Origin of the sequence: Burkholderia sp. AU44665, from assembly GCF_030504405.1 — a bacterium.
Classification (GTDB): domain Bacteria; phylum Pseudomonadota; class Gammaproteobacteria; order Burkholderiales; family Burkholderiaceae; genus Burkholderia; species Burkholderia semiarida.
In genome coordinates, this window is record NZ_JAUJRI010000002.1 from 512,377 (window position 1) to 570,047 (window position 57,671).

At 67.7% G+C, this 57,671-nt stretch carries 48 protein-coding genes (2 of these 48 only partly in view); 28 read left to right on the forward strand and 20 right to left on the reverse strand.

Annotation, left to right across the window (positions count from 1 at the left end):
* Positions 1-732 carry the 5' portion of a heat-inducible transcriptional repressor HrcA gene (gene hrcA / locus QZM15_RS07540; RefSeq protein WP_059451324.1) on the reverse strand. 291 nt of this gene lie to the left of the window's left edge, so only the first 732 of its 1,023 coding nucleotides appear in the window; it begins with the start codon at positions 730-732; its stop codon lies beyond the left edge, outside the window.
* A 131-nt stretch (positions 733-863) separates the two neighbouring features.
* Between hrcA and QZM15_RS07545 the strand changes: the two genes are divergently transcribed.
* Complete coding sequence (locus QZM15_RS07545; protein ID WP_006492558.1) at positions 864-1,766, forward strand: NAD kinase; 903 nt, start codon at positions 864-866, stop codon at positions 1,764-1,766.
* A 19-nt stretch (positions 1,767-1,785) separates the two neighbouring features.
* Positions 1,786-3,435 carry a DNA repair protein RecN gene (gene recN, locus QZM15_RS07550; RefSeq protein ID WP_059574289.1) on the forward strand — a complete coding sequence of 550 codons (1,650 nt, stop codon included), beginning with the start codon at positions 1,786-1,788 and terminating at the stop codon, positions 3,433-3,435.
* Positions 3,436-3,564: 129 nt separating this feature from the next.
* Here recN and glnE read toward each other — a convergent pair whose 3' ends face one another.
* Positions 3,565-6,369, reverse strand: coding sequence for a bifunctional [glutamate--ammonia ligase]-adenylyl-L-tyrosine phosphorylase/[glutamate--ammonia-ligase] adenylyltransferase (gene glnE / locus QZM15_RS07555; RefSeq protein WP_059574290.1), 2,805 nt, complete (start codon positions 6,367-6,369; stop codon positions 3,565-3,567).
* A gap of 233 nt (positions 6,370-6,602) precedes the next feature.
* Here glnE and QZM15_RS07560 point away from each other — a divergent pair, with 233 nt between their 5' ends.
* From QZM15_RS07560 to QZM15_RS07585, 6 genes are all read left to right on the forward strand, one after another.
* Positions 6,603-10,802 carry a YhdP family protein gene (locus tag QZM15_RS07560; protein ID WP_302106128.1) on the forward strand — a complete coding sequence of 1,400 codons (4,200 nt, stop codon included), beginning with the start codon at positions 6,603-6,605 and terminating at the stop codon, positions 10,800-10,802.
* Between the two features lie 60 nt (positions 10,803-10,862).
* On the forward strand, positions 10,863-11,690 hold the full coding sequence (locus QZM15_RS07565; RefSeq protein ID WP_059642148.1) for a carbon-nitrogen hydrolase family protein: 828 nt from the start codon (positions 10,863-10,865) through the stop codon (positions 11,688-11,690).
* A gap of 86 nt (positions 11,691-11,776) precedes the next feature.
* On the forward strand, positions 11,777-13,243 hold the full coding sequence (tldD, locus tag QZM15_RS07570; RefSeq protein WP_059574293.1) for a metalloprotease TldD: 1,467 nt from the start codon (positions 11,777-11,779) through the stop codon (positions 13,241-13,243).
* 395 nt (positions 13,244-13,638) lie between these two features.
* A complete protein-coding gene (aroG, locus tag QZM15_RS07575; protein ID WP_059642150.1) occupies positions 13,639-14,712 on the forward strand; it encodes a 3-deoxy-7-phosphoheptulonate synthase AroG in 1,074 nt (357 codons plus the stop codon).
* 124 nt (positions 14,713-14,836) lie between these two features.
* The gene (locus QZM15_RS07580; RefSeq protein ID WP_099316085.1) at positions 14,837-15,106 is read left to right on the forward strand and encodes a type II toxin-antitoxin system Phd/YefM family antitoxin; all 270 of its coding nucleotides are present in this window, start codon (positions 14,837-14,839) and stop codon (positions 15,104-15,106) included.
* The gene (locus QZM15_RS07585) at positions 15,103-15,492 is read left to right on the forward strand and encodes a type II toxin-antitoxin system VapC family toxin (RefSeq protein WP_059642153.1); all 390 of its coding nucleotides are present in this window, start codon (positions 15,103-15,105) and stop codon (positions 15,490-15,492) included. The genes QZM15_RS07580 and QZM15_RS07585 overlap by 4 nt, the downstream gene beginning before the upstream one ends.
* Before the next feature lie 91 nt (positions 15,493-15,583).
* On the opposite strand, the gene hmpA is transcribed toward QZM15_RS07585, so the two are convergent.
* Complete coding sequence (gene hmpA / locus QZM15_RS07590; protein ID WP_059574297.1) at positions 15,584-16,792, reverse strand: NO-inducible flavohemoprotein; 1,209 nt, start codon at positions 16,790-16,792, stop codon at positions 15,584-15,586.
* Between the two features lie 95 nt (positions 16,793-16,887).
* Complete coding sequence (locus QZM15_RS07595; RefSeq protein WP_059642159.1) at positions 16,888-17,439, reverse strand: cob(I)yrinic acid a,c-diamide adenosyltransferase; 552 nt, start codon at positions 17,437-17,439, stop codon at positions 16,888-16,890.
* Positions 17,440-17,575: 136 nt separating this feature from the next.
* Here QZM15_RS07595 and QZM15_RS07600 point away from each other — a divergent pair, with 136 nt between their 5' ends.
* From QZM15_RS07600 to proC, 6 genes are all read left to right on the forward strand, one after another.
* Positions 17,576-18,985 (forward strand): FAD-binding oxidoreductase, encoded by a 1,410-nt coding sequence (locus tag QZM15_RS07600; protein ID WP_059574299.1) that lies wholly within the window; start codon positions 17,576-17,578, stop codon positions 18,983-18,985.
* A 38-nt stretch (positions 18,986-19,023) separates the two neighbouring features.
* Positions 19,024-20,517: an FAD-linked oxidase C-terminal domain-containing protein gene (locus QZM15_RS07605; RefSeq protein WP_059574300.1), complete on the forward strand. Its 1,494-nt coding sequence runs from the start codon at positions 19,024-19,026 to the stop codon at positions 20,515-20,517.
* A gap of 183 nt (positions 20,518-20,700) precedes the next feature.
* Entirely contained in the window at positions 20,701-21,789 is a 1,089-nt protein-coding gene (glcE, locus tag QZM15_RS07610; RefSeq protein ID WP_059574301.1) for a glycolate oxidase subunit GlcE, read from the forward strand.
* Positions 21,790-21,796: 7 nt separating this feature from the next.
* Positions 21,797-23,023, forward strand: coding sequence for a glycolate oxidase subunit GlcF (gene glcF / locus QZM15_RS07615; RefSeq protein ID WP_059642162.1), 1,227 nt, complete (start codon positions 21,797-21,799; stop codon positions 23,021-23,023).
* A 115-nt stretch (positions 23,024-23,138) separates the two neighbouring features.
* Positions 23,139-23,837, forward strand: a complete 699-nt coding sequence (locus tag QZM15_RS07620; protein ID WP_226289990.1) for a YggS family pyridoxal phosphate-dependent enzyme — start codon at positions 23,139-23,141, stop codon at positions 23,835-23,837.
* A gap of 53 nt (positions 23,838-23,890) precedes the next feature.
* The gene (gene proC / locus QZM15_RS07625) at positions 23,891-24,703 is read left to right on the forward strand and encodes a pyrroline-5-carboxylate reductase (RefSeq protein WP_302106129.1); all 813 of its coding nucleotides are present in this window, start codon (positions 23,891-23,893) and stop codon (positions 24,701-24,703) included.
* A 104-nt stretch (positions 24,704-24,807) separates the two neighbouring features.
* On the opposite strand, the gene ubiA is transcribed toward proC, so the two are convergent.
* From ubiA to recG, 7 genes are all read right to left on the reverse strand, one after another.
* A complete protein-coding gene (ubiA, locus tag QZM15_RS07630) occupies positions 24,808-25,671 on the reverse strand; it encodes a 4-hydroxybenzoate octaprenyltransferase (RefSeq protein ID WP_302106130.1) in 864 nt (287 codons plus the stop codon).
* Positions 25,672-25,878: 207 nt separating this feature from the next.
* Complete coding sequence (dpsA, locus tag QZM15_RS07635) at positions 25,879-26,367, reverse strand: non-specific DNA-binding protein DpsA (protein WP_059574306.1); 489 nt, start codon at positions 26,365-26,367, stop codon at positions 25,879-25,881.
* A 120-nt stretch (positions 26,368-26,487) separates the two neighbouring features.
* Positions 26,488-26,658 carry a hypothetical protein gene (locus tag QZM15_RS07640; protein WP_185716491.1) on the reverse strand — a complete coding sequence of 57 codons (171 nt, stop codon included), beginning with the start codon at positions 26,656-26,658 and terminating at the stop codon, positions 26,488-26,490.
* A gap of 110 nt (positions 26,659-26,768) precedes the next feature.
* Positions 26,769-28,955 (reverse strand): catalase/peroxidase HPI, encoded by a 2,187-nt coding sequence (gene katG / locus QZM15_RS07645; RefSeq protein WP_302106131.1) that lies wholly within the window; start codon positions 28,953-28,955, stop codon positions 26,769-26,771.
* Between the two features lie 102 nt (positions 28,956-29,057).
* Positions 29,058-29,186: a hypothetical protein gene (locus QZM15_RS07650; protein ID WP_257219934.1), complete on the reverse strand. Its 129-nt coding sequence runs from the start codon at positions 29,184-29,186 to the stop codon at positions 29,058-29,060.
* A 394-nt stretch (positions 29,187-29,580) separates the two neighbouring features.
* Entirely contained in the window at positions 29,581-30,540 is a 960-nt protein-coding gene (locus tag QZM15_RS07655; protein ID WP_006754461.1) for a LysR substrate-binding domain-containing protein, read from the reverse strand.
* Between the two features lie 126 nt (positions 30,541-30,666).
* Positions 30,667-32,979 (reverse strand): ATP-dependent DNA helicase RecG, encoded by a 2,313-nt coding sequence (gene recG / locus QZM15_RS07660; protein WP_302106132.1) that lies wholly within the window; start codon positions 32,977-32,979, stop codon positions 30,667-30,669.
* Between the two features lie 167 nt (positions 32,980-33,146).
* Here recG and queA point away from each other — a divergent pair, with 167 nt between their 5' ends.
* Complete coding sequence (gene queA / locus QZM15_RS07665) at positions 33,147-34,214, forward strand: tRNA preQ1(34) S-adenosylmethionine ribosyltransferase-isomerase QueA (RefSeq protein ID WP_226224551.1); 1,068 nt, start codon at positions 33,147-33,149, stop codon at positions 34,212-34,214.
* A 197-nt stretch (positions 34,215-34,411) separates the two neighbouring features.
* On the forward strand, positions 34,412-35,611 hold the full coding sequence (gene tgt / locus QZM15_RS07670) for a tRNA guanosine(34) transglycosylase Tgt (RefSeq protein WP_104012428.1): 1,200 nt from the start codon (positions 34,412-34,414) through the stop codon (positions 35,609-35,611).
* Between the two features lie 292 nt (positions 35,612-35,903).
* Here tgt and QZM15_RS07675 read toward each other — a convergent pair whose 3' ends face one another.
* Together QZM15_RS07675 and QZM15_RS07680 are read right to left on the reverse strand one after the other, a co-directional pair.
* Positions 35,904-36,242 carry a hypothetical protein gene (locus QZM15_RS07675; RefSeq protein WP_124658309.1) on the reverse strand — a complete coding sequence of 113 codons (339 nt, stop codon included), beginning with the start codon at positions 36,240-36,242 and terminating at the stop codon, positions 35,904-35,906.
* Positions 36,232-36,792, reverse strand: coding sequence for a hypothetical protein (locus tag QZM15_RS07680; RefSeq protein ID WP_302106133.1), 561 nt, complete (start codon positions 36,790-36,792; stop codon positions 36,232-36,234). Before QZM15_RS07680 ends, QZM15_RS07675 begins: the two co-directional genes overlap by 11 nt.
* A gap of 593 nt (positions 36,793-37,385) precedes the next feature.
* On the opposite strand from QZM15_RS07680, the gene yajC reads away from it, so the two are divergent.
* The 3 genes from yajC to secF all read left to right on the forward strand — a co-directional run bounded on the left by yajC (position 37,386) and on the right by secF (position 40,803).
* Positions 37,386-37,709 carry a preprotein translocase subunit YajC gene (gene yajC, locus QZM15_RS07685; RefSeq protein WP_006476868.1) on the forward strand — a complete coding sequence of 108 codons (324 nt, stop codon included), beginning with the start codon at positions 37,386-37,388 and terminating at the stop codon, positions 37,707-37,709.
* 106 nt (positions 37,710-37,815) lie between these two features.
* Positions 37,816-39,834 (forward strand): protein translocase subunit SecD, encoded by a 2,019-nt coding sequence (secD, locus tag QZM15_RS07690; RefSeq protein WP_059581177.1) that lies wholly within the window; start codon positions 37,816-37,818, stop codon positions 39,832-39,834.
* A gap of 18 nt (positions 39,835-39,852) precedes the next feature.
* The gene (gene secF, locus QZM15_RS07695) at positions 39,853-40,803 is read left to right on the forward strand and encodes a protein translocase subunit SecF (protein ID WP_059581175.1); all 951 of its coding nucleotides are present in this window, start codon (positions 39,853-39,855) and stop codon (positions 40,801-40,803) included.
* Between the two features lie 1,199 nt (positions 40,804-42,002).
* On the opposite strand, the gene QZM15_RS07700 is transcribed toward secF, so the two are convergent.
* The 5 genes from QZM15_RS07700 to QZM15_RS07720 form a co-directional block, all read right to left on the reverse strand.
* Positions 42,003-42,149, reverse strand: a complete 147-nt coding sequence (locus QZM15_RS07700) for a hypothetical protein (RefSeq protein WP_302106134.1) — start codon at positions 42,147-42,149, stop codon at positions 42,003-42,005.
* A 338-nt stretch (positions 42,150-42,487) separates the two neighbouring features.
* Positions 42,488-43,765 (reverse strand): MFS transporter, encoded by a 1,278-nt coding sequence (locus tag QZM15_RS07705; RefSeq protein ID WP_060312674.1) that lies wholly within the window; start codon positions 43,763-43,765, stop codon positions 42,488-42,490.
* A gap of 200 nt (positions 43,766-43,965) precedes the next feature.
* Positions 43,966-44,547, reverse strand: coding sequence for a YceI family protein (locus QZM15_RS07710; RefSeq protein ID WP_034187441.1), 582 nt, complete (start codon positions 44,545-44,547; stop codon positions 43,966-43,968).
* A 65-nt stretch (positions 44,548-44,612) separates the two neighbouring features.
* Complete coding sequence (locus QZM15_RS07715) at positions 44,613-45,173, reverse strand: YceI family protein (RefSeq protein WP_006482463.1); 561 nt, start codon at positions 45,171-45,173, stop codon at positions 44,613-44,615.
* An 8-nt stretch (positions 45,174-45,181) separates the two neighbouring features.
* On the reverse strand, positions 45,182-45,742 hold the full coding sequence (locus tag QZM15_RS07720) for a cytochrome b (protein WP_059581160.1): 561 nt from the start codon (positions 45,740-45,742) through the stop codon (positions 45,182-45,184).
* Positions 45,743-46,000: 258 nt separating this feature from the next.
* Here QZM15_RS07720 and QZM15_RS07725 point away from each other — a divergent pair, with 258 nt between their 5' ends.
* The 9 genes from QZM15_RS07725 to QZM15_RS07765 all read left to right on the forward strand — a co-directional run bounded on the left by QZM15_RS07725 (position 46,001) and on the right by QZM15_RS07765 (position 56,010).
* Entirely contained in the window at positions 46,001-46,666 is a 666-nt protein-coding gene (locus tag QZM15_RS07725; RefSeq protein ID WP_059581157.1) for a paraquat-inducible protein A, read from the forward strand.
* Complete coding sequence (locus QZM15_RS07730) at positions 46,663-47,298, forward strand: paraquat-inducible protein A (protein WP_006476876.1); 636 nt, start codon at positions 46,663-46,665, stop codon at positions 47,296-47,298. The genes QZM15_RS07725 and QZM15_RS07730 overlap by 4 nt, the downstream gene beginning before the upstream one ends.
* The gene (locus QZM15_RS07735; protein ID WP_302106135.1) at positions 47,291-48,910 is read left to right on the forward strand and encodes an intermembrane transport protein PqiB; all 1,620 of its coding nucleotides are present in this window, start codon (positions 47,291-47,293) and stop codon (positions 48,908-48,910) included. The genes QZM15_RS07730 and QZM15_RS07735 overlap by 8 nt, the downstream gene beginning before the upstream one ends.
* Positions 48,907-49,635, forward strand: a complete 729-nt coding sequence (locus QZM15_RS07740; RefSeq protein WP_302106136.1) for a membrane integrity-associated transporter subunit PqiC — start codon at positions 48,907-48,909, stop codon at positions 49,633-49,635. Before QZM15_RS07735 ends, QZM15_RS07740 begins: the two co-directional genes overlap by 4 nt.
* 489 nt (positions 49,636-50,124) lie before the next feature.
* Entirely contained in the window at positions 50,125-52,254 is a 2,130-nt protein-coding gene (locus QZM15_RS07745) for a site-specific recombinase (RefSeq protein ID WP_060312667.1), read from the forward strand.
* A 155-nt stretch (positions 52,255-52,409) separates the two neighbouring features.
* On the forward strand, positions 52,410-53,711 hold the full coding sequence (locus QZM15_RS07750; protein ID WP_059581144.1) for a class I SAM-dependent RNA methyltransferase: 1,302 nt from the start codon (positions 52,410-52,412) through the stop codon (positions 53,709-53,711).
* A gap of 319 nt (positions 53,712-54,030) precedes the next feature.
* Positions 54,031-54,435 carry a VOC family protein gene (locus tag QZM15_RS07755; RefSeq protein ID WP_059581142.1) on the forward strand — a complete coding sequence of 135 codons (405 nt, stop codon included), beginning with the start codon at positions 54,031-54,033 and terminating at the stop codon, positions 54,433-54,435.
* 73 nt (positions 54,436-54,508) lie between these two features.
* Positions 54,509-55,195: a YafY family protein gene (locus QZM15_RS07760; protein WP_059581139.1), complete on the forward strand. Its 687-nt coding sequence runs from the start codon at positions 54,509-54,511 to the stop codon at positions 55,193-55,195.
* A 407-nt stretch (positions 55,196-55,602) separates the two neighbouring features.
* Positions 55,603-56,010, forward strand: a complete 408-nt coding sequence (locus QZM15_RS07765) for a T6SS amidase immunity protein Tai4 family protein (protein WP_302106137.1) — start codon at positions 55,603-55,605, stop codon at positions 56,008-56,010.
* A 108-nt stretch (positions 56,011-56,118) separates the two neighbouring features.
* Here QZM15_RS07765 and QZM15_RS07770 read toward each other — a convergent pair whose 3' ends face one another.
* Positions 56,119-57,573 (reverse strand): NAD(P)(+) transhydrogenase (Re/Si-specific) subunit beta, encoded by a 1,455-nt coding sequence (locus QZM15_RS07770; RefSeq protein ID WP_302106138.1) that lies wholly within the window; start codon positions 57,571-57,573, stop codon positions 56,119-56,121.
* A protein-coding gene (locus tag QZM15_RS07775; RefSeq protein WP_006476884.1) for an NAD(P) transhydrogenase subunit alpha crosses the window boundary here: on the reverse strand, positions 57,570-57,671 show its 3' end. The gene runs 225 nt beyond the window's last position; 102 of the gene's 327 nt are visible here — the last part of the coding sequence; its start codon lies off the right edge, out of view; it ends in the stop codon at positions 57,570-57,572. Before QZM15_RS07775 ends, QZM15_RS07770 begins: the two co-directional genes overlap by 4 nt.

Below are 57,671 nucleotides of genomic sequence, written 5' to 3' on the forward strand. Positions count from 1 at the left end.
CGACAGGTCCGCCACCTCGAGCAGGTTGCGCTCGCCGGAAATCAGCACGGTGTCCTCGGTGTCGGGCACCTCGGTGCTGGCCGTCACGGCCGCGTGCATCAGCGTCGTCATGTCGCCGCGCAACTGGTCGATCTCGTCGCGCAGGCGGCGGCGAACCTCGTCGAACGACAGGCCGGCGAAATGCGCGTTGATGTAGTTGGACGCCTCGGTCAGCTGCGACGGCGAATAGTCGCGCGGCGTCGCGAGCATGCGGTTCTGCACGTCGCCCTCGGGCGTGACGATGATCAGCAGGATGCGCTTGTCGGACAGGCGCATGAATTCGATCTGCTTGAACACGTGGCTGCGACGCGGCGTCAGCACGACGCCCGCGAACTGCGACAGGTTCGACAGCACGCTCGCGGCGGCCGCCACCACCCGCTGCTGCGGCTCGCCGGCCTGCAGCGTGTTCTGCACCTGACGCGCGACGGCCTCCGCGTCGATCGGCGCCTCGACCGTCAGCATCGTGTCGACGAACAGCCGGTAGCCGCGCGGCGTCGGCACGCGGCCGGCCGACGTGTGCGGGCTCGACACGAGGCCGAGCTCCTCCAGGTCGGACATCACGTTGCGGATCGTCGCCGGGCTCAGCTCGAGCCCGGAGTAACGGGACAACGTGCGCGATCCGACTGGCTGACCGTCGGCGATATACCGTTCGATCAGGGTTTTCAGGAGGGTTCGTGCGCGAGGATCTAGCATGGTGGAAAATTTTAGCGCAACCGCGCAAGCACGGCGAGTGGCGTCGGCCACCATTGCGCGGGCCGGCCCGATCCGGCCCCGTCGGCGCACGGGCGGTTCTTTTCGTCAACGAGCTATGGTGTAATGCCGGCATGAAAACCGGTAATCAGTTCAACACTGTCGCGCTCGTCGGCCGGAGCAACACGCCCGGCATCGCCGAGCCGCTCGCCACGCTGGCGGACAGCATTGCCACGCTCGGCTTCGAGGTCGTGTTCGAAGGCGATACCGCGCGGGAAATCGGCATCGCCGGCTACCCGGCGCTCACTCCGGCCGAAATCGGGGCACGAGCGGACGTGGCAATCGTGCTCGGCGGCGACGGCACGATGCTCGGCATCGGCCGCCAGCTTGCGCCGTACCGGACACCGCTGATCGGGATCAACCACGGGCGGCTCGGCTTCATCACCGACATCGCGGCCTCCGACATGCAGGCGCTCGTGCCCGTGATGCTGGCCGGCAAGTTCGAGCGCGAGGAGCGCTCGCTGCTCGAGGCGCGGATCGTACGCGACGGCGAACCGATCTACCACGCGCTCGCGTTCAACGACGTCGTCGTGAACCGCAGCGGCTTCTCCGGGATGGTCGAGTTGCGTGCGTCGGTCGACGGCCGCTACATGTACAACCAGCGCTCCGACGGCCTGATCGTCGCGACGCCCACCGGCTCGACCGCGTATGCGCTGTCGTCGGCCGGCCCGATCCTCCATCCGCAGCTGGCCGGCATCGTGCTCGTGCCGATCGCGCCGCACGCGCTGTCGAACCGGCCGATCGTGCTGCCCGACGATTCGAAGATCGCGATCCAGATCGTCGGCGGCCGCGACGTCAACGTGAACTTCGACATGCAGTCGTTTACGTCGCTCGAGCTGAACGACACGATCGAGGTGCGCCGCTCGAAGCACACGGTGCCGTTCCTGCACCCGATCGGCTACAGCTACTACACGACGCTGCGCAAGAAGCTGCACTGGAACGAACACGCATCGAACGAAGACGACAAGGCGTCCTGACGCCGCTCCGCCCGACACCATGCTCCGCCACCTCTCGATCCGCGACTTCGTCATCGTCGCCGCGCTCGATCTCGAATTCGACAGCGGCTTTTCCGTCTTTTCAGGCGAAACCGGGGCCGGCAAGTCGATCCTGATCGACGCCCTCGCCCTCGCGCTCGGCGAACGCGCCGACGCGAGCGTCGTGCGCACCGGCTGCGGCCGCGCCGACATCACGGCCGAGTTCACGCCGCACGACCGTGTCGCGCGCTGGCTCGACGACCACGCGTTCGACGCCGAGGACACCGTGATGCTGCGCCGCGTGATCGACGCGAACGGCCGGTCGCGTGCGTTCATCAACGGCACCAGCGCGACGCTCGCCCAACTGCGCGAACTCGGCGAGATGCTCGTCGACATCCACGGCCAGCACGCGCACCAGTTGCTGATGCGGCCCGACGCGCAGCGCGAGCTGTTCGACACGCACGCGGGGCTCGTCGCCGATGCCGCGAACGTCGCGCGCGCGTGGCGCGTGTGGCGCGACGCGACGCAGGCGATCGACGCCGCGAAGGCGCACGAGCGCGAATTGCAGCTCGAGCGCGAAAAGCTCGCGTGGCAGCTCGCCGAACTCGACAAGCTCGCTCCGCAAGCCGGCGAATGGGACGAAGTCAGCAACGAACACAAGCGCCTGTCGCATTCGGCGAATCTGATCGAAGGCGTGCGCGGCGCGCTCAACGCGCTGTCCGAGTCCGACGACGCGATGCTCGCGCAGCTCGGCGCGATCGTGTCGAAGCTGCGCAGCCTGGCCGACTACGACACCGCGCTCGGCGATGCGCTGGCATCGCTGGAGCCGGCCGAAATCCAGTTGCAGGAAGCCGTGTATTCGCTGTCGCACTATGCCCAGCGCGTCGATCTCGACCCGGAGCGGCTCGCGCAGGTCGAAACGCGGCTCGACGCGCTGCACTCGACCGCCCGCAAGTTCCGGCTGCCGCCCGACACGCTGCACGAGGAGCATGCGGCGCGCCGCGCGCAACTCGCCGCGCTCGACGCCGCCGCCGATCTCGGCGCGCTCGAGGCCGCGCAGGCCAAGGCGCGGGAAGCCTATCTCGCCGATGCGAAACGCCTGTCGAAGGCGCGCGCGCAGGCCGCGAAGGCGCTCGGCACGGCCGTCACGGCCGGCATGCAGGAACTGTCGATGGCAGGCGGCAGCTTCGAGGTCGCGCTCGTGCCGCTCGCCGACGGCGGCCCGCACGGGCTGGAACAGGTCGAATTCCGCGTGGCCGGGCACCCGGGCGTGCCGCTGCGCCCGCTCGCGAAGGTCGCGTCGGGCGGCGAGCTCGCGCGGATCAGCCTCGCGCTCGCGGTCATCGCCAGCGCCGCGAGCCCGACGCCGACGCTGATCTTCGACGAAGTCGATACGGGAATCGGCGGCGGCGTCGCCGAAGTGGTCGGCCGCCTGCTGCACCAGCTCGGGCGCGACCGCCAGGTGCTGTGCGTGACCCACCTGCCGCAGGTCGCCGCGCGCGGCGACCATCATTTCCAGGTGGCGAAGGGCGCCGACGAGCGCGGCGGCACGGTATCGACCGTTGTCGCGCTCGACCGCGCCAGCCGGATCGAGGAAGTCGCGCGGATGCTCGGCGGGCTCGAAATCACCGCGACCACACGCAAGCACGCGAAGGAAATGCTGGCGGCCTGACGCCGGCTCCACGTTGGTCCGGATGCGGAAAGACCGGCGCATGCGCCGGTCTTTTTTGTTACGGCAGGCCAGCCGCTCGATCGCGGCCGGCCCGCGCCGCCGATCGTACGCCGGATTCGAACGGGCGACTCAAACGCCCGTTTCGACCGCCCCGAACACGCGCGCCCACAGCGCCGTCACGGCCGCCCGCTCGTCGGCCACGAGGGCCGGATCGACGCGCGCCTTCTCCATCCCGTCGAGCCGCAGCTTGTGCTGCAGCTTGCGGTACTTGCGATACGCCGCGCCGACGCGCTCGGCCTCGTCCGCGCCCATCAGCCCGAAGCGCGCGACCTCGCGCAGCAGCGCGATATTGCCGGTATTGCGGATCAGCTCGGCGTCGCTCGACGCGTGCAGCAGCACCCAGTACTGGACGATGAACTCGATGTCGACCATCCCGCCGCGATCGTGCTTCAGGTCGAACAGCCCGGTCTGGTTCGGGTGGCCGGCAAACACCTTGCCGCGCATGTCGACGATCTCCTTCGCGAGGATCGCCCCGTCGCGCGGCGTCGTCAGCACCTGCTGGCGGATCGCCTCGAAAGCCGCGCCGATCCGCGCGTCGCCCGCGCTGTAGCGGGCGCGCGTCAGCGCCTGGTGCTCCCACACCCACGCGGTGTTCGCGGCGTCGCCCTCGCGCAGTTGATAGCGGCGGAATGCGTCGAGATCGGTGACGAGCAACCCGGCCTCGCCGTTCGGCCGCAGCCGCAGGTCGATGTCGAACAGTGCGCCCGCGCCGGTCGCCGTCGTGAGCCACGTGATCAGGCGCCGCGTGAAGGTCGTGTAGACGTCCGCCGAACGCTCGTCCGGATCGTCGTACAGGAAGATCAGGTCGAGATCGGACGCATAGCCGAGCTCCTTGCCGCCCAGCTTGCCGTACGCGATCACCGCGAACATCGGCACGTCGCGATGGCGCTTCGCGAGCTGCGACCAGACGACTTCGATCGTCACGTCGAGCACCGCGTCGGCCAGCTCGGACAGCCGGTCGCTCACGTGCTCGACCGACAGTTGCCCGGCCAGGTCGATCAACAGGATCCGGAACACCTCCGCGTGCTGCGCATGGCGCAGCAGGTCCATCTGCTGCTCGGGGCCGTCGGCCGCGGCGAGCCGCGCGCGCAGCGCCTCCTTGAACGCGGGCCAGTCGAACGGGCTCGCGATCGCCTCGTCGTCGAGCAGCTCGTCGAGCAGCTGCGGGTGGCGGATCAGGTAGCCGCCGCCCCAGCGCGTCGCGCCGAGCACCGACAGCACGCGGTCGAGCGCGGCCGGGTATTCGGTCAGCAGCGCGAGATAGACGCCGCGCCGGCTGACCGTCTCGAGCAGGTCGAACAGGCGCACGATCGTCTCGTCGCGGCGCGCGGCGTCGATCGTCGGCGCGGCGTCGAGCGCGCGCTGCGCGACGCTGTCGAAGCGCTGCCGGCTCTTTTCCGGCAGCCCGGTATAGCGCGACGATTGCCAGATCGCGCGCAGCCGCGCGAGCACGGCGGCCGGATCGGCGAAGCCCAGGCCGTCGAGGCGCGCGACCAGCGCGTCGTCCTCGCCGTCGTCGGCCAGCGCGCCGCTCCAGATCCACGCGGCGGCCGTGTCGTCGCCGGCCGTGCATGGGCCGCCGCCCTTCACCTTGTCCGCGAAGATCTGGTCGAACTGCGCCTCGACGAAGTTCCGGTGCTCGTCCAGCACCGTCATCAGCGCCGCGTAGTCGGCAAACCCGAGCGACGCGGCCAGCGCCGCGCGCTCGTCGGGCTCGACCGGCATCGCGTGCGTCTGCGCGTCGTTGCGGTATTGCAGCCGGTGCTCGAGCGTGCGCAGGAAACGGTAGGCGTCGGTCAGGCGCGCGCATACGTCGTCGCCGATCAGTCCGCGCGCCTGCGCATGCCGCAGCACCGCGAGCGTCGGCCGCACGCGGAACTCCGCATCCTGGCCGCCGCGGATCAACTGGAATACCTGCGCGCTGAACTCGATCTCGCGGATCCCGCCGCGCCCGAGCTTGATGTCGTCGGCCTTGTCGGGCCGCATCGACGCCCGCCGCGCGGCTTCTTGCCGGATCTGCTGATGCAGCGAACGGATCGCGCCGATCACGCCGAAATCGAGATAGCGACGGTACACGAACGGCTTGACGATCGACTCGAGCTGCGCCGCGAGCCGCCGCGCCGCGTCGCTGTCGCCTTCCGACACGAGCCGCCCCTTGATCCACGCATAGCGCTCCCACTCGCGCCCCTGCACGTAGAAATATTCCTCGAGCATGCCGATGCTGCAGACGAGCGGCCCCGAATCGCCGTTCGGGCGCAGCCGCATGTCGACGCGAAACACGTAGCCGTCGGCCGTGACCTCGGACAGCACGCCGATCAGGCGCCGGCCGAGCCGCGTGAAGTATTCCTGCGTGGACAGCGGCGAACGCGTGCCGCCCGTCGTCTCGCCGTCGTCCTCGTAGACGAAGATCAGGTCGATGTCCGACGACACGTTCAGCTCGCGGCCGCCGAGCTTGCCCATCCCGACCACGCCGAGCACGACGCGCTGGCCGTCGGCGCCGCGCGGCTCGCCGTACAGCGCCTCGAGTTCGGCCGACAGCAGCGCGAGCGAACGCTGCACGGCCACTTCGGCGAGATCGGTCATCGCGCCCGTCACTTCGGCGACGTCCGCCAGCCCGCGCAGGTCGCGCTCCGCGACCGCGCCGAACGCCTCCGCGCGCAGTTGCCGCAGCGCGCGCTTCAGTTGCTCCTCGTCCGGCGCGGACGTGCCGGCCGGCGTCGCGAGCAGCTCGGTGAGGCGCGCGTCGAGCCGCGCGCGGCCGAGCGGCGCGGCCGCCCACGCGGCGATCTGCGCGGCCAGCGCGGGCCGGGCGGCCGCCGCGCGGGCAAGGTATCGGGAATAGGACGTGCTGAGCAGGGCGGAAGCGTCGGTCATCGAGAAGCGGGCCTGGCGGAAAGACCGGCGGGCAGCGGGCCGGCACGTGCGCGCCCCGCTGCCGACCGGCCCGAATGGACTCGGCGCGGCCGCGCCGGACGCGCGTGCGCCCGTCGCGACGCCGCGCGCCGGAAAGCCCGTGCCGTACGGCCCCCAACGGCCGCCGACACGAACCCGTGTGATACATTTCAACGTCAGTCTGCAAAACTACCATATCGCCGCCCGTCCGCCGCATGTCCGACCGTCAGGAATCCGCCGTAGCAGCGCCCGAAGCGGGACCTCCGAAGCACGATCATCCGGTCCTGCGTCGCGTGTTCAGGGTGACGCTGGCAGTCGGGATCGGCACCTACTTCGTCGCGTCCGGCGCGTTCCTCGGGCTGCGCTACGTGCTGCTGCCGCGCATCGACGAATACCGCCCGCGCATCGAGCGCGCCGTATCCGACAAGCTCCACGCGCAGCTTTCGATCGGCAAGCTTTCCCCGAACTGGTCCGGCATGCAGCCGGGCGTCGAGCTCACGGACCTGACGATCCGCGGCCGCGACGGCAAGGTCGCGCTGTCGGTGCCGCACGCGACGGCCGCGCTGTCGTGGATGTCGCTGCTGCGGCTGTCGCCCGCGCTGTCGAGCCTGATCGTCGACCAGCCCGACCTCGTCGTCGCGCGCGCGGCCGACGGCTCGCTGAGCGTCGCGGGCGTCGGCGTGGCCACCACCCACGGCGGCAACGACACGTTCGGCACGTGGCTGCTGAAACAGGAGGCGATCGTGCTGCGCGGCGGCACGCTGCGCTGGCGCGACGCGCAGCACGATGCACCGGAGCTCGTGCTGTCGGGCATCCGGCTCGCGGTGCTGAACGACGGCCGCGTGCACAAGGCCGCGCTGCAGGCGCCCGCGAACGGCACGCTGCTGCTCGGCCCGCTCGATTTCCGCGCGCGCTTCAAGCACAAGCCGCTCGCGCCGATCGGCAAGCCGTCGAACTGGACCGGCGACGCGTACCTGTCGACCGGCCCGGTCGACCTGCAGACGCTCGCGCGCTACCTCGACATGCCGCTCACGATCCACGCGGGCCGGATCGACAACGCGATCTGGGCGACCTTCGGCGACGGCCACCTGCGCTCGGCGGGCGGCGATCTGCAAGGCGCCGACGTCGCGCTGCGCGTGCGCCCGACGCAGCCGCGGCTCGACGTGCCGACGGTCCGCTTCGGCTGGGACATGGCGCTCGATGCGGGCCAGGACTACACGCTGCACCTGACGCGCTTCAATGCGGAGCTCGGCCAGCCGCCGCTGCCGGACGGCACGCCGCTCGCCCGCTCGCTCGCGCTGTCGACGCTGACGGCACGCTACCGCGTGCCGACCGCGACCCAGGGACAACTGCTCAGCGTGGTCGGCGACCGCGTCGATCTCGGCATCCTCAGCGAATTCATCCGCGGGCTGCCGCTGCCGGCGCGCCTGCGCAACGAGCTGATCAAGATCGACCCGCGCGGGATGGTGTCGAACTATCACATCGAGGTCGAGCGCGCGAAACCCGCGCACGCCGATCTCGCCGACGAGGACGGGCGCATGGGCGCCGCGCCGATCGTCCGCTACCGCTTCCTCGGCGATCTGCAAGGCATCAGCTTCGCGGCGCAGGAGCCGCCGCCCGGGCTCTCGCCGCGCGGTCACCCGCGCGCCGGCTGGCCGGGCGTCGAGAACCTGTGGGGCCGCGTCGATGCGAACGAGACCGGTGGCTCCGCGCATATCGACACGGTCAACGCGGCGGTCACCGTGCCCGGCGAATTCGACGAGCCGCGCCTGACGTTCGACCGGCTGCGCGGCAACGCCAAATGGACGATCACGCCCGCGCCCGGCGACAAGCACGCGCGCGTCGACGTGTCGCTGCCCGACCTGCTCGTGTCGAACCCCGATGCCGAAATCGCGGTGTCCGGCTCGTACACGAACCCCGGCCACGGCCGCGGCTCGCTCGACCTGCGCGCCGATTTCGCGCGCGCATCGGTCGCGCGCATTCCGCGCTACCTGCCGACCGGGATGTCCGAGCACCTGCGCAACTATCTCGGCCATGCGCTGCAGGACGGCAAGGTGACCAAGGGCGCGTCGATCGTCGCACGCGGCCCGCTCGAGAAATTCCCGTTCGAACACGAGCCGGACGCCGGCGTGTTCCACATCGTCGCACCGTTCACCGGCGGCCGCTTCGAGCCGACGCCGTACCCGCCGCGCAAGCTCGCGAACGGCACGCCGAGCGTCTGGCCGGCGCTCGACGGGATCGACGGCGTGTTCGAACTCGCGCAGAACAAGCTGCGGTTCGACATCGAGCGCGCGCGCTACAAGCGCGTCACGCTGACGAAGGTCGCGGGCCGCATCGACGATCTCGGCAATCCGTCGCACTCGCCGCTGATCATCGACGGCCATGCGCAGGGCCCGCTAGCCGACCTGATCGACTACGCGGACAACAGCTCGCTCGGCACGATGAGCGGCCACATCGGCCAGCGGATCGATGCGCAGGGCCCCGCGTCGCTCGCGCTCAAGATCACGATTCCGCAGCACGTCCCCCATCCGCACACGCACGTCGAAGGCGCGCTCGCGTTCGGCGGCAACACGCTGTCGACGAGCGGCGTGCCGCCGCTGTCGGCCCTGCGCGGCAGCGTCCGCTTCACCGAGGCCGGCGCGTCGCTGCACGGCCTGTCGGGGCGCTTCCTCGGCGGCCCGGTGCGCGCGAACGGCACATTCCGGTCGCATGGCCCGTACGCGGTGGACGTCGACGGCCGGCTCGCGCTCGACGCCGCGCGCGGCCTGAACCTGCACGGCGCGGCCGCCGCGCTGCTCGAACACGTGGTCGGCGACGCACCGTACCAGGTCGCCGTGCGCGGCGCGCCGGGCCGCCTGCCCGACGTCAGCGCGCAATCCGACCTGACGGGCGTCGCGCTGAACTTCCCGGCGCCGTTCGCGAAACCGGCCGGCACGCCGATGCCGTTCCGCTTCACGCTCCAGCCGGCGCCGCAGGCGGACGGCAAACGCCTCGAACACGCCGACCTGACGCTCGGCCCGGTGTCCGCGACCTACCTGCTCGACGCGACGCGCGGCCAGCCGCTGCGCGCGGTGCGCGGCGCGATGGGCATCCACCGGATGCCCGACATGCCGCAGGACGGCGTGAGCGCGGCCGTCGACGTCGCCGAGCTGGACGCCGACGCGTGGCTCGCGCTCGCCCACACGCTGCGGCCCGACACGCCGCGCGCGCCCGCGCCGCCGGCCGCGCCGCGCGTCGATTTCGCGAGCTTCGCGCCGAAGCGCTTCGCGTTCCATTTCGGCACGCTGAAGCTGCTCAAGCGCAACTGGGAGAACGTGATCGTCGGCGCGTCGCACGTCGACGATCTCTGGCAGGCGAACATCGCGTCGAACCAGGTATCGGGCTACCTGTCGTGGGCGCCGGGCGGCGGCCACAACGGCGCGGGCGTGCTCAACGCGCGGCTCGCGAAGCTCGTCGTGCCGCAGAGTGCGCAGCACGATCTCGTCGGCCGCGCGATGAACCTGCCGACGCCGACCGACCGCCCGATGCCGTCGATCGACCTGATCGTCGACCAGGTCGTCGCGCGCGATCACGACATCGGCCGGCTCGTCGTGAACGCGCGCAACATCGACGAAGACGGCACGCCCGTGTGGCAGCTCGACAAGCTCGAACTGTCGAACCCGGCCGCGAAGCTCACGGCCACCGGCAACTGGCGCACGTCGCGCCGCGCGCTCGCCCGCGGCGCCGACGAAAACGACGCGCCGCGCCGCACCGTGTTCGACTTCAAGCTCGACATCGACAACGCGGGCGCGCTGCTCGACCGCGTCGGCCTGCCGCGCACGCTCGCGGACGGTCACGGCTCGGTCACGGGCAAGGTCGGCTGGCGCGGCGGCCCGACCGCGCTGGACTTCCCGTCGCTCGGCGGCCAGGTCGCGGTCGACCTCGAACACGGGAAGATCCTGAAGGTCGACCCGGGCGCGGCGAAACTGCTCGGCGTGCTGAGCCTGCAGAGCCTCGCGCGCTTCCTGACGCTGAACTTCCGCGACGTGGTCGGCAAGGGGCTGCCGTTCGACAAGATCACCGGCACCGGCCGGATTTCGAACGGGATCGCGCGCACCGACGACTTCTCGATGATGACGGGCCCGGCGAACGTCACCGTGCGCGGCGCCGTCGACCTCGGCACCGAAACGCAGGACCTGCATGCGCACGTCGCGCCGAAGATCAGCGCGGGCGCGGCCGCGATCGGGGCAGCCATCATCAACCCGCTGCTCGGCGTCGGCGTGCTGGCCGCGAACTACGCGCTGTCCGAAACGCTGTCGCACGCGTTCGCGCTCGACTACGCGATCACCGGCTCGTGGGCGCACCCGCACATCGAGCGGGTGCGGAGCGATCAGGGTAAGATGAATCACGGTCCGGCCGATGCATCGAGCCAATGAGCGCATATCGCGCCGCAGGGTGCCGGGCCGCACCCCATTTATGACGCAAGCGATTCCGCGATGACCGACCACGCCCGTTCCGCCACGCCCTTCCAGGTCGCCGCGCTGCAGATGGTGAGCGCGCCGGACGTCACCCGCAATCTCGCCGAAGCGCGGCGCCTGATCGCGGAGGCCGCCGGCGAAGGCGCGCAGCTCGTGCTGCTGCCCGAGTATTTCTGCTTCATGGGCCACCGCGACACCGACAAGCTCGCGCTCGCCGAACCGTACCGGGACGGCCCGATCCAGCAATTCCTCGCCGACGCCGCGCGCGACCACGGCATCTGGGTGATCGGCGGCACGCTGCCGCTGAAGGCGCCGCAGCCCGACCGCGTGCTGAACACGACGCTCGTGTTCGATCCGTCCGGCAACGAGGCCGCGCGCTACGACAAGATCCACCTGTTCAACTTCGAGAAAGGCGACGAATCGTTCGACGAGGCGCGCACGATCCGCGCGGGCGACACGGTCGTCGCGTTCGACGCGCCGTTCGGTCGGGTCGGCCTGTCGGTCTGTTACGATCTGCGCTTTCCGGAGCTGTATCGCCGCATGGGCGACTGCGCGCTGATGGTCGTGCCGTCGGCGTTTACGTATACGACGGGCCGCGCGCACTGGGAAACGCTGCTGCGCGCGCGGGCCGTCGAGAATCAGTGCTACGTGCTCGCGGCCGCGCAGGGCGGCAAGCACGAGAACGGCCGGCGCACGTGGGGCCACAGCATGCTGATCGACCCGTGGGGCGAGATCGTCGCGGTGCGCGACGAGGGTGCGAGCGTCGTGCTCGGCACGCTCGATCCGCAACGCATCGCCGACGTACGCCAGAGCCTGCCCGCGTGGCGGCACCGCGTGCTGACCTGAATCCGCCGCACCGCTTGAAACGCCGCGCGGCCCACCCATCTGCCCGGCAGCACCCGACAACTTTTTTGAGAACTCCCGATATCCGCATGAACATCATCGAACCCGGCATCCGCAACCTCGCGCTGGCGAAGGACATCCTGCTCACGCCGTACGGCCTCGACGAAAGCCTGCTCACGCGCACGATCGCCGACATCTTCACGCATCGCGTCGATTACGCGGACCTGTATTTCCAGGCGACCCGCAGCGAGGCATGGAGCCTCGAGGAAGGCATCGTCAAATCGGGCAGCTTCAGCATCGACCAGGGCGTCGGCGTACGCGCGGTCGCGGGCGACCGCACCGCGTTCGCGTACTCGGACGATCTGTCGCCCGAAGCGATCGCGCAAGCCGCCGCCGCCACCAAGGCGATCGCGGCGGCCGGCGGCGGCCGGCAGAAGATCAAGGCCGCCACGTCGCTGACGGGCATCTCGGGCCGCGACCTGTATCTGCCGTCCGACCCGCTCGCGTCGCTCGACGCGACGGCCAAGGTCAAGCTGCTCGAACGCATCGAACAGATGGCGCGCGGGCGCGACCCGCGCGTCACGCAGGTGATGGCCGGCCTCGCCGGCGAATACGACGTCGTGCTCGTCGCGCGCAGCGACGGCGCGCTCGCGGCCGACATCCGCCCGCTCGTGCGCGTGTCGGTCACGGTGATCGCCGAGCAGAACGGCCGCCGCGAGATCGGCTCGGGCGGCGGCGGCGGCCGCTTCGACTACGGCTACTTCACCGACGAAGTCCTGTCGCGCTACGTCGACGACGCCGTGCACGCGGCGCTCGTCAACCTCGACGCCCGCCCCGCGCCGGCCGGCGCGATGACGGTCGTGCTCGGCCCGGGCTGGCCGGGCGTGCTGCTGCACGAGGCGATCGGCCATGGCCTCGAGGGCGACTTCAACCGCAAGGGCTCGTCCGCGTTCGCGGGACGGATCGGCGAACAGGTGGCCGCGAAGGGTGTGACGGTGGTCGACGACGGCACGCTGCCGAACCGCCGCGGCTCGCTGAACATCGACGACGAAGGCAATCCGACGCAGTGCACGACGCTGATCGAGGACGGCATCCTGAAGGGCTACATCCAGGACACGCTGAACGCGCGCCTGATGAAGATGCCGGTCACGGGCAACGCGCGGCGCGAGTCGTACGCGGCGCTGCCGATGCCGCGCATGACGAACACGTACATGCTCAACGGCGACAAGGATCCGCAGGAAATCATCGCGTCGGTGAAGAACGGCCTGTACGCGGTGAACTTCGGCGGCGGCCAGGTCGACATCACGAACGGCAAGTTCGTGTTCTCGGCGTCCGAGGCGTACATGATCGAGAACGGCAAGGTCACCTACCCGGTGAAGGGCGCGACGCTGATCGGCAGCGGCCCGGAATCGCTGAAGTACGTGAGCATGATCGGCAACGACATGTCGCTCGACACGGGCGTCGGCGTGTGCGGCAAGGAAGGCCAGAGCGTGCCGGTCGGCGTCGGCCAGCCGACCCTGCGGATCGACAAGATGACGGTCGGCGGTACGGCATAACCGCATCGCGGCGCAGACAATCCGCGCATTTCGATGAAAACGCGCGGATTGTCCGCATTTTCGAGCACCCCCGGTTGCCAGCCGCGCGCTGACCGGGTATAAATTCCGAATCAACTTTTTTGACGAGCCGAATTTCCGTCATGTCCGCCAAGTTTTACTTTTACTTTTTTTGGTATCTCAGACCGCTGGCGGATCGAGAGGGTTGATGGCGCGTGAAGCGCAACCGAAATTCCCGAAAAAACCGCCGGCGAACCCGGCGGTTTTTTTTCGCCCTTCGCCAGCCGGTCGCCGCCGCAGCGGCCCGCAGCCCCGACCGGCACCACTGAATTGCCTGAATTGATGAATCTGCCGCACGCGCACTGACCGAACGGCGCCCGGAACCAAGGAGAAACAGCATGCCCCCGCACAACACCGACGACGTCCGCATTCGCGAACTCAAGGAACTGACGCCGCCCGCCCACCTGATCCGCGAATTCGCGTGCTCCGAAGCCGCGTCCGAGCTGATCTACCACGCGCGCCAGTCGATGCACCGCATCCTGCACGGAATGGACGACCGGCTGATCGTCGTGATCGGGCCGTGCTCGATCCACGACACGAAGGCGGCGATCGAATACGCGGGCCGGCTCGTGAAGGAGCGCGAGCGCTTCAAGGGCGAACTGGAAATCGTGATGCGCGTGTACTTCGAGAAGCCGCGCACGACGGTCGGCTGGAAGGGGCTCATCAACGATCCGCATCTGGACAACAGCTTCAAGATCAACGAAGGGCTGCGTACCGCGCGCGAGCTGCTGCTGCAGATCAACGAAATGGGGCTGCCGGCCGCGACCGAATACCTCGACATGATCAGCCCGCAGTACATCGCCGACCTGATCTCGTGGGGCGCGATCGGCGCGCGCACGACCGAGTCGCAGGTGCACCGCGAGCTCGCATCGGGGCTGTCGTGCCCGGTCGGCTTCAAGAACGGCACCGACGGCAACGTGAAGATCGCGGTCGACGCGATCAAGGCCGCGTCGCAGCCGCACCATTTCCTGTCGGTGACGAAGGGCGGCCATTCGGCGATCGTGTCGACGGCCGGCAATGAGGACTGCCACGTGATCCTGCGCGGCGGCAAGACGCCGAACTACGACGCGGACAGCGTGAACGCCGCCTGCGCGGACATCGGCAAGGCCGGCCTCGCCGCGCGCCTGATGATCGACGCGAGCCACGCGAACAGCTCGAAGAAGCACGAGAACCAGATCCCCGTGTGCGCGGACATCGGCCGCCAGATCGCGGCCGGCGACGAGCGCATCGTCGGCGTGATGATCGAGTCGCACCTCGTCGAGGGGCGCCAGGACCTGAAGGAAGGCTGTGCTCTGACCTACGGCCAGAGCATCACCGACGCGTGCATCGCGTGGGACGACAGCGTGAAGGTGCTCGAAGGCCTCGCGGAATCGGTGAAGGCGCGGCGCGTCGCGCGCGGCAGCGGGAACTGAAGAAACGCCGCCAGGTTGATCGTATGGCCCCGCGTGGCGCCGAATCGGCCATACGGCCGGCCTGCGGTCGGCGTGTTGCTCTGCTAGACTAGCTAACATCATCTAGCTAACCAGAGGATCGATCATGTCGACCGTCAACATGCACGATGCCAAGTCGCGGCTTTCCAGCCTCGTGGAAGCGCTTGAATCGGGGCGCGAAGCCGAAGTCGTGATCGCGCGCAATGGTCATCCGGTCGCCCGGATCGTTCCGTACACCGCGCCGAAGCGGATCGGCGCAGCCCGTCAGTTGCTTGCCGGACTGAACATTCCGACAAGCGTCGAGGCATTCAATGCCGGCGATGAATCGATCGCCGCCGACTTCGATGCCAGCTCGGACCATGGGCTTGCACCGTGAAGCTGCTGCTCGATACGCACATCGCGCTCTGGGCGGCCGAAGGCGCACCGCAACTTTCGGCAGCCGCGGCCGCGTTGATCGAACATCCCCAAAACACGCTGTACGTCAGCGCCGCGTCGATTTGGGAAATCGCGATCAAGTACCGCAAAGGCAATCTGCCCGTCCATCCGAGAGATGCGCGTTCGGCATTTCGGCTGGCAGGTTTTGCGGAGTTGCCGATCAGCAGCGATCACGCCGAGGCAGTCGCCGCGTTGCCGGATTTCCCGGACCATGCCGATCCGTTCGACCGCGTGATGGTCGCGCAGGCACTCCATGAAGGCATGCCGCTCGTCAGTGCCGATCCGAAGGTGTGGCGCTACCACGCAACGCTGATGTTGCGCGCCTGAAGTCGCCCCAAGGCGCCGCAAGTAAAAAGCCCGGCTCGCGCCGGGCTTCGTCATTGCATCGTTGTGTTGGTCGACACCGGCCGCCGGACCCTCACTCGAGCGCGCCCGACCCGAAGATTTCCGTGTTCACGCGTTCCGGCGCGACGCCGAGGGCGACCAGCGCGTCGCGTTGCGCCTTCATGAACGCGATCGGGCCGCAGATGTAGTAATCGGCATCCGGCACCAGCGCGTACTGCTTCACACGCTCCTGCGTGAGGCGCCCTTCCAGGTCGTGATCGACACCGGCACGATCGTTCGGACCGACCAGCTCGTACAGCACCGTGCGCTTGACGTTCGCATGCTCGCGCACCGCGTCGTTCAGCCAGTCGCGGAATGCGTGCACCGCGCCCGAACGGCATGCGTGGATGAAGCGCACGTCGCGCTTGCTGCCTTCGGCGATCAGCGTCGACGCCATCGACATCATCGGCGTGATGCCGACGCCGCCGGAGATCAGCACGACCGGCGTATCGGCCTCGCGCTTCAGCGAGAAGTCCCCCATCGGCGCGGTCGCCTCGACGATCGCGCCCTCTTCCACGCCGTCGTGCATCAGCGTCGACACCTTGCCGGCCGGGATCGCTTCCGGCTTGCCGGCCTCGCGCTTCACCGAGATGCGCAGCCACTTGCCATGCGGCGCGTCGGACAAGCTGTACTGACGCGGCTGGTCGACGCCGAGATCGCCGACGAAGCGCTTCACCGTGATGTACTGGCCCGGCTCGAACGTCGGCGCTTCGCCGCCGTCGGCGGGCGTCAGGTAGAACGACGTGATCTCGTCGCTTTCACGTACCTTGCGCGCGACCTTGAACGGGCGGAAGCCGCTCCACGCGGCATTCGCGTACAGGTCGGCCTCGGCGCCGATCAAAATCTGCGCGAGCTGGCCGTATGCGACGCGCCACGCTTCGAGCGTGCCGGCATCGACCGCGTCGCCGAGCACTTCGACGATCGCCGCGAGCAGGTTCTCGCCGACGATCGGGTAATGCTCGGGACGGATGTTCAGGCTCGCATGCTTGTGCGAGATGCGCGACACCGCGCCGCCCAGCGCGCCCAGATTGTCGATGTTCGCCGCATACGCGTAGACGGCCTTCGCGAGCGTCTCGGGCTGGCTGCCGGTCTTCTGGTGCGTCTGGTTGAACAGGTTCTTCAGTTCCGGATGACGCGCGAACATGCGCTGGTAGAAGTGCTTCGTGATCGTCGCGCCGTGCTCGGCGAGGACGGGGGCGGTGGCCTTCACACGGGCCATCTGGTCGGCGGTGAGGTGGGTCATGTTCGTTCTCCGTTAAACATGCATATACGATACTTGTTTAAAAACGAACGCCCCTCGGGCAAATTGTCGCAGCGCGCGACAAGCGTGATGGTTGGCTAGCGGACGCGCCCGCGCTCCCACAGCACGTCGGCGCCGCCGCCGGCGCGGTTCAGCACGCGCGCCAGCACGAACAGCAGGTCGGACAGCCGGTTCACGTACCGCCGCGGCGCATCATTGAGCGTGTCGCCGCGGCCGAGCGCGACGATCGAGCGCTCCGCGCGGCGGCACACGGTGCGGCACACGTGCGCGAGCGACGCCGCGCGCGAGCCGGCCGGGAGGATGAATTCCTTCAGCGGCGGCAGCGTCGCGTTGTAGTCGGCGAGCCACTGGTCGAGGCGCGCGAGATGCGTGTCGTCGAGCACCGTGTGGCCGGGGATGCACAGCTCGCCGCCGAGATCGAACAGGTCGTGCTGGATCGTGACGAGCGCCGTGCGCACGTCGTCCGGCAGCGCCTCGGCCAGCAGCACGCCGAGATGCGAGTTCAGTTCGTCGACGTCGCCGATCGCGGCGATCCGTGCGTCGTCCTTGCCGATGCGCCGCCCGTCGCCGAGGCCGGTGGTGCCGTCGTCGCCCGTGCGCGTCGCGATCTTGCTCAAGCGGTTGCCCATGCGAATGTCCTCTCGTGCGCGGCCGCCACGCGGCCCGGTTGGCTGGAACGCGATTATCGCAGCCCGCGGCGCGAGGCGCAGCGGACGTTACGGCGTAGAATGAGCCGACAGTACGACAAGCAGTCAGGAGACATTCGTGAATCACCCTGCCCCGCCGGCCGCCACGCGCCGCCCGCTGCCCCCCGCCATGCTCGATGCGCTGCGCGCCGCCTTCGGCGAGCGCGTGTCGACCGCCGATGCGGTCCGCGCCCATCACGGCCGCGACGAATCCCCGTTCGACCCGCAACTGCCCGACGCCGTCGTGTTCGCGCGCAGCACCGACGACGTGCGCGAAGTCGTGTCGCTGTGCTCGCTCTACGGCGTGCCGCTGATCCCGTACGGCGCCGGCTCGTCGCTCGAAGGCCACCTGCTCGCGGTACGCGGCGGCGTGTCGCTCGACCTGTCGGAAATGAACCGTGTGCTGTCGATCAACGCCGAAGACCTGACCGTGACGGTCGAGCCGGGCATCACGCGCAAGGCGCTCAACGACGCGCTGCGCGACACCGGCCTGTTCTTCCCGATCGATCCGGGCGCCGACGCCAGCATCGGCGGGATGACCGCGACCCGCGCCTCCGGCACCAACGCCGTGCGCTACGGCACGATGCGCGAGAACGTGCTCGGCCTCACCGCGGTGCTCGCTGACGGCCGCGTGGTGAAAACCGGCTCGCGCGCGCGCAAGTCGTCGGCCGGCTACGACCTCACGCGCCTGTTCGTCGGGTCCGAAGGCACGCTCGGCGTGATCACCGAGATCACGCTGCGCCTGCACCCGCTGCCCGAGGCCGTGTCGGCCGCGATCTGCACGTTCCCGACCATGGGCGACGCGGTGCGCACGGTGATCGAGACGATCCAGATCGGCGTGCCGATCGCGCGCGTCGAATTCGTCGATGCGCTCGCGGTGCGCTCGATCAACCGTCACTCGAACCTGACGCTCGCCGAAGCGCCGACGCTGTTCTTCGAATTCCACGGCACCGAGGCCGGCGTGAAGGAACAGGCCGAACTCGTGCAGGCGCTCGCCGGCCAGAACGCCGGCCAGGGCTTCGAATGGGCGACGCGCCCCGAGGATCGCACGCGGCTCTGGTCCGCGCGCCACAACGCGTATTTCGCGATGCTTCAGCTGAAGCCCGGCTGCCGCGCGGTGACGACCGACGTATGCGTGCCGATCTCGCAGCTCGCCGCGTGCGTCGAGGAAACCGAGGTCGACCTGCGTGCGTCGTCGCTGCCCTGCCCGATCGTCGGCCACGTCGGCGACGGCAATTTCCACGTCGCGATCCTGATCGATCCCGACAAGCCCGAGGAGCTCGCCGAAGCCGAACACATCAACGACCGGATCGTCGAGCGTGCGCTGCGCCTGGGCGGCACCTGCACCGGCGAGCACGGCGTCGGGCTGCACAAGATGCGCTTCCTGCCGAAGGAGCACGGCGACAACGCGATCGACACGATGCGCGCGATCAAGCTCGCGCTCGATCCGCGCAACCTGATGAATCCGGGCAAGATTTTCACGTGCTGACACGGCGGCGCGACGTCGCGCCCCACGCAGGAGACCCCATGAACGCTCCCGTCGAACTGTCGAGCGCCGCCCGCGCGCAGCGCCAGCGCGAAATCGTGCAGGCGCTGATGGCCGTGCTGCCGACCCACTGCCTGCTGTACCGCGACGAGGATACGGCGCCGTACGAATGCGACGGCCTGTCCGCCTACCGCCGGCTGCCGCTCGCGGTCGCGTTGCCGGAGACGGAGTCGCAGGTGCAGCGGATCGTGCAGATCTGCCGCCGCATGGAAGTGCCGATCGTGCCGCGCGGCGCCGGCACGAGCCTGTCGGGCGGCGCGCTGCCGATCGCGCTCGGCGTCGTGCTGTCGCTCGCGCGCTTCACGCGTATCGTCGAAGTCGACCCGTACGCGCGCACGGCGATCGTGCAGCCGGGCGTGCGCAATCTCGCGATCTCGGAAGCGGCCGCGCCGTACGGCCTGTATTACGCACCCGATCCGTCGTCGCAGATCGCCTGCACGATCGGCGGCAACGTCGCGGAAAATTCCGGCGGCGTCCATTGCCTGAAATACGGGCTGACCGTGCACAACGTGATGCGCGTGCGCGCGGTGACGATCGACGGCGAGATCGTCGAATTCGGCTCGCTCGCGCTCGACATGCCGGGCCTCGACCTGCTCGCGGTGATGATCGGCAGCGAAGGGATGTTCGCGATCGTCACCGAGGTGACGGTGCGGCTGATCCCGAAGCCGCAGACCGCGCAGCTCGTGATGGCGAGCTTCGACGACGTGGTGAAAGGCGGCGAGGCGGTGGCTGCGATCATCGCGTCGGGCATCATCCCGGCCGGGCTCGAGATGATGGACAAGCCGGCCACGCAGGCCGTCGAGGCGTTCACGCACGCGGGCTACGACCTCGACGCGAAGGCGATCCTGCTGTGCGAATCGGACGGCACGCCGGAAGAAGTCGCCGAGGAAATCGTGCGGATGACGGCCGTGCTGCGCGAGCACGGCGCGACGCGCATCCAGGTGTCGCGCAACGAACACGAGCGGCTGCGCTTCTGGTCCGGCCGCAAGAACGCGTTCCCGGCCGCCGGCCGCATTTCCCCCGATTACTACTGCATGGACGGCACCGTGCCGCGCCGCGCGATCGGCCCGCTGCTCGCGCGCATCGAGCAGCTCGAGACGCGTTACGGGCTGCGCTGCATCAACGTGTTCCATGCCGGCGACGGCAACATGCATCCGCTGATCCTGTACAACGCGAACGATCCGGACGAACTGCACCGCGCCGAGCAGTTCGGCGCGGAAATCCTCGAATGCTGCGTGGAATTCGGCGGCAGCGTGACGGGCGAGCACGGTGTCGGCATCGAAAAACTCAATTCGATGTGCGTGCAGTTCTCGCCGCAGGAGCGCGACGCGTTCTTCGCGGTCAAGCGCGCGTTCGATCCGGCCGGGCTGCTGAACCCGGACAAGGGCATCCCCACCCGCGCGCGCTGCGCCGAATATGGCCGCCAGCACGTGCGCGGCGGGCTGCTGCCGCACCCCGACCTGCCGCGCTTCTGAGCGGCGTGCGGGCCGCGGCGCGCATCGGCGGCCGCGGTACGGGGATCTGCCGTACCCGCTCGGCGCGTTCGCGCGCCGGCGCCGGCGTGCCGCAACCGCGACGGGGCTTAGGGATAGTCGCGATGTGCAATCGCGCCACCCCGGTACAATCGACCGGACAACGAGACGAGAAAGCAACGGAACATGGAAGAGGACGACATCGTCGCCGGATGGGCCGAGCGCATCCGCGCCGCCAGTGCCGACGGCCGGCCGCTGCGGATTCGCGGCGGCGGCACCAAGGACTGGTACGGCCAGGCGCTCGAGGGCGAAATACTCGACACGCGTGCGTTTCAGGGCATCGTGTCGTACGACCCGGCCGAACTCGTCGTCACGGTCCGCGCGGGCACGCCGCTCGCGCAGCTTGAAACCGTCCTCGCCGAGTGCGGCCAGATGCTGCCGTTCGAGCCGCCGCATTTCGGCCGCGCGGCCACCGTCGGCGGCTGCGTCGCGGCCGGGCTCGCGGGCCCGCGCCGCGCCACCTGCGGCGCCCCGCGCGATTTCGTGCTCGGCGTCACGCTGATGAACGGCCGCGGCGACATGCTGCGCTTCGGCGGGCAGGTCGTGAAGAACGTCGCCGGCTACGACGTGTCGCGGCTGATGGCCGGCGCGCTCGGCACACTCGGGCTGATGCTCGACCTGTCGATCAAGGTGCTGCCGATGCCCGTCGCCGAAGTCACGCTGAAGTTCGAGATGACCGCGACCGACGCGGTGCGCAAGCTCAACGAATGGGGCGGCCATCCGCTGCCCGTCAGCGCGAGCGCGTGGCGCAACGGCACGCTCGTGCTGCGCCTGTCGGGCGCGGAAGCCGCGGTGAAATCCGCGAAAACGCTGCTCGGCGGCGAGGTCGTCGACGCGGTCGAGGCCGAGCGCTTCTGGTCCGGCGTGCGCGAACACACCGATCCGTTCTTCAACGGCATCCCGCCCGGCTATGCGCTGTGGCGCCTGTCGCTGCCGTCGATCACCGAACCGATGCACCTGCCCGGTACCCAGTTGATGGAATGGGGCGGCGCGCAGCGCTGGTGGATCACCGACGCCGACGCGCAAACCGTGCGCATGAGCGCGAAGCAGGCCGGCGGCCATGCGACGCTGTTCCGCGCGGGCGACACCTACGACCGCAGCGCGGGCGTGTTCACGCCGCTGCCCGCGCCGATGATGAAGATCCACCGCGGGCTGAAGAGCGCGTTCGATCCCGCGCGCATCTTCAATCGCGGCCGGCTTTACCCTGAACTCTGAGGGCTGGATGCAAACGAACCTCGCCGATTTCATCCGCAACACGCCCGACGGCGACGAGGCCGACGCGATCCTGCGCAAGTGCGTGCACTGCGGGTTCTGCACCGCGACCTGCCCGACCTATCAACTGCTCGGCGACGAACTCGACGGCCCGCGCGGCCGCATCTACCTGATCAAGCAGATGGTCGAGGGCGCGGCCGTCACGCGCAGCACGCAACAGCATCTCGACCGCTGCCTCACGTGCCGCAGTTGCGAGACGACCTGCCCGTCCGGCGTTCAGTACGGCCGGCTCGTCGAGATCGGCCGCAAGCACGTCGAGGCGCAGGTGCAGCGCCCCGCGCAGCAGCGACTGATGCGCCGCGTGCTCGCGAGCGTCGTGCCGAACGCGGCGCTGTTCTCGCCGGTGATGCGGCTCGGCCAGCACGTGCGGCCGCTGCTGCCGAAGCGGCTGCGCGACAAGGTGCCGCCGCGCACGCGGCTGCTCGAATGGCCGCACCGCACGCATACGCGCAAGATGCTGATGCTCGGCGGCTGCGTGCAGCCGTCGATGCTGCCGAACATCAACATCGCGACCGCACGCGTGCTCGACGCGCTCGGCATCGAGACGGTCGTCGCGCCCGACGCGGGCTGCTGCGGCGCGATCCGTCTGCACCTGAACTATCACGACGAGGCGCTCGACGACGCGCGCCGCAACATCGACGCGTGGTGGCCGCACGTCGAACAGGGCGTCGAGGCGATCGTGATGAACGCGTCGGGCTGCGGCGCGACGGTGCTCGAATACGCGCACCTGCTGCGCGACGATCCGGCCTACGCGGAGAAGGCCCAGCGCATCGTGTCGCTGACCCGCGACATCTCCGACGTGCTGCTCGCGTTCGAGGCCGAGCTCGCGACGATCGCGCGGCGCCGCGCGATCCATACGGTCGCCTATCACCCACCGTGCACGCTGCAACACGGCCAGCAGTCGCGCGGCAAGGTCGAGCGCCTGCTGGAGACGCTCGGCATCGACGTGCGGCTGCCGGCCGACAGCCACCTGTGCTGCGGCTCGGCCGGTACCTACTCGCTGACGCAGCCGTCGCTGTCGTACCGGTTGCGCAAGCAGAAGCTGCTGAAGCTGCAAGCGCTCGAGCCGCAGATGATCGTGTCCGGCAACATCGGCTGCATCGCGCATCTGCAAAGCGGCACGCAGGTGCCGGTCGCCCACTGGGTCCAGCTCGTCGAGCATCTGCTGTACGGTTAGGGCCTGTTCACGCGCGCGCCGTCCGTATAATGAGCGGATCGATGCGAGGCGCGTCGCCGCGCATCGGCTTCATACCCGCTTCCGTGCTGCCTCCGTGCCCGCTTTCGTGCCCGTCATGTCCGATCTCGCCGCCCGTCTCGACTCCGTTCACCGCCGCATCGCCGACGCCGCCCGCGCGGCCGGCCGCGACCCCGCCACCGTCTCGCTGCTCGCCGTGTCGAAGACGTTTCCGGCCGACGACGTGCGCGCCGCGCATGCGGCCGGGCAGCGCGCGTTCGGCGAAAACTACGTGCAGGAGTCGATCGACAAGATCGACGCGCTCGCCGACCTGCGCGCGAGCCTCGAATGGCATTTCATCGGGCCGCTGCAATCGAACAAGACGCGCCCCGTCGCCGAGCGCTTCGACTGGGTCCATTCGGTCGACCGGCTGAAAATCGCCCAGCGCCTGTCCGAGCAGCGCCCCGCCCACCTGCCGCCGCTCAACGTGTGCGTGCAGGTGAACATCAGCGGCGAGGCGTCGAAGAGCGGCGTCGCGCCGGCCGACGTGGCGGAGGTCGCGCGGGCGGTCGCCGCGCTGCCGTCGCTGCGGCTGCGCGGGCTGATGGCGATTCCCGAACCGGCCGGCGACACCGCCGCGCAACGCGCGCCGCATCGCGCGCTGCGCGCGCTGTTCGACGCGTTGCGCGCCGACGGCCTGCCGCTCGACACGCTGTCGATGGGCATGTCCGCCGATCTCGAGGCGGCTGTGCTCGAGGGCGCGACGATCGTGCGCGTCGGCACCGCGATCTTCGGCGCGCGCGATTACGCGCACTGAACGCCGCGCCCTTTTCCGCCTTTCCGTTCATTCACTCGCTCATTCCCGACATCATGAAAATCGCATTCATCGGCGGCGGCAACATGGCCGCGGCCCTGATCGGCGGCCTGATCAAGCGCGGCGTCGCCGCGGACGGCCTGTATGCCATCGACGTCAACGAAGAAGTCCGTGCGCGCGCGGCGCAGCAATTCGGCGTGCGCACCGGCGCGGCGATCGACGCGACGCTCGCCGATTACGACGCGATCGTGCTCGCGGTGAAGCCGCAGGTGCTGCACGACGTCGCGCAGGCGCTCGCGCCGCACCTGAAATCGCAGCTCGTGATCAGCATCGCGGCCGGCATCCGCGGCACGGATCTCGCCCGCTGGCTCGGCGGCTACGCGCGCGTCGTGCGCACGATGCCGAACACGCCCGCGCTGGTCGGCATGGGCGTGACGGGCCTGGCCGCGCTGCCGGGCGTCGACGCCGCGGGCCGCGAACTCGCGTCGAGCGTGCTCGGCGCGGTCGGCGAGATCGTATGGTTCGACGACGAATCGCAGCTCGACGCGGTCACCGCGATTTCGGGCAGCGGCCCCGCGTACGTGTTCTATTTCATCGAAGCGCTGCAGGAAGCCGCGCGCCGCCTCGGCATGAACGACGAGCAGGGCCGCGCGCTCGCGGTCGCGACGTTCACCGGCGCCGCGCAACTCGCCGCGCAGTCGGGCGAACCGGCGAGCGTGCTGCGCGAACGCGTGACGTCGAAAGGCGGCACGACGGCCGCCGCGCTCGCGGCGTTCGACGCGCAGGGCGTGAAGGAAGCGATCGTGCGCGGCGCGCTCGCGGCCGAAGCGCGCGCGAAGGAAATGGGCGACGAGCTCGGCCGCGCGTAAGCGCGACAGCGGCGCCGGTTTTGCCGGCGCTGGACGTAAAAAAAGCGGCCCGACGGTCGCTTTTTTACGTCCAGCGTTGCGTGCAAAGACACGCGCAGCGCCGTTCAATGACCGGCCAGCAGGTACTGCACGGCAATGCCCGCGAACAACACGCCGCCGAGCCAGTTGTTGTGGCGGAACGCCGCGAAGCACGGCATCCGTTCGCGATCCTTGATCAGCGTGTAGTGATACAGCGCGCAGCCGACCGCCGCCGCCCAGCCCACCCAGTACGCAAGGCCGAAGCCGAGCGTCGCGCCGATCCACGCGTAGATGCCGAGCGTCACCGCGTAGCACGCCATCACGGCCACGACGTCGAAACGGCCGAACGTCAGCGCGGACGTGCGGATGCCGATCTTGATGTCGTCGTCGCGGTCGACCATCGCATATTCGGTGTCGTACGCGACCGACCAGAAGATGTTCGCGACCAGCATCACCCACGCAAGCACCGGCACCGTGTCCTGCACGGCCGCGAACGCCATCGGGATGCCGAAGCCGAACGCGATACCCAGATACGCCTGCGGAATCGCGAAGAAGCGTTTCATGAACGGATAGGAACCGGCGACGAACAGCGCGACGACCGACAGTTCCTTCGTCAGCGTATTGAGCGGCAGGATCAGCAGGAACGCGATGAACGACAGCCCGACCGCGATCGCGACGGCTTCCCACGCCCGGATCTTGCCCGACGTCAGCGGCCGGTCGGCCGTGCGCTTCACGTGGCGGTCGAAATCGCGGTCGGCGTAGTCGTTCATCGCGCAGCCGGCCGAGCGCATCAGCAGCGTGCCGAGCACGAAGATTACGAGCAGCGGCCAGCGCGGGTGGCCGTCCGATGCGATCCACAGCGCGTTGAGCGTCGGCCACAGCAGCAGCAGGCTGCCGATCGGCTTGTCCATCCGGACGAGCCGCAGATACAGGGGGAAGCGGGCAAGCATGGCGAAGCACCGGGAAGGGAATCCCGGCATTTTAGAGCCGAGCGGGGCTCCGCGTCATGTCGGCGCGACCCGCGGCCAGCGGCCGAGGCGGGCCGGCTGGCCGCCGAGGCCCGCCGCGCGTGGCCGCACGGTCGCACGCATCGATCAGGGGACAGATTCGAGACCGGCCGGCATCGGGCCGGCCTGAAGTCCGCGGCAGCGCGAAGCTTACGCGAGCAGCGACCGCAGCATCCATGCGGTCTTTTCATGCGTCTGCAGACGCTGGGTCAGCAGGTCGGCGGTCGGCTCGTCGCTCGCCGCGTCGGCGATCGGGAAGATCTCGCGCGCGGTGCGCACGACCGCCTCGTGCCCTTCGACGAGCTGGCGGATCATGTCCTCGGCGGCCGGCACGCCCTTCGCTTCGGGCACCGACGACAGTTTCGCGAAATCGGCGAACGTGCCGGGCGCGACGACGCCCAGCGTGCGAATGCGCTCGGCAACGGAATCGACCGCGAGCCACAGTTCGTTGTACTGCTCCTCGAACATCAGGTGCAGCGTGTTGAACATCGGTCCGGTCACGTTCCAGTGGAAATTGTGGGTCTTTAGGTACAGCGTAAACGTATCGGCAAGCAGGCGCGACAGGCCGTCCGCGATGTTCTTGCGGTCCTTGTCGCTGATACCGATGTTGATTTGCGTGGCGTTGCCTTTCTTGGCCATCTTCGAGACTCCTCATTCGAAATGTTGAACCGGCGAAAATGCGTCGAGCAAGCCGCATGCCGCGTCGCGCGGCATCCGTTCGCGACTCGCCAGTTTAACGTCGCGAAGGCGTCGCCGCACTCAACCGCCGGCGATCGACATGAACGGCCCGAGCACGTGCAGCGCCTGCGAGACCAGTTCCGCCGCCCCGCCGACGACGATCGCGAAGCCAACGGTGTAACGCGCCAGCTCGACCGGCGATCGCAGAATGGGCGACGCCGCGGCGCGCACGTTGAGCATCATCTGGGTCATGATCGTCACTCCTTCGACAAGACATCGTTCAGAGAAGAAACGGCCGGTCGTTCGACCGGCCGCTTCACGTTACTGCGTGACTGCATCACCGCATCAGGATGCGGCCGGGTTCACGCGAGATCGAAGCGGTCGAGGTTCATCACCTTGTTCCAGGCGGCCACGAAGTCGCGCACGAACTTCTCCTTCGCATCCGCGCTGCCGTACACCTCGGCCAGCGCGCGCAACTGCGAGTGCGAGCCGAAGATCAGGTCGACGCGCGTGCCCGTCCACTTGACCGCCCCCGTCGCACGGTCGCGCCCCTCGAACACGTCGTTCGCGCCCGACACCGGCTTCCACTCCGTACCCATGTCGAGCAGGTTCGCGAAGAAGTCGTTCGTCAGCGTGCCCGGACGATCGGTGAACACGCCGTGCTTCGAGTCGCCGACGTTCGCGCCAAGCACGCGCAAACCGCCGACGAGTACCGTCATCTCCGGCGCCGTCAACGTCAGCAACTGCGCCTTGTCGACCAGCAGCGCCTCGGCCGGCGTCTTGTACGCGTGCTTCAGGTAGTTGCGGAACCCGTCCGCCACCGGCTCGAGCACGGCCATCGCGTCGACGTCGGTTTCTTCCTGCGACGCATCCATCCGGCCCGGCGCGAACGGCACCGTGATCGCGACACCCGCGTTCTTCGCCGCCTGCTCGACGCCGGCCGCGCCGGCCAGCACGATCAGGTCGGCCAGCGACACCTTCTTGCCGTCCGTCTGCGCATCGTTGAACGCCTTCTGCACGCCTTCGAGCGTTTCGAGCACCGCCGCGAGCGCCGCCGGCTGGTTCACTTCCCAGTCCTTCTGCGGCGCGAGACGAATGCGCGCGCCGTTCGCGCCGCCGCGCTTGTCCGAGCCGCGGAACGTCGCCGCCGACGCCCATGCGGTCGACACGAGCTGCGACACCGACAGGCCGGTGGCCAGCACCTTCGCCTTCAGCGCGGCGACGTCGGCGGCGTCGATCAGCGGGTGATCGACGGCCGGGATCGGGTCCTGCCACAGCAGGTGTTCCGCCGGCACGTCCGGGCCGAGATAGCGCGAGCGCGGGCCCATGTCGCGGTGCGTGAGCTTGAACCATGCGCGTGCGAACGCGTCGGCGAACTCGGCCGGGTTCTCGTAGAAGCGGCGCGAGATCTTTTCGTAGGCCGGGTCGAAACGCAGCGACAGGTCGGTCGTCAGCATCGTCGGGCGATGCTTCTTCGACGCGTCGTACGCATCGGGAATCACTTCGTCGGCATCCTTCGCGACCCACTGGTGCGCGCCGGCCGGGCTCTTCGTGAGCTCCCATTCGTAGCTGAACAGGTGCTTGAAGAAATCGTTGCTCCACTGCGTCGGCGTCGACGTCCACGTGACTTCGAGGCCGCTCGTGATCGTGTCCTTGCCCTTGCCCGTGCCGAACGTGCTCTTCCAGCCGAGGCCCTGCTGCTCGATGCCCGCGGCTTCCGGCTCGGGGCCGACGTTCGAGGCCGGGCCGGCGCCGTGCGTCTTGCCGAACGTGTGGCCGCCCGCGATCAGCGCGACCGTTTCCTCGTCGTTCATCGCCATGCGCGCGAACGTCTCGCGGATGTCGTGCGCGGCGGCGACCGGGTCGGGGTTGCCGTCCGGGCCTTCCGGGTTCACGTAGATGAGGCCCATCTGCACCGCGGCGAGCGGGCTTTCGAGCTCGCGCTTGCCGGTGTAGCGGCTGTTCGGGCCGCCGCTCAGTTCCAGCCAGATCTTTTCCGAGCCCCAGTAGACGTCGTCCGGCTCCCACGTGTCGACGCGGCCGCCGGCATAGCCGAAGGTCTTGAAGCCCATCGATTCGAGCGCGACGTTGCCGGTCAGGATCAGCAGGTCGGCCCACGAGATGTTGCGGCCGTACTTCTGCTTGATCGGCCACAGCAGGCGGCGGGCCTTGTCGAGGCTGACGTTGTCCGGCCAGCTGTTGAGCGGCGCGAAGCGCTGCTGCCCGCCGCCGGCGCCGCCGCGGCCGTCGGCCGTGCGGTAGGTGCCGGCGCTGTGCCACGCCATGCGCACGAACAGGCCGCCGTAGTGGCCGAAGTCGGCGGGCCACCAGTCCTGCGAGGTCGTCATCAGCGCATGCAGGTCCTGCTTCACCGCGGCGAGATCCAGCTTCTTGAACGCTTCTGCGTAGTCGAAATCCGGGTCCATCGGATCGGACAGCGCCGAATGCCGGTGCAGGACGTTCAGGTTCAGCTGATTCGGCCACCAGTCCTTGTTCGTCGTGCCGCTGCCTGCGGTGTGGTTGAACGGGCACTTCGTTTCGTTCGACATGCTTTTTTCTCCTTTACTTGCTCGTAGGCCCCCACGTGCCGGGCGCGGTTCGTGGAGCATTGCGGGGGGTAAGAAACAGAACGGGCGGGTTCTCCTGTCGCGCTACCGGACGTCGTGCGCGGCCTTCCGCACGCGTTCCCGTTGTCGCGCGCCGCAGGCGGGGCGCTCGGGGAAGCGGCCGCCGGCTGCCGTCGTGCCGGCGAGGCGGGTGTTTTTTCCGGTATCGGACATGCGATGCTCCGTCATGGCTTGACGGCGGGTGAATCGGGGGAACACAGGACCGGCGCGGGGCGGCACTCATCCGCCATACACACGATCCGCCAGGTACGCGAATGCAATCGGACGCAGGCTGCGGACCGCCGCCCTGGCGCGATGCACGATTGTCCCGCGCGACGGGACGTTCCACTGCGCGTGCTGCAATACCGACCGCATCATGACATCCTCCTTTGACGCTTGCATTCAACGTGCATTCCGCACGTCGGCTCGATGCCGATCCATGGTGAGGATTCTATATAAATCTATCAATTATTTGAATTTAATAAATTTCATCTATTTGATAGGGAAAAATAAACGGGGTCGCACGACCCCGTTCATCACGCTGCCACACACGCATGCACAACGCGCGTCAGTTCATCGTGGCCGGCATGTCGAGCTTCGCGACACCCGGCAGCTCGCACGCGGCAATCGCGTCGCTGATCGCGTCGATCGCCGGCATCCGCGTGAAGCTCTTGCGCCATACGAGCACCACGCGGCGGTCCGGCACCGGTTCGTTGAACGGCACGTACGACAACAGCTCGGCATCCGGGCCGTTCGCGCGCGGGCCGATCTCGGCGACCGACATCCGCGGCAGCACGGTAATGCCGACGCCGCTCGCGACCATGTGGCGGATCGTCTCGAGCGACGAGCCCTCGAAGGTCTTCTGGATGCCGTCGGCCGTCTGCGAGAAGCGCATCAGTTCCGGACACACGCCGAGCACGTGATCGCGGAAGCAGTGGCCGTTGCCCAGCAGCAGCATGGTTTCCTGCTTCAGGTCCTCGGCGTCGATTTCGTCGCGCTTCTCCCACGGATGGCCGGCCGGCAGCGCGACGACGAATGGCTCGTCGTACAGCGGGCGCACCATCAGGCCGGTTTCGGGGAACGGCAGCGCCATGATCGCGGCGTCGATCTCGCCCTGCTTCAGCAGTTCGAGCAGCTTCAGCGTGTAGTTCTCCTGCAGCATCAGGGGCATCTGCGGCACCCGCTGGATCATCTGCTTGACGAGCGTCGGCAGCAGGTACGGCCCGATCGTGTAGATCACGCCGAGGCGGAACGGGCCGACGAGCGGGTCCTTGCCCTGCTTCGCGATCTCCTTGATCGCGAAAGTCTGCTCGAGTACGCGCTGCGCCTGGGTGACGATCTGGTCGCCGATCGGCGTCACGCTCACTTCGCTCGCGCCGCGCTCGAAAATCTGCACGTTGAGCTCGTCTTCGAGCTTCTTGATCGCCACCGATAGCGTCGGCTGGCTCACGAAGCACGCTTCGGCCGCACGGCCGAAATGCCGCTCGCGCGCGACTGCGACGATGTATTTCAATTCAGTCAGCGTCATTGTGGGTCAATCAGGGATATACAGGCGATAGGTTTAATTTATACACCTGTTGGCACCGGTTCGCCAAGTTTCTCTGCATCGCGGTGCGTCGATCGGTGGCGTTCGATCCGGCCCCGAGCCGGTGGATCAGGCCTTCAGGTACTGCTCGCGCGCGCCGAGCCAGCGCGCCAGATGCTGCGTGACGACCTCAGGATACGCGGCAATCAGCCGCGCCGCGGCCTCGCGGGCCGGCTCGATCAGCCAGCCGTCGGTCTCGAGGTTCGCGAAGCGCAGCATCGCCGCGCCCGACTGGCGCGCGCCGAGGAATTCGCCGGGCCCGCGGATTTCGAGGTCGCGCCGCGCGATCTCGAAGCCGTCGGTCGTCTCGCGCATCGTCTTCAGCCGCTCGCGACCGGCGATCGACAGCGGCCCGGTGTACAGCAGCACGCACACCGACGCCGCGGTGCCGCGCCCGACACGGCCGCGCAACTGGTGCAGCTGCGCCAGGCCGAAGCGCTCCGCGTGCTCGATCACCATCAACGACGCGTTCGGCACGTCGACGCCGACCTCGATCACGGTCGTCGCGACCAGCAGCTGCACTTCGTTGCGCGTGAACGCGTCCATCACGGCCGCCTTGTCGGCCGGCGACAGCCGGCCATGCACGAGGCCGACCTTCAGTTCGGGGAGCGCGGCGGCGAGCGTCTCGTAGGTTTCGACGGCCGTCTGCAGCTGCAGCGTCTCGCTCTCCTCGATCAGCGGGCACACCCAGTACACCTGGCGCCCGGTCAGCGCGGCCTCGCGCACGCGGGCGATCACCTCGTCGCGCCGCGCGTCGCCGACGAGGCGCGTGAGCACGGGTGTGCGCCCGGGCGGCAGCTCGTCGATCGTCGACACCTCGAGGTCCGCGTAGTACGTCATCGCGAGCGTGCGCGGGATCGGCGTGGCCGACATCATCAACTGGTGCGGCTGAAAGTCGCGCGCGCCGTTGGCCGCGTTCGCCGCCTTCGCGCGCAGCGCGAGACGCTGCTCGACGCCGAAACGGTGCTGCTCGTCGACGATCACGAGGCCGAGCCGCGCGAATTCGACCGTATCCTGGATGATCGCGTGCGTGCCGATCACGAGCTGCGCGGTGCCGAGCGCGGCCGCCTCGATCGCCGCGCGTTTCTCCTTCGCCTTCAGGCTGCCCGCGAGCCACGCGACCTTCACGCCGAGCGGCTCGAGCCACGCGCGCAGCTTGCGCGCGTGCTGCTCCGCGAGGATTTCGGTGGGCGCCATCAGCGCGGCCTGGTAGCCGGCGTCGATCGCCTGCGTGGCGGCCAGCGCGGCGACGACCGTCTTGCCGCTGCCGACGTCGCCCTGCAGCAGGCGTTGCATCGGGTGCGCGAGCGTGAGGTCGTGCGCGATTTCGTCGACGACGCGCGCCTGCGCGCCGGTCAGCGTGAACGGCAGCGCCGCGTAGAAACGCGTCGTCAGCGCATCGGCATCGCTCGCGCCGCGGCGCGGCATCGCGGGCGCGGCGCGCGTGCGGCGCTCTTCGTGCGCCCGCTTGAGCGACAGTTGCTGCGCGAGCAACTCCTCGAACTTGATGCGCGTCCACGCCGGATGCGAGCCGTCCATCAGCGCGGCTTCGTCGGAATCGACGCGCGGATGGTGCAGGATGCGCACCGCCTGCTCGAGCGTCGGCACGTCGAGCGGCTTCAGGTAATCGCGCTGGATCTCCGGCGGCAGCAGTTCGGGCAGCGGCGTGCGCTCGACTGCGTTCTCGATCGCCTTGCGCAAGTACGCCTGCGATACGCCGGCCGTGCTCGGGTAGACGGGCGTGAGCACCTGCGGCAGCGGCGCGTCGGCTTCGACGACGCGCACGGCCGGATGCACCATCTCCATCCCGAAAAAGCCGCCGCGCACGTCGCCGCGCACGCGCAGCCGCTGGCCAACGGCCATCTGCTTGACCTGCGACCCGTAGAAATTCAGGAAGCGCAGCACGAGCTGCTCGCCGTCGTCGTCCTGGATCTTCACGACCAGCTGGCGGCGCGGCCGGTAGGCGACCTCGTTGTCGAACACGACGCCTTCGGTCTGCGCGATGCCGCCCGGCAACAGCTCGCCGATCGGCGTGAGCGTGGTTTCGTCCTCGTAGCGCATCGGCAGATGCAGCACGAGATCGATCGAACGCGTGAGGCCGAGCTTCGCGAGCTTGTCGGCGGTTTTCACCGGCTTGTCGGCGGCCGGCTTCTTCTTGCGCTTCGCGCCGGCCGCGCCTGCTTCGTCGCTCGCGGCGGCGCCGTCGGCCTCGGGCGCGGCCGCCGCGGGCTGCGCGAGCCGGCCGTCGGCGCCGCGCTTCGGGCCGGCGCGGCGCGCGCCGGGGCCCGCTGCGGGCGGCGCTAACGAGGCGGCATCGTCCGCGTCGAACGGATCGGCGGAATCGGCGACGGCAGCGGGGGAACGGCGTGGTGACACAGGCATCGGATCGTCTGGGTGCTTCGCAAGGCAAGTACAATAGCGGCTTTCACGTCGTCCGAACGAACGACGCCGGCCAGGCCGCGCATCCCGTCATCATAGCGGCTCGCGCGCCCCGATTACGCGTTTCCGCCCTGCCGGCGACGCCCGCCGGCCGCTTCGAACCAGCCCGCATGTTCACGCTTTCCGATTTCGATTTCAATCTGCCGCCCGAGCTGATTGCACAAACCGCGCTGCCCGACCGCACCGCGAGCCGCCTGCTCGAGGTGGACGGCACCGTCGAGCCCGCCCGCCTGGTCGACCGCCATTTCACCGAGCTGCCGGCGTGCATCGCGCCCGGCGACCTGCTCGTGTTCAACGATACCAAGGTGCTGAAGGCGCGTTTCTTCGGCCAGAAGGCCAGCGGCGGCAGGATCGAGGTGCTGATCGAGCGCGTGACGGGCACGCACACGGCGCTCGCGCAGATCCGCGCGAGCAAGTCGCCGGGCGCCGGCACGACGCTGCGTCTGGCCGATGCGTTCGACGTGACGGTCGGCGAGCGCGTCGAGCCGTTCTTCACGCTGCATTTTCCCGCGCCGTGCCTCGACCTGATCGAGCAATTCGGCCGCCTGCCGCTGCCGCCGTATATCGAGCACGATCCCGACGCGACCGACGAAACGCGCTACCAGACGGTCTACGCGAGCAACCCGGGCGCGGTGGCAGCTCCTACGGCCGGGCTGCATTTCGACCAGCCGCTGCTGGAGAAGCTCGATGCGATGGGCGTCGAGCGCGCGACGCTCACGCTGCACGTCGGCGCCGGCACGTTCCAGCCGGTGCGCGTCGAGAACATCGCCGAGCACAAGATGCACAGCGAGTGGTACGACCTGCCGCAGTCGCTCGTCGACAAGATCGCCGCGACGCGTGCGCGCGGCGGCAACGTGATCGCGGTCGGCACGACGTCGATGCGCGCGCTCGAAGCCGCGGCGCGCTCGGCCGACGAAGCCGGCCGCGCGCTCGCGGCGACGCAGGCCGAGACCGACATCTTCATCACGCCCGGCTATCGTTTCCGCGTAGTCGACCGGCTCGTCACGAATTTCCACCTGCCGAAATCGACGCTACTGATGCTGGTGTCCGCGTTCGCGGGCGTCGAGACGATCCGCGCCGCGTACCGGCACGCGATCGAAGAACGCTACCGGTTCTTCAGCTACGGCGACGCGATGCTGCTCACGCGGCGCGACACGCCGGAGGCGCCGGGCGCGTAAGCGCGGCGTGCGCGATCACGCACCGGCCTGCGATCGCCAGCAGCCGTTGCGCGCCTCGCGGTCGCGCCTCGCGCTGTTACCCCGTTTTCCCGCCGTACGCGCTACGATGGCGCGCACCCGCTTTCCCCGCCGCCGGCTGCCCGGCGGCGTTTCCAACATGCGCCGAACTGTTCTTCGGTGGCAAGGAGAATGACGCGATGACCGAAGGTTCATCCCACGATACGCACGCTCATCCGAGCGCCCCCGTGCAGGACCGCCCCGCCAACGGGCTCGAATTCGAACTGCTGACGACCGACGGCCACGCGCGCCGCGGCCGCGTGAAGCTCAACCACGGCACGGTCGAGACGCCGATCTTCATGCCGGTCGGCACGTACGGCACCGTGAAGGCGATCCAGCCGCGCGAGCTGCACGAGATCAAGGCCCAGATCATCCTGGGCAACACGTTCCACCTGTGGCTGCGCCCGGGCCTCGACACGATCGACGCGCACGGCGGCCTGCACGGCTTCATGGGCTGGAACAAGCCGATCCTGACCGACTCCGGCGGCTTCCAGGTGTTCTCGCTCGGCGACCTGCGCAAGATCACCGAGGACGGCGTCACGTTCGCGTCGCCGATCAACGGCGACAAGCTGTTCCTGTCGCCGGAAGTGTCGATGCAGATCCAGAAGGTGCTGAACTCGGACATCGTGATGCAGTTCGACGAATGCACGCCGTACGCGACCAACGGTGTGCCGACGACGCACAAGGAAGCGGCCGACTCGATGCGCATGTCGCTGCGCTGGGCGAAGCGCTCGCTCGACGAATTCAACCGGCTCGGCAACCCGAACGCGCTGTTCGGGATCGTCCAGGGCGGGATGTTCGAGGATCTGCGCGACGAATCGCTCGCGGGCCTCTCGGAACTCGGCTTCCACGGCCTCGCGATCGGCGGGCTGTCGGTGGGCGAGCCGAAGGAAGACATGATGCGCGTGCTGCGGCACGTGGGCCCGAAGCTGCCGGCCAGCAAGCCGCACTACCTGATGGGCGTCGGCACGCCGGAGGATCTGGTCGACGGCGTCGCGAACGGCATCGACATGTTCGACTGCGTGATGCCGACCCGCAACGCGCGCAACGGCTGGCTGTTCACGCGCTTCGGCGACGTGAAGATCCGCAACGCGACGCACAAGAACTCGCTGAAGCCGCTCGATTCGACCTGCACCTGCTACACGTGCCAGAACTTCTCGCGCGGCTACCTGCATCACCTGCACCGGGTCGGCGAAATCCTCGGCGCGCAGCTCAACACGATCCACAACCTGCACTACTACCTGCAACTGATGAGCGAGATCCGCGACGCGATCGAAATGCATACGTTCGACGCATTCCGGCAGCGCTTCGCGGAGGATCGGGCGAGAGGGGTCGACTGACGGTAAATTCGCACACGGCGCGCGCGATCTTCCATCACCATCGAGTTGCGCTTATGCCGAAAAGCCGGCCTGCCGCGTGCCGGGCACGCTCCCGTGTCACGCGGCCGGCCGAAGCCATGCCTCGAACGCCGCTCGATAGCAATCCGTGCCCCCGACATTCAGCCGGCCGATGAGTCGATGCGCACTCTTCTGCAGCACGCCGGAGTCGAGGTCCGCTTGTCGCCCTGACAAGTCAGTCCGCACCGCAACATGAAAAGCGCGCACAAGCGTCTCGTTCGCCATACATCCTTTTTTATAAGCTGATCCACTTCAGGAACTTCCCCCAGAGCCCTTGCTTGTCCCGCGGGTCTTCATCCTTTCGTCCCGACGAGATGTAGTCGAAAATAAAATCCGAGACACCCTCTATGGTTAGCGGAAAATCGTCCTCGATGAACACCGGGATATTAAAATGCTTGAACGTCATCGTTATGAACATCGTAATATCATCGTGATCAATTTTGAAATCGCCGAGAATATCCGTATCTTTTGATATCTCGCTCCGCTCAACAAACCCAATCTCCCTGACAAAAATATCAATCACCGTCTCGATGATCTCCTTTTTAGACGGCACCGGTCGAGCTTCAGCTTCCATATCTCGCGTCATACGCACACTTGCCAATAACCACTGCGTCGATCACCCCCAGAGCAATAGCACCATACCCGGAAGCGCGTCCAACAACTCCGAATACACGAATCGTACCCAGAGTTTTCCGGGCAAGTCTCGCCGCCATGGAGCCGGAAGGCAATACCAATCTCGGGAAAAATTTGAGACCCACACTACTGACAATATTCGTGTATTTACTGGCCCTTGGATGCACCATGTGTCCAAGAAGTTTTTTATGGATCGGCATTCCAGCCACACCCGTCAAAACAGCCGAGCCTGTTAGACCATAATGATCTTTCGCACACTCCCACAGATCCACCCCGAGGGACGCTTCCGGTTCAGGCAATTCAGACGACGGGGAAAATGACAATACCTCGTAGCCAGCATGGTTTTCGGCTGGTGCAACAACAATCGCGCCGACATTACCGGGATGCCGACTCAAATCGACGAACAAGCGAGACAGATCGGGGCGAAATCCATTGATTCGTTCACGATTTATTTCGTCGATGCCCTGAATCACGGCGGAACGAAGCGACATCTGCACCTCTACTGTCAATTATCCTGACATCACCGTAACCGAAATTCCATCTCGAAAATAGCGAGATCCCATTACGCGCCGATCCAGCCCGGTGGCGAGGGGCGAATCGCTCGCGGGCCTGTCGGAATGCCCGCCGCTACCCGTTGCCGGTCTGCTCGCGGTGAGGGCTGATCGAGTACGTCTCGAACGACATCGGCCTGTCCGACTGCACGATGCCGCCCGCCACGCGACACACCGGCATTCGCCGCGGCGAGTCGATGCAAGCCGTAGTACCGTCCGCGCAGCACGGCTCGCGCCCTGCGGTTCGTCGCCGCAATCGACCAAACGGTCGAGACCCATATGCTTGACGCGTTCCACATAACGTCGGCCGGCCGACCAGGTGGCCAGCAAGAATAGGACTAGTACTAAAAACGCGCCGACATCTATCAGTCCAGATCGCCAAACATTACAATTACCTTCCATATCAGTCGCAACGTCGCCGGCTCGCACTTTAAGCACTTGATCTCAAAGCGCATGTGTCGCTCCGTTGCGGCATGGGGCCGGTGGTAGAATGACCGGCTTATTTTTCGATCTTCCCCTACGGAGAGACCAACGTGCCGTTCATTTCCAATGCCTTCGCGCAAGGTGCCGGTGGCGCCGAATCGAGCCTGATGAGCTTCCTGCCGCTCATCCTGATGTTCGCGGTGCTGTACTTCATCATGATCCGTCCGCAGATGAAGCGCCAGAAGGAACACCGCAACATGCTCGCGGCCATGGCGAAGGGCGACGAAGTCGTCACGAGCGGCGGCCTCGTCGGCAAGGTGACGAAGGTCACCGAAGGCTACATCGGCGTCGAAATCGCCGAAGGCACCGAAATCACCGTGCAGAAGGCTGCCGTCACGACCATTCTGCCGAAGGGCACGATCAAGTCGCTGTAAGGCCTTCACCGAGCGTCCGGCTCCCCGCGCCGTGCCCGCCTGAGAGAGCGGGCCGCCGCGGCGCCGGACGCGACGCTTTCACGCCAACCACCCGTTCGGCCCCCTCATGAATCGTTATCCACTCTGGAAATATGTCGTGATGGTCGTGGCGCTCGCCATCGGCCTTCTGTACACATTGCCCAACTTCTTCGGCGAAGCGCCGGCGGTGCAGGTGTCGAGCGGCAAGGCCACGGTCAAGCTCGACTCGACCACGCTGACCCAGGTCGAATCGGCGCTCGCGTCCGCGCAGATCAAGCCGGACGACATCACCTTCGAGAACACGGCGACCAGCGCGAACATCCGCGTGCGCCTGAAGGACACCGATACGCAGCTGCGCGTCAAGGACCTGCTGCAGAAGTCGCTGAACACCGACCCGAACGATCCGCAGTACGTCGTCGCGCTGAACCTGCAGAGCGCGTCGCCGCGCTGGCTGACCGCGCTGCACGCGCTGCCGATGTATCTCGGCCTCGACCTGCGCGGCGGTGTGCACTTCCTGCTCCAGGTCGACATGACGGGCGCGCTCACGAAGAAGCTCGACTCCGACGCGTCCGACGCACGTGCGCTGCTGCGCGACAAGAACATCCGCGACGGCGGCGTGAGCCGCGTCGAGCAGTCCGTGGTCGTCAACTTCAGCGATGCGCAGACGGCGGAAGATGCCCGCAAGGTGCTCGCCGCGTCGATCACCGAGCTGCAATGGGCGACGCAGCCCGGCGGCGGCGGCACGCAGGTGGTCGGCACCTTCACGCCGGCCGTGCAGAAATCCGTCGAGGACGCCGCGCTCAAGCAGAACCTGACGACGCTGCACAACCGCGTCAACGAACTCGGCGTGTCCGAGCCGATCCTGCAACAGCAGGGCAGCGACCGCATCGTCGTCGAGCTGCCTGGTGTGCAGGACACCGCGAAGGCGAAGGACATCATCGGCCGCACCGCGACGCTCGAGGCGCGTCTTGCCGATCCGATCAACACGCACCCGAACCCGAACGACCCCGTGCCGCCGGGCGAGGAGCTGTTCACGCAGGGCAACCAGGCGCCCGTGCTGCTGAAGAAGGACGTGATCTTCACCGGCGACCGCATCATCGACGCATCGGCCGGCTTCGACGAACATCAGCGTCCGTCGGTCAACATCCGCCTCGATTCGGCGGGGGGCCGCGCGGTGCGCACGGTGTCGCGCGAGAACATCGGCAAGCCGATGGCGATGGTGCTGTTCGAGAAGGGCAAGGGCGAAGTGCTGACGGTCGCGACGATCCAGTCCGAGCTCGGCGACCGCTTCCAGATCACGGGCCAGCCGACGCCGCAGGCCGCGGCCGATCTCGCGCTGCTGCTGCGCGCCGGTTCGCTCGCCGCGCCGATGGACATCATCGAGGAACGCACGATCGGCCCGAGCCTCGGCGCCGACAACATCAAGATGGGCATCCACTCGGTGATCTGGGGCTTCTGCGCGATCGCCGTGTTCATGATCGCGTACTACATGCTGTTCGGCGTGGTGTCGGTGATCGGCCTGTCGGTGAACCTGCTGCTGCTCGTCGCCGTGCTGTCGCTGATGCAGGCAACGCTGACGCTGCCCGGTATCGCGGCAATCGCGCTCGCGCTCGGCATGGCGATCGACTCGAACGTGCTGATCAACGAGCGCGTGCGTGAAGAACTGCGCGCCGGCCAGCCGCCGCAGCTCGCGATCCAGGCCGGCTACGCGCACGCGTGGGCGACGATTCTCGACTCGAACGTCACGACGCTGATCGCCGGCCTCGCGCTGCTCGCGTTCGGCTCGGGCCCGGTTCGCGCGTTCGCGATCGTGCACTGCCTCGGTATCCTGACGTCGATGTTCTCCGCGGTGTTCTTCTCGCGCGGGATCGTCAATCTCTGGTACGGCGGCCGCAAGAAGCTGAAGTCGCTCGCGATCGGCCAGGTGTGGAAGCCGGAAGGCGCGGCCGCCGCGTCGTTCACCGACGCGGACGAATCGACCGACACCGCGCGCGCCGCGAAGCTCGCCGCCCCGGCGAAGGGCAACGCGCCGCGCGCCGGCAAGCCGCAGTTGCGCAACCGCGCGCAGCAAGGCGTGTCGCCGAAGAAACCGGGCTCGACCCAATAAGGCCCCGGAGACGAAGCCATGGAATTTTTCCGCATCCGTAAAGACATTCCGTTCATGCGGCACGCGCTGGTGTTCAACGTGATCTCGCTGGTCACGTTCCTCGCCGCCGTGTTCTTCCTGTTCCACCGCGGGCTGCACCTGTCCGTCGAATTCACCGGCGGTACGGTGATCGAGGTGCAGTACCAGCAGGCCGCGGAGCTCGAACCCGTGCGCGCGACGCTCGGCAAGCTCGGCTATGCCGACGCGCAGGTGCAGAACTTCGGTACGTCGCGCAACGTGCTGATCCGCCTGCAGTTGAAGGAAGGCCTCACGTCCGCGCAGCAGAGCGACCAGGTGATGGGCGCGCTGAAGGCGCAGAGCCCGGACGTCACGCTGCAGCGCGTCGAGTTCGTCGGTCCGCAGGTCGGCCGCGAGCTCGCGACCGACGGTCTGCTCGCGCTCGCGTGCGTCGTGATCGGCATCGTGATCTACCTGTCGTTCCGCTTCGAATGGAAGTACGCGGTGGCCGGCATCATCGCCAACCTGCACGACGTCGTGATCATTCTCGGCTTCTTCGCGTACTTCCAGTGGGAGTTCTCGCTGGCGGTGCTCGCGGCGATCCTCGCGGTGCTCGGCTACTCGGTCAACGAGTCGGTCGTCATCTTCGACCGAATCCGCGAGACGTTCCGCCGCGAACGCAAGATGAGCGTGCAGGAAGTGATCAACCACGCGATCACGACCACGATGTCGCGTACGATCATCACGCACACGTCGACGGAAATGATGGTGCTGTCGATGTTCTTCTTCGGCGGCCCGACGCTGCACTACTTCGCGCTCGCGCTGACGGTCGGCATCATGTTCGGCATCTACTCGTCGGTGTTCGTCGCGGGCTCGCTCGCGATGTGGCTCGGCATCAAGCGCGAAGACCTGATCAAGGAAAAGAAGACCGCGCACGATCCGGACGATCCGAACGCGGGCGCGCAGGTTTGAGCGCTGCGCGGTTTCGGCGGATATACGAAGGCCGGTCCTGTTGGACCGGCCTTTTTTCATGTGGGCGTCGCCGCCCTCTTCTCGCGACGCGACGGCACGGGCGGCGGGCTACGGTATCGTGCCGGCATGGCTCGTGCCGTCGCGTCGCGATGGGGACATGGCCCGCTATTTCAACGGTAAGTCAGACACCGCGCCGCGTAGTTGCGCGGCGCGTCTGTTGTTGAGTTCTGCAACACAGGCCAGACGCTGCATCTCAAGTGCATTGCCTATAGCACCTCCGCCCAATGAGGAGACGCAGTTCGCGCTCACTCTGAACCGAGGTATCCGGCGCGGCTATGGACATGATTGGAAAAGTAATAGCCGCGACTAATAATACGATTTTTCTCATATTCGCCCTGTCCCGTATTGCATCGCCTTCAATGCGCAGTTGGCTTTGCCGCATAAGTGAAACCACCACCCGGCGCGCCGGATGCGAACCGGCTCGCGCCCGTCCCGTTCCCGCACGCGAAGGTCGCTCGGTCGACGAGTGCGGCGCTGCCGCCGCGTGAATTCGGCACGACCGTCGACTCGCAACTCCGGCAAGCGCTCGATGCGCTGGTAGGGCGCGCGATTGCGAAGGTCGATGCGAAACCATGGTCGATGCCGGCAAAGCCGATCTGCGAATCGGAAGGTAATCCGTCTACATGATTCCGGCTTCCAACTCAATCCGGCCCGGTCATCGAGCACGACAATATTTGCCTTTCTGGTAACGGTGAATTACTCCATTCCGGTAAATCTCTTTTCCGAAACCCTTCCAAAGATTGGTAGCCGCTCACGTTCCAGTTGTAGCCGCTTGCTCGCTCAACTTCTACGACCGAGTAACGGCATCGACTACTGCGATTCTTCAAGCGAAAGACTATTCGCTCCTGGTCGCCATCGAATTTCTTCTCCAGAATTTCGTAGGGGGACGACTTGCAGATGCTGTAGCTTGAATTCCACTCGATCGTCTTAGCGCGTACATAGAGTGCACCCGAACAGGCTCTGCCGGTTCCCGGGAAGTTGCCTGTAAAAGCGTTGTCGGCAGCGGCCAACGTACTTGACAAGGTTCCGAGGGACACACCCAGCGCCAGGACAACTAGTACGCGCATATCGCCGTTTCTCCCTTCCGGATTAGTGCAAGGGCATAGTCGAGCTTCTTGGCATACGTTGAATCGCCAACGTTATAGCTTGTTGCAATGCTCGACGTTGTAATCGTTTTCCAGCCGACGATAACCTTCCTCAGCGATGCCTTCCGAGACTTCAATGTCTGGCCGGGCCGCAATATATGCGCGGCAGGATTGAGTTTTTGAATGGTCGGTCGTACTCATCAACTGCCATCCGGATTTCGCAATCCCAGGAATCCCATCTGGTATCGCCTGCCGCGTTGTCGATGCCGTCCTGCCATTTCTCGAAGCCCGTCTTCGGTGGTGCCTGAACCGCCATATCAGTCCTTTCCGGCTAAATTGCCCGAGTGGTTTGCGAAATATCCCGCAAGACTCTACAAAGCGAAGGGCAAAATCGCCATAAGACGTGACTGAATTTTGTAAGGCTCATTTCGAGCTACAGGGCGAGCAGTCTCCGAAATATCACCAACCGAAAAAGGCGGCACATAAAAAAATCGCCCCCCTTTGGAGGGCGGCGGACACATCGCCGCGTCACCCAAGCCTCACCGGAACCCGAACCGCCGCCGCAGCACCACCAGCGCCACGAGGCTCAGCACGGCCGCGAACATCAGGTAGAAACTCGGCGCGGTCTTCATCCCGGTCGTCTTGATCAGCCATGCGATGATGAACGGCCCGAAGCCGCCGAAGATCGTCACCGCGACGTTATACGCCAGCGACATCCCGGTCGTGCGCGTCTGCACCGGAAACACCTCGGACAACAGCCCCGGCAGCGCCGCGAAATAGCCGGTCATCAGGAACGCGAGCAGCACCTGCAGCGCGATCAGCGTGCCGAAACCCGGATGCGCGACCAGATACGCGAACGCCGGATAGATCAGCACGAGAATGCCGACGGCCGGCGCGATCATCACGCGCACGCGGCCATAGCGATCCGACCAGTGGCCGACGAGCGGCGCGAACGCCATCTGGATCACGCCGACGACGAGAATCGCGGCAAATGCGGCCGACGGCGCGAGGCCGAGCTGCTTCACGCCGTAGGTCGGCATGAACAGCACGAGATAGGTCGCGACGGTGCCCAGCACGACCACGCCCATCGCCGCGACGAGCCGCGCCTTGTGCGACGCGAACGTATCGCGCAGCGGGCTCGCGGTGCTTTCGGCCGCGAGGAATTCGGGCGTCTCGTCGACCTTCGCGCGGATGTAATACGCGACCGGCCCGAGCAGCAGCCCGAAGAAGAACGGCACGCGCCAACCCCACGCAGCCATCTGGTCCGCCGTGAGCTGCGCGTTCAGCACGGTGCCGAAGCCGGCCGCGAGCAGCGTCGTGAGCCCCTGGCTCGCGACCTGCCAGCTCGCGAAGAAACCGCGCCGCCCGGGCACATGCTCGGCGAGAAACGCGGTCGCGCTGCCGAACTCGCCGCCCGCCGAGAAGCCCTGCATCAGCCGCGCGGCGACGAGGATCAGCGGCGCCGCGACGCCGATCGTCTGGTAAGTCGGCAGCACCGCGATCACGAGCGTACCGGCCATCATCAGCAGGATCGACAGCGTGAGCGCGGCCTTGCGGCCCGCGCGATCGGCGTATGCGCCGAGCACGATCGCGCCGAGCGGCCGCATGAAGAACGACACGCCGAACGTGCCGAGCGTGAGCAGCAGCGACACGGTGTCGTTGCCGGCCGGGAAGAACAGCTTCGAGATCGTCACCGCGAAAAAGCCGTAGACGACGAGATCGAACCACTCGAGCGCGTTGCCGATCGACGCGGCGACCACCGCGCGCCAGACGCGCGGCGACGAAGCCATGGAGCTGGACTGCGTGACGGCATGCATCGGCGATCTCCTTGTCGTTGTACGTTCTGTTCGATGTTCGAGGCGGCCGACGTCGCGCCGTCGGCCTGCCCGGCGCCGCATGGCCACATGCGACGTTCGGGCGATTATAGGCGCGCAAAAAAACCGCCGCGCCCCGGTAACGGGAGCGCGGCGGTTTGCCCGCGGGGGGCCGGCGCGATGGCCGGCCGCGTCGGGGAATATTACTGCTGCTTGACGGCTTCGGCCGTGATCAGCAGCTTCGTCTTCATCTTGAAGCCGTACTGCTTGCCGTAGTCGAGGCCGAAATCGTCGCGGCTGAATTCGCCGACCGCGTCGACGCCGCACACTTCACGCTTGAGCATCGGGTGCGGCATGCACTTGAACGAATCGATCTTCAGCGTGAGCGGCTTCGTGACGCCATGCAGCGTCAGGTTGCCGACCACCGACACCGGCTTGTCGCCGTCGAACTTGATCGTGCCCTTGTAGTTCGCCTGCGGGAACTTCGCCACGTCGAAGAACTCGGCCGTCTGCAGGTGCTCGTCGAGCTTCGCGCTGCCCGTGTGGATCGACGCGATGTCGGTCGTCACGTCGACCGTGCCGGTCTTCGCCGCGCGATCGAGCGTCACGGTGCCGCTCGACTTGTCGAACTTGCCGCGCCAGACCGACAGGCCGCCGAAATGGTCGGCCTCGAAGCTCGGGTACGTGTGGCTCGGGTCGAACTGGTACGTTGCGCTTTCGGCGAAGGCCGAGAACGACAGCGAAGCGGCCAGCGCGCCGGCGGCGATGATCAGATGCTTTTTCAAACTTTTTCTCCTGGAAACGGCGCCGCGCCCTCGCGCGGCATTCAGTTGAGGCGGCAACCTGCCGCTTACTTCGTGGCGACGAGATGGAACTTGATCTGCACTTCGTCCGCGACGATCGACGTGTCCTTCCACTCGCCGGTGCCGACGTTGAAGGCCGAACGCTTGATCGGCAGCACGCCGTCGAACGTCTGCGTCGCGCCGTTTTGCGCGACCGTGACAGGCACCGTGACAGTCTCGGCCTTGCCCTTGATCGTCAGCTTGCCGGTCACGTTGTACTTGTTGCCGCCGGCCGGCGCGATCGCCGACGACACGAAGGTCGCCTGCGGATAGGTCTTCGCGTCGAACCAGTCCTTGCCGGCGACCTGGTCGTTGTACATCTTGTCGCCGAGGTCGAAGCTCGCGACGTCGATCGTCATTTGCGCGCTGCCCTGCGCGGCTTTGGCCGGGTCGAACTTCACCTGCGCGGAAAACTTCTTGAACGCGCCTTCGGTCGGCACGTTCATCTGCTTCGACACGGCGGACACCTTGCTCTTCGCGAGATCGACGTCGGCATGCGCCGCGCCCGACGCGACAAGCGCCGCCGCGGCGAACGCGGTCAGCATGGAGCGGGAGAAAGACACTTTCATGGGATCCTTCATTTGGCAAAGGGAAGCATGCGCGACAGCAGGCCGTCGCGGTCCAACAACTGGTGCTTGAGCGCCGCGAGCACGTGCAGCGAAACGAGCGCAAGCAGAATGTAATTCAAAGTCACGTGCAGCGTCTTGAAGGTTTCCTTGAGCGCCGGATCGGGGTCGATCAGGCGCGGCAGCGGCACGATGCCGAGATAGACGACCGGGATGTTCGACGCCGAGCTGTACAGGTAGCCCGTCGCCGGGATCACGATCATCAGCACGTACAGCAGCATGTGCACGCCGTGCGACGCCGCGCGCTGCCACGCCGGCGTGTCGCCCGGCAGCGGCGGCGGCACGTGGGTCGCACGCCACAGCACGCGCACGACGGCCAGCGCGAACACCGTCACGCCGATCCACTTGTGCCACGAGAAGTACTTCAGCTTGGTCGGCGTGAAGCCGGGGATGTCCGTCATCACCCAGCCGAGCGCGAAGCCGCAGACGATCAGCAGTGCGATCAGCCAGTGCAGCGCGATCGCGGTATGCGCGTAGCGTGCCGGCACGGCCGGCGGGGATTTCGATGCCATCGTGGGTTCCTCAGTTCAGCGAACGGCTGCGCCGGTAAATTCGTCCGACGCATGTCAAGGGCGCCATGCTACCGCAACCTTTTGACGCGCGCGGACTCTGAGGACAGGCGCGCCAGCCGGCTGACGGCTTCCCGTCATGTTACCGATCGGTCACGCAGCACACGATCCTTGACCCATCGAAAAAGCCCTTTTGGTAAGATTGGCGCGGGTTCCGGCCCCGTCGACGCGTCCCCGAGCCGCCGCAACACCGCCTTTTCCATGCAACGATACGACCTGATTGCCTGCCACGAATGCGACGCACTGTTGCATAAACCGCGTCTTCACGGTCGCGAGATCGCGCGCTGTCCGCGCTGCGACGCGCTGCTCTATCGCAACAGCACCACGCAGATCGAGCGCATCACCGCGCTCGCGGTCGCGGCGCTCGTCACGTTCATCATCGCGCAGGCGTTCCCGATCCTGGAAATGGACCTGAACGGCACGCGCGTGCAGACGACGCTGATCGGCGCGATCGACACGCTGTGGCATCAGGACATGGCGGCCGTCGGCGTGATGGTGTTCTGCTCGACCGTGCTGTTCCCGCTCGTCGAGATGGCCGCGCTGCTTTACGTGCTGCTGCCGATCCGCCGCGGCGTCGTGCCGCCGGGCCTGAACCTCGTGCTGCGCACGATCCAGCTCGTGCGGCCGTGGGGGATGATCGAGGTGTTCATGCTCGGCATCGTGGTCACGATCGTGAAGATGGTGAGCCTCGCGCGCGTCGTGCCCGATGCGGCGCTGTTCGCGTTCGGCGCGCTCACGCTGATGACCGCCGTCGTGCTGATGTTCGACCCGCGTACGGTATGGGACATAGCCGACGACCTGCGCGCCGGCCGCGCGCCCGGGCGGCCCGACGCCGCCGCGCCGCTGCCGGACGCGCCCCGCCGATGACGAGCCCCACGCCGACCGCCGCCCGCGAGGGTTATGCCAGCTGCCACGCATGCGGGCTCGTGCAGACGATCGACCAGCCGCACGCGCATTGCGCGCGCTGCGGCAGCGCGCTTCACGTGCGCACGCCGAACAGCATCATGCGCACGTGGGCGCTGCTGCTCGCGGCCGCGATCCTGTACATTCCGGCGAACCTGCTGCCGATCATGCGCACGTCGTCGATCGTCGGCTCGCAGCAGGACACGATCATGAGCGGCGTCATCTATTTCTGGACGTCCGGCGACTGGCCGCTCGCCGTCGTCGTGTTCGTCGCCAGCATTCTGGTGCCGATGCTCAAGCTCGGCGTGCTGACGATCCTCGTGACGAGTGCGCAGCGCCGCGCCGCCTGGCGGCCGCTGCAGCGCACGCGCCTGTACCGGATCGTCGAGCGCATCGGCCGCTGGTCGATGCTCGACATCTTCGTCGTGACGCTGACCGTCGCGCTCGTCCATTTCCGTTCGCTCGCCGTCATCACGGCCGGCCCCGGCGCGCTCGCGTTCGGCTCGGTCGTGATCCTGACGATGCTCGCGTCGATGCAGTTCGATCCCCGCCTGATCTGGGATCCAGTCGAAACCTCAGGGAATCACCATGAATAATCCACAAGGCCCGCAGCAAGACGCGCCCCGGCCGCCCGATCCGGCGATCTCGACGAAAAGCGGCTGGCTGCCGTCGCTCGTCTGGCTCGTGCCGCTGATCGCCGCGCTGATCGGCATCGGCCTCGTGATCAAGTCCGTGCGCGAGCGCGGCCCGGAGATCACGATCAGCTTCCACAGCGCCGAAGGGCTCGAGCCGGGCAAGACCCAGGTCAAGTACAAGGACGTCGAGATCGGCATGGTCAAGACGATCAAGCTGTCGAAGGACCTGTCGCGCGTGCTGGTCCAGGTGCAGCTCAAGAAGGAAGCCGAGGACTTCGCCGTCAAGGGCTCGCGCTTCTGGATCGTGCGGCCGCGCGTCGGCGCGACCGGCGTGTCGGGGCTCGGCACGCTGCTGTCCGGCGCATACATCGGCGTCGACGCCGGCCACGGCCAGGACACGCTGACCGACTTCACGGGCCTCGAGACGCCGCCCGCCGTCACGGGCGACCAGAAAGGCACGCAGTACGTGCTGCGCGGCGATTCGCTCGGCTCGGTCGACATCGGCTCGCCGGTCTACTACCGCCGCGTGCAGGTCGGCCAGGTGGTCGGCTTCTCGCTCGACAAGGACGGCACGGGCGTCACGTTCAACGTGTTCGTCAATGCGCCGTACGACCAGTACATCGGGATGAACACGCGGTGGTGGCAAGCGAGCGGCGTCGACTTGCGGCTCGATTCGAGCGGCCTGAAGCTGAACACGCAGTCGCTCGCGACGGTGATCCTCGGCGGCATCGCGTTCCAGACGCCGCCGAACCAGGGCACCGGCACGACCGCGCCGAACAACACGACGTTCCGTCTCGGCTCCGACGAAGGCGACGCGATGCGCGACCCGGACGGCCAGCCGCTGCAGGTCGTGATGAACTTCAACCAGTCGCTGCGCGGGCTCGCCGTCGGCGCGCCGGTCGACTTCCGCGGCATCGTGCTCGGCGAGGTGACGAACATCGGCATCGACTTCGATCCGAAGACGAAGAACTTCCTGATGCCGGTGACGATGAATGTGTATCCGGAACGCCTCGGCCGCCGCTTCCGCGAGACGATCGAGAGCAAGGGCGAACCGGCGCGCCGCGAGATCGTCGAGCGGCTCGTCCAGCACGGGCTGCGCGGCCAGCTGCGCACCGGCAACCTGCTGACGAGCCAGCTGTACGTCGCGCTCGACTTCTTCCCGAAGGCGCCGGCCGCGAAGATCGACACGGCCCGCCAGCCGCTCGAGCTGCCGACCGTGCCGAATACGCTCGACGAGCTGCAGCTGCAGGTCGCCGACATCGCGAAGAAGCTCGACAAGGTGCCGTTCGACCAGATCGGCGCGAACCTGAACAGCGCGCTCGCGAACGCCGACAAGCTGTTCAAGCAGCTCGACACGCAGGTCGCGCCGCAAGCGCGCGACACGCTGTCGGCCGCGAAGCAGACCTTCTCGACCGCCGAGGCGACGCTGCAGCAGGATTCGCCGCTGCAGTCCGACGTGCGCGGCGCGCTGAAGGAGCTCACGCGCACGCTGCAATCGCTGAACGCGCTCGCCGATTATCTCGAGCGTCACCCCGAATCGCTGCTCAAGGGCAAGCCAGGAGATAAACAATGACGACACGCGTGAACGGTTTCGCGAGCGGCGCGGCGGCAGCACTCGCCGCACTCGCGCTCGCCGCGTGCAGCTCGCCGCCCGCGCGGTTCTACACGCTCAGCCCGGCCGACGCCGCGGCGCCGCTGCGCACCGCGCCGGCCAACCCGGCGTTCCTGATCGAGGTGCCGTCGGTCGGCGTGCCCGAGCAGGTCGCGAAGAACCAGCTGGTCGTGCAGAAGAACGCCGCGCAGGTCGACGTGCTCGAGCAGGAACGCTGGGCGTCGCCGCCCGCCGACGAGATCCGCCGCGCGCTGTCGGACGATCTCGCCGCGCAGCTCGGCACGATCGACGTCGCGAATTCCGCGTATCCGGCCGGCGTGCCCGTATACCGGATCAGCGTGAACGTGCAGCGCTTCGAGTCGTGGCCGGGCAAGCGCGCCGCGCTCGACGCCGTGTGGAGCGTGCGCTCGCTCGCCACGCAGGCCGTGATGACCTGCCGCACGAGCGTCGCGGAACCGGTCGCCGACGGCTACGACGCGCTCGTCGCCGGCCACCGGCGCGCGCTCGACGTGATTGCGACGCAGGCCGCGGCCGGCGTGCGCGCGATGGCCGCTCGCGGCGGCGCGGCGGCCGCGCCGGCTGCCGGCGGCAAGACGGCCGCCGCGCCGGTCGTGCCGTGTCCGGCCAACCCGACGTCCGGCGGCGACGCCGGCACGACGGGCAAGTCGGGCAAGTCGGGCGCATAAGCGAACGCAGGCGGCACGGGCGCGAACGTTCGACACGGCGCGGCGTTCGCGTGCGCGGTGTCGCCCGGCGCGGCGCGTCCGGTCGCACACGCCGAAAGCCGAACGCCGGCAGCATGCCGCCGCAGCCGCCCTCGCTTACCGCGCCCCACGGCCGGACGGCCATTTACATTCTTTGTCAAAGCCGGCGGAACCCGCGCCATGCCAAGCGGTCGGCTTGCGTTTTCCGGCCCGATTGACGATCCTACGCACTTTCAGGCTTGCGCCGTTCGTCGTGCGCGCCAGCCAGCGGCGCCGGGCCGCGTTCAGCCCGACCGCCGTGCCTCCCGGCGCCCGCACGCGAATCGCGTGCACCGCGGCGGGGCAGCCGCATCGCGGGTCGCCGCGCGTCGTCCGGCCACCGGCCCCGTCTCACCCGTGCTCACCGGCGCCGCGCCGTTTTCCCGGCCGGCATCCCGAACCCGCCCGTCCCGGGCTTTCGCTATTCCGTTTATGTTTCGTTCCCTGACGACCCTGATCAAGAAGTGGCGCGCGTCGCGCAATGCCGGTCACCAGCTCGATGCGCTGCTCGCGCACGCCGACGCCGACGCGTCGTACGCCGAGCGCAGCGAATGGCTGATCGAGCTCGCGCACTGGCTGCGCCGCACCGGCACGGTGCAGGACGCGCCGGTCGCGCGCGACGCCGACACGCGCGCGTATCCGGCCCATGCGCGGCTGCGCTACCTGTTCCATGTGCTCGATCGCAACCCCGCGTGGAAAGCGCACGCCGCGCGCATTCTGCGCGGCATCCTGCGCGAGTGCGACGGCATCTCGCTGCTGTGCGACGCCGGCATGCCCGTGCATTCGGGCTTCTTCGGCGCGCTGTTCGAGCGGATCGACTCGTCGCTGATCCCGCCCGCGCCGAACCGCCGCGAGCTGTCGGCGCTGTTCACGCTGATGTTCCCCGCGCCCGAGGACGCGAAATGGATCGACGCGCTGCCCGACGACCTGCTCGCGCGCCTCGCCCAACTGCTGTCGTTCGACGTCACCGACGAAGAGCGCCACGAGCCCGGCTCGTTCTCGCGCGACCTGCTGGCCGCGCTGCACAACCTGACCTGCCAGATCAGCTCGACGGGCCTGTCGCAGACGGTGCGCAGCCGGCTGTCCGACGACGACGCGCGCAAGCCGCTGGAACGCCAGCCGCTCGAATCGCAGCCGTTCTACCGCCTCACGCGCGCGATGCTCGCGGTCGAGACCGCGCATGCGGCCGTCGAGGACGGCGGCGACCCGAGCAAGCTGCTGCACGAGGTGAACTACCTGCGCGTGTTGCTCGACGAATGCCGGATCGCCGTCGACGACGTGTTCGCGCACCTGTACCGCAACGGCGTGTCGGTCGACATCGTGTTCCAGGTCGAGCGGATGCGCATGCGCATCCTGCGCGCGGAAACGCTGCTCAACGCGTGGATGGCGCGCGACGACCTGCACGGAATGGCGCACCTGACGGCGGAGCTCGTCGACGCGAACCAGAACAGCCAGAGCGTCGCGCACCTCGTGCGCAGCAACTTCTCGCTGTTCGCGCGCAAGCTCGTCGAGACCAACGCGGACACCGGCGAACACTACATCTCGCGCGGCCGCGCCGAGTACCTGAAGATGCTGCGGATGGCCGCGGGCGGCGGCCTCGTCACCGTCGCGACGGTATGCGTGAAGTTCGCGATCACGGGCGCGCACCTGCAGTCGATGCTCGAAGGGCTGCTCGCGGGCATCAACTACGCGGCCAGCTTCATGCTGATGCACTTCCTGCACTTCACGCTCGCGACCAAGCAGCCCGCGATGACCGCGCCGACGCTCGCGCGCGAGCTCGACGACACCGGCCACGACGACGGCGTGAAGGCGTTCGTCGCATCGGTGATCGCGCTGATCCGCACGCAGGCGGCCGCGATTTCCGGCAACGTGCTCGTCGTGCTGCCCGTGTGCCTGCTCGTGCAGCTGTTCGCGGCCAACGTGCTGCACACGAACGTGATTTCGCCGGAGAAGGCGCACGCGACGCTGCATTCGTTCTCGCTGCTGGGCCCGACGCCGTTCTACGCGGCGCTGACGGGCGTGCTGCTGTGGGCGTCGAGCCTGCTCGCGGGCTGGGCCGACAACTGGTTCGTGCTGCACCGGGTCGGCGACGCGCTCACGTACAACCGCCGGCTGCGCCTCACGCTCGGCGCGGCCGGCGCCGCGAAGCTCGCGCACTTCTGCCGGTCGAACGTCGCCGGCGTGGTCGCGAACGTCGGTCTCGGCCTGATGCTCGGCCTCGTCCCGGCGATCGTCACCGTGTTCATGTTCCCGTTCGAGGTGCGGCACGTGACGCTGTCGGCCGGCTCGATCGGGGTCGCGCTCGGCGTACTGGGCAAGGGTGCGCTCGGCACGCCCGAGCTGTGGTGGGCCGCCGCCGGCGTGCTCAGCATGGCGATCCTCAACGTGCTCGTGAGCTTCGCGCTCGCGTTCACGATGGCCGTGCGCTCGCGCAGCCTGCGCCCGACCAAGGTGCGCGCGCTCGTCGCGGCGATCGTCCGCACGATGCTGTCGAATCCGCTGGCGCTGTTCTGGCCGGCCGGCAATCCGAGCACGCGCGTCGGCCAGCCGGGCGCGCACTGACCGGCGGCGAGGCGGCGGCGCCCGGCCGGCCCCCGCCTCGCCGCCCCTGCCGGCGCGCGCGAACGGCGGTTGCGCCGGCGCCGCCGCGCCGAAACGCCGGCCCGGTCGCCCGCGCCGCGTACAATAGTGGACTTTTGCACGTCCTCACCCGCCTTATGTCCTCGCCCACCCTGTTCGAATTCTTCGCCCCCTGCCCGCGCGGCCTCGAAGCGGCGCTTGCCGCCGAGCTGGCCGAAATCGCCGGCCGCCACCTGAACGGCGCGCCGTTCACCGCGGGCGCGCAGGTGCCGGGCGGCGTCCATTTCAGCGGCGGCTGGGCCGCCGGCATGGCCGCCAACCTCCATTCGCGGATCGCGAGCCGGATCCTGCTGAAGATCGCGCACGGCCCGTACCGCAACGAGCAGGACGTCTACGCGCTCGCGCTCGAGCAGCCGTGGGAACGCTGGTTCGCGTCGACGCAGACGCTGCGCATCGACATCACCGCGATCAAGTCGCCGCTGAAGAGCCTCGAATTCACGACACTGCGCGTGAAGGATGCGATCTGCGACCGGATGCGCGAGAAAACCGGCTCGCGCCCGAGCATCGACACCGGTGCGCCGGACGTGCGCGTGTTCGCGTTCCTCACCGCGGGCGAATGCACGCTGTACCTCGACACGTCGGGCGAGCCGCTCTTCAAGCGCGGCTGGCGCCTCGACAAGGGCGCGGCGCCGCTGCGCGAGAACCTCGCGGCCGGCATCCTGCGGCTGACGGGCTGGAAGCCCGGTACCGCGCTGTACGACCCGATGTGCGGCAGCGGCACGTTCCTCGCGGAAGCCGCGCAGATCGCGCTCGGCGTGGCGCCGGGCGTCGAGCGCCGGTTCGGCTTCGAAAAGCTCAAGCAGTACGACATCACCGCGTGGCAGGGGCTGAAGGTCCCGGCGCTCGACGCGAAGCGCGCGGCGCGGGCCCAGCGCGGCGAAGCGCTCGGCGTGTACGGCAGCGACATCTCCGGCGACATGCTCGAGAAGGCACGCGCGAACCTCGAGCGCGCGGGCGTGCCGTCGGTGTGGCTCAAGCAGGTCGACGCGCGCGGGATGACGCCGCCGTGCGACGGGCCGGGCATCCTTCTCGCGAACCCGCCGTACGGCGAGCGGATCGAAGTGCGCGGCCGCAGCGCGCGCGGCGAGGTGCGCGAGACCGGCCGCAACCGCGGCAACGACGACGCGTTTCGCCGCACGCACACCGACGCGCCGGACAGCGAGTTCTTCAACGCGCTCGGCGATGCGCTGAAGCAGCGCTTCACGGGCTGGCAGGCGTTCCTGCTGACGTCCGACCGTTCGCTGCCCGGCCAGTTGCGGCTGCGCGAATCGGCCAAGACGCCGCTGTTCAACGGCGCGCTCGAATGCCGGCTGTTCCGCTTCGACCTGATCGCAGGCAGCGTGAAGGCGCGCCCGGCCGCGCAGGAAGGCGACGCCTGACCCTGACGCGCCGAACTCGCGCGAACGTCGCGGCGGCCGCTGCCGCCTGCTGACACTCCGATGACGCCCGGCATCCGCCGGGCGTTTTGCTTTGCGCGGCATCGATGCAAGCGTGCCGCGCCCGCTCCGCGATCCGCTCCGCCGGCCTCGTACGCGCCGCCGCCCGGGCGCACGCCGCCGATGCGGCCGGCGGGGCCTTTTGTCAGCACCGCCATCACTACTGACAGCACGCTGTCAGGAGCCCCCGCTCACACTGCAATCCCGGCGCAATGCAAGGCTGGTTTCCGTCCAGAACAACCCGAACAACAAGGAGCTCGTCATGACGTCCGCAACTGCAACCGCAACCCTGGAACGCGCGATCGCGTGGTTCGACATTCCGTCCCTCGATTTCGACCGTGCGATCCGCTTCTACGAAACCGTGCTGCAAACCACGTTGCAGCGCGAGGTCATCGGCGGCGTGCCGATGGCGATGTTCGATCACGAAGCGTCGAGCACGGGCGGCAGCATCGTGTTCGATCCGCAGCAGATGAAGCCGAGCGCGAACGGCGTGCTCGTCTACCTGAACGCCGGCGAATCGGTCGTCGCCGCGCTCGAACGCGCGAAGCGCGCGGGCGGTGTCGTGCAGGGCTCGGTCGTCGAGCTGCCGAACAACTACGGCTACGTCGGCTACCTGATCGACACGGAAGGCAACCGCGTCGGCCTGCACGCGCCGAAATGCCACTGAGCGCAGCGGTCAGCGGGCCGGCGCGGCGCTATCATCGCGAAGTCCCCGTAGCCAGAGGAATCGAGGTGCCGTCATGACCCGCCGTGCCGACCGTCTGTTCCAGATCGCCGAGCTGTTGCGCGGGCGTCGTCTCACGACCGCGCAGCAACTGGCCGACTGGCTGTCGGTGTCGCCGCGCACGGTCTATCGCGACGTGCGCGACCTGCAACTGTCAGGGGTGCCGATCGAAGGCGAAGCCGGCATCGGTTACCGGCTGAACCGCAACGCGAGCCTGCCGCCGCTCACGTTCACGGCCGAGGAGCTGGCGGCGCTCGCCACCGGCGCGCGGATGCTCGAAACCTGGGGCGGTGCGCGCTTCGCGAGCGGCGCGCGCTCGGCGCTCGCGAAGATCGCGTCGGCGATGCCGGCCGACAAGCGTACGGCGCTCGACCGGCTGCCCGTGTTCGCGCCGTCGTTCCACATCGACGAGACGTTTTGCGCGAAGGTCGACGCGATCCACCAGGCGATCGACACGCGCCACATCGTCAGCTTCGCCTATCGCGACCGGCTCGGCGCGCATTCGCAGCGCCGCGTATGGCCGCTCGGGCTCGTCTACTGGGGCGGGCGCTGGACGATCGGCGCGTGGTGCGAGCTGCGCGGCGATTTCCGCACCTTCGACATCGCGCGGATGGGCGACATCACCGTGCACGAGCAGTTTCCGGACATGGAAGGCCGGCGGATCGCCGACTACATGCGGATCGCGGAAGCGCCGATGAAGTGACGCATCGGGCCGCCGCGGGATGGAAAACGGCGCCGGGAAAATCGGCGCCGTCACTTTCGAATCTCTCTCGTTTTCATTCGAATTTCCGTACCGACCGCTTCTTGGAACGTAGCGGTCGGACGGAACCGTTCGTCGCACAATCAACGAAACCGGCGAGATTTTCCATACACGTCCCATTTTCTGAATCGTCAGCACTGCGCACAATCGAGCTTGCTTGTCGATTTTTTCACGACACGATCCGCCCATGATCCTGAGGATTTGAGGAATCGGCTCGCGCCTCTCAGTCAATTCCGCGATTGGATTAACAACATGTCGAGACCGCCATTCTCCAGTGCATGGCACGCCTTCATGAGAGTCAAAGTTTCAGTCGATGAAGTCGGGACACGGATTCCGGAAACCGCATCGATATGGGTATTGCGCTGAAAGACCCGCTGCTCGCGCTCGCAATGGCTCTCGCAATCGGCCCCGTCACGGCGGCACCCCAAGCCACGGTCGCGGCCCCCGATGCTCGCCATGCTGTCGAACGGCATTCGCAAAAAACGTTGCTGAAGAACTGGGCACTCAGCGTTTGCCTGGCCGGGATCGCGCACGATACCCGCGATCGTGACGACGCCAATGCCACCGCAAGCGCCTATCTGGAATCCGGCGATCAGCCAATCGAGGCCTGCGACGCGCTCCGCACGCTCACGCAACGGTATGTCGAACGACAATACAGCGGATCGATTCCAGCGTCGTTCAATACGATGAAGTGCATCGACCTCTTCCACAGTCGGGAACTCGACGCGCTTTCCGATCGGCTGACAAAAGCGCGCTAGCGCTGCGCGGCGGGGGCCAATACGTGCGCCCCCTGCATTGCACATGTCATGGCATGCGCACGACCGCATTCGCGCCGTCATGAACGCAGCCGGCGCGCTGCCCTGTCGTCACTCGACGGCCTTCACCATGTCCTCGATGACCTTCTTCGCATCGCCGAACACCATCATCGTCTTGTCCATGTAGAACAGGTCGTTGTCGAGGCCCGCGTAGCCGGCCGCCATCGAGCGCTTGTTGACGATCACCGTGCGCGCCTTGTACGCCTCGATGATCGGCATCCCCGCGATCGGCGATTTCGGATCGTTCTTCGCCGCCGGGTTCACGACGTCGTTCGCGCCGAGCACGAGCACCACGTCCACCTGGCCGAATTCGCCGTTGATGTCCTCCATCTCGTGCACGATCTCGTACGGCACTTCCGCTTCCGCGAGCAGCACGTTCATGTGCCCCGGCATCCGCCCGGCGACCGGGTGGATCGCGTACTTCACGTCGATGCCCTTCTCGACCAGCTTGTCGGTCAGCTCCTTCAGCGCGTGCTGCGCACGGGCGACGGCGAGCCCGTAACCCGGCACGATCACGACCGATTCCGCGTTGCCGAGCATGAACGCCGCGTCGTCGGCCGAACCCGACTTCACCGGCCGCTGCTCCTGCGCGCCACCCGCGCCGCCGGCCGCCGCTTCCCCGCCGAACCCGCCGAGGATCACGTTGAAGAACGAGCGGTTCATCGCATGGCACATGATGTACGACAGGATCGCGCCCGACGAGCCGACCAGCGAACCGGCGATGATCAGCATCGCGTTGTTCAGCGAGAAGCCGATGCCGGCCGCGGCCCAGCCCGAGTACGAGTTCAGCATCGACACGACCACCGGCATGTCCGCGCCGCCGATCGGGATGATGATCAGCACGCCGAGCACGAACGCGATCGCCGTCATGATGATGAACGGCAGCCACGCCTGCGTGATGAAGAACAGGATGCCGAAGCCGAGCATCGCGATCGCGAGCATCAGGTTGATCAGGTGCTGGCCCGCGTACACGACCGGCGCGCCCTGGAACAGCCGGAACTTGTACTTGCCCGACAGCTTGCCGAACGCGATCACCGAACCGGAGAACGTGATCGCGCCGACGAACGTGCCGATGAACAGCTCGACGCGGTTGCCGTACGGGATGAAGCTCGACGACACCGCGTCCTGCGGCACGAGCCCGAACGCTTCCGGCTCCGACACCACCGCATACGCGATGCACACGGCCGCGAGACCGATCAGCGAGTGCATCGCCGCGACGAGTTCCGGCATCTTCGTCATCTCGACGCGCGCGGCGACGAATGCCCCGACGCCGCCGCCGACGATCAGCGCGCCGAGCACGAGCGCGAGGCCGAGCGGCAGGTTCGCGCCGAGCCACGCGGCCTGCTTGACGATCAGCGCGAGGGTCGTGAGGATCGCGATGGCCATCCCGACCATCCCGAACAGGTTGCCGCGGCGCGCGCTCTTCGGGTTCGACAGCCCCTTCAGCGCCTGGATGAAGCACACCGACGCGACGAGGTACAGCAGCGTGACGACGTTCATGCTCATCGCGCGCCCTCCTTGCCGCCCTCGACACGCTTGGGCTCCTTCTTGCGGAACATCTCGAGCATTCGCCTCGTCACGAGAAAGCCGCCGAACACGTTGAC

Bases quoted from the DNA above. Each gene is read 5' to 3' on its own strand.
- QZM15_RS07545 (WP_006492558.1), top strand. From the start codon at position 864: ATGAAAACCGGTAATCAGTTCAACACTGTCGCGCTCGTCGGCCGGAGC.
- recN (WP_059574289.1), top strand. From the start codon at position 1,786: ATGCTCCGCCACCTCTCGATCCGCGACTTCGTCATCGTCGCCGCGCTC.
- glnE (WP_059574290.1), bottom strand. From the start codon at position 6,369: ATGACCGACGCTTCCGCCCTGCTCAGCACGTCCTATTCCCGATACCTT.
- QZM15_RS07560 (WP_302106128.1), top strand. From the start codon at position 6,603: ATGTCCGACCGTCAGGAATCCGCCGTAGCAGCGCCCGAAGCGGGACCT.
- QZM15_RS07565 (WP_059642148.1), top strand. From the start codon at position 10,863: ATGACCGACCACGCCCGTTCCGCCACGCCCTTCCAGGTCGCCGCGCTG.
- tldD (WP_059574293.1), top strand. From the start codon at position 11,777: ATGAACATCATCGAACCCGGCATCCGCAACCTCGCGCTGGCGAAGGAC.
- aroG (WP_059642150.1), top strand. From the start codon at position 13,639: ATGCCCCCGCACAACACCGACGACGTCCGCATTCGCGAACTCAAGGAA.
- QZM15_RS07580 (WP_099316085.1), top strand. From the start codon at position 14,837: ATGTCGACCGTCAACATGCACGATGCCAAGTCGCGGCTTTCCAGCCTC.
- hmpA (WP_059574297.1), bottom strand. From the start codon at position 16,792: ATGACCCACCTCACCGCCGACCAGATGGCCCGTGTGAAGGCCACCGCC.
- QZM15_RS07595 (WP_059642159.1), bottom strand. From the start codon at position 17,439: ATGGGCAACCGCTTGAGCAAGATCGCGACGCGCACGGGCGACGACGGC.
- QZM15_RS07605 (WP_059574300.1), top strand. From the start codon at position 19,024: ATGAACGCTCCCGTCGAACTGTCGAGCGCCGCCCGCGCGCAGCGCCAG.
- glcE (WP_059574301.1), top strand. From the start codon at position 20,701: ATGGAAGAGGACGACATCGTCGCCGGATGGGCCGAGCGCATCCGCGCC.
- glcF (WP_059642162.1), top strand. From the start codon at position 21,797: ATGCAAACGAACCTCGCCGATTTCATCCGCAACACGCCCGACGGCGAC.
- QZM15_RS07620 (WP_226289990.1), top strand. From the start codon at position 23,139: ATGTCCGATCTCGCCGCCCGTCTCGACTCCGTTCACCGCCGCATCGCC.
- proC (WP_302106129.1), top strand. From the start codon at position 23,891: ATGAAAATCGCATTCATCGGCGGCGGCAACATGGCCGCGGCCCTGATC.
- ubiA (WP_302106130.1), bottom strand. From the start codon at position 25,671: ATGCTTGCCCGCTTCCCCCTGTATCTGCGGCTCGTCCGGATGGACAAG.
- dpsA (WP_059574306.1), bottom strand. From the start codon at position 26,367: ATGGCCAAGAAAGGCAACGCCACGCAAATCAACATCGGTATCAGCGAC.
- QZM15_RS07640 (WP_185716491.1), bottom strand. From the start codon at position 26,658: ATGACCCAGATGATGCTCAACGTGCGCGCCGCGGCGTCGCCCATTCTG.
- katG (WP_302106131.1), bottom strand. From the start codon at position 28,955: ATGTCGAACGAAACGAAGTGCCCGTTCAACCACACCGCAGGCAGCGGC.
- QZM15_RS07650 (WP_257219934.1), bottom strand. From the start codon at position 29,186: ATGTCCGATACCGGAAAAAACACCCGCCTCGCCGGCACGACGGCAGCC.
- QZM15_RS07655 (WP_006754461.1), bottom strand. From the start codon at position 30,540: ATGACGCTGACTGAATTGAAATACATCGTCGCAGTCGCGCGCGAGCGG.
- recG (WP_302106132.1), bottom strand. From the start codon at position 32,979: ATGCCTGTGTCACCACGCCGTTCCCCCGCTGCCGTCGCCGATTCCGCC.
- queA (WP_226224551.1), top strand. From the start codon at position 33,147: ATGTTCACGCTTTCCGATTTCGATTTCAATCTGCCGCCCGAGCTGATT.
- tgt (WP_104012428.1), top strand. From the start codon at position 34,412: ATGACCGAAGGTTCATCCCACGATACGCACGCTCATCCGAGCGCCCCC.
- QZM15_RS07675 (WP_124658309.1), bottom strand. From the start codon at position 36,242: ATGGAAGCTGAAGCTCGACCGGTGCCGTCTAAAAAGGAGATCATCGAG.
- QZM15_RS07680 (WP_302106133.1), bottom strand. From the start codon at position 36,792: ATGTCGCTTCGTTCCGCCGTGATTCAGGGCATCGACGAAATAAATCGT.
- secD (WP_059581177.1), top strand. From the start codon at position 37,816: ATGAATCGTTATCCACTCTGGAAATATGTCGTGATGGTCGTGGCGCTC.
- secF (WP_059581175.1), top strand. From the start codon at position 39,853: ATGGAATTTTTCCGCATCCGTAAAGACATTCCGTTCATGCGGCACGCG.
- QZM15_RS07700 (WP_302106134.1), bottom strand. From the start codon at position 42,149: ATGAGTACGACCGACCATTCAAAAACTCAATCCTGCCGCGCATATATT.
- QZM15_RS07705 (WP_060312674.1), bottom strand. From the start codon at position 43,765: ATGCATGCCGTCACGCAGTCCAGCTCCATGGCTTCGTCGCCGCGCGTC.
- QZM15_RS07715 (WP_006482463.1), bottom strand. From the start codon at position 45,173: ATGAAAGTGTCTTTCTCCCGCTCCATGCTGACCGCGTTCGCCGCGGCG.
- QZM15_RS07720 (WP_059581160.1), bottom strand. From the start codon at position 45,742: ATGGCATCGAAATCCCCGCCGGCCGTGCCGGCACGCTACGCGCATACC.
- QZM15_RS07725 (WP_059581157.1), top strand. From the start codon at position 46,001: ATGCAACGATACGACCTGATTGCCTGCCACGAATGCGACGCACTGTTG.
- QZM15_RS07730 (WP_006476876.1), top strand. From the start codon at position 46,663: ATGACGAGCCCCACGCCGACCGCCGCCCGCGAGGGTTATGCCAGCTGC.
- QZM15_RS07735 (WP_302106135.1), top strand. From the start codon at position 47,291: ATGAATAATCCACAAGGCCCGCAGCAAGACGCGCCCCGGCCGCCCGAT.
- QZM15_RS07740 (WP_302106136.1), top strand. From the start codon at position 48,907: ATGACGACACGCGTGAACGGTTTCGCGAGCGGCGCGGCGGCAGCACTC.
- QZM15_RS07745 (WP_060312667.1), top strand. From the start codon at position 50,125: ATGTTTCGTTCCCTGACGACCCTGATCAAGAAGTGGCGCGCGTCGCGC.
- QZM15_RS07750 (WP_059581144.1), top strand. From the start codon at position 52,410: ATGTCCTCGCCCACCCTGTTCGAATTCTTCGCCCCCTGCCCGCGCGGC.
- QZM15_RS07755 (WP_059581142.1), top strand. From the start codon at position 54,031: ATGACGTCCGCAACTGCAACCGCAACCCTGGAACGCGCGATCGCGTGG.
- QZM15_RS07760 (WP_059581139.1), top strand. From the start codon at position 54,509: ATGACCCGCCGTGCCGACCGTCTGTTCCAGATCGCCGAGCTGTTGCGC.
- QZM15_RS07765 (WP_302106137.1), top strand. From the start codon at position 55,603: ATGGGTATTGCGCTGAAAGACCCGCTGCTCGCGCTCGCAATGGCTCTC.
- QZM15_RS07770 (WP_302106138.1), bottom strand. From the start codon at position 57,573: ATGAGCATGAACGTCGTCACGCTGCTGTACCTCGTCGCGTCGGTGTGC.